This is a genomic window from Dechloromonas denitrificans (genome assembly GCF_001551835.1).
GTDB lineage: Bacteria > Pseudomonadota > Gammaproteobacteria > Burkholderiales > Rhodocyclaceae > Azonexus > Azonexus denitrificans.
Genome location: NZ_LODL01000013.1, coordinates 109,804 through 155,967, shown reverse-complemented (window position 1 = coordinate 155,967; position 46,164 = coordinate 109,804). Strand labels below are relative to the sequence as shown.

At 51.5% G+C, this 46,164-nt stretch carries 38 protein-coding genes (1 of these 38 only partly in view); 31 read left to right on the top strand and 7 right to left on the bottom strand.

What is annotated here, in order from left to right; translation table 11 throughout:
• The 3 genes from AT959_RS21585 to AT959_RS21775 form a co-directional block, all read left to right on the top strand.
• The coding region (locus AT959_RS21585) for a glycosyltransferase (RefSeq protein WP_338032501.1) at positions 1-291 on the top strand (291 nt) is incomplete at its 5' end.
• 129 nt (positions 292-420) lie between these two features.
• The gene (locus tag AT959_RS06950) at positions 421-1,263 is read left to right on the top strand and encodes a 2-oxo acid dehydrogenase subunit E2 (RefSeq protein ID WP_083518265.1); all 843 of its coding nucleotides are present in this window, start codon (positions 421-423) and stop codon (positions 1,261-1,263) included.
• A gap of 236 nt (positions 1,264-1,499) precedes the next feature.
• Positions 1,500-2,315: a PEP-CTERM sorting domain-containing protein gene (locus tag AT959_RS21775; protein ID WP_066882018.1), complete on the top strand. Its 816-nt coding sequence runs from the start codon at positions 1,500-1,502 to the stop codon at positions 2,313-2,315.
• A gap of 137 nt (positions 2,316-2,452) precedes the next feature.
• Here AT959_RS21775 and AT959_RS20445 read toward each other — a convergent pair whose 3' ends face one another.
• On the bottom strand, positions 2,453-3,526 hold the full coding sequence (locus tag AT959_RS20445) for a nitroreductase family protein (RefSeq protein ID WP_083518264.1): 1,074 nt from the start codon (positions 3,524-3,526) through the stop codon (positions 2,453-2,455).
• Position 3,527: 1 nt separating this feature from the next.
• Positions 3,528-4,400, bottom strand: coding sequence for a ThiF family adenylyltransferase (locus tag AT959_RS06940; RefSeq protein WP_066882016.1), 873 nt, complete (start codon positions 4,398-4,400; stop codon positions 3,528-3,530).
• Between the two features lie 73 nt (positions 4,401-4,473).
• Here AT959_RS06940 and AT959_RS06935 point away from each other — a divergent pair, with 73 nt between their 5' ends.
• From AT959_RS06935 to AT959_RS20415, 24 genes are all read left to right on the top strand, one after another.
• Entirely contained in the window at positions 4,474-5,703 is a 1,230-nt protein-coding gene (locus AT959_RS06935; RefSeq protein ID WP_066882013.1) for an ABC transporter permease, read from the top strand.
• Positions 5,700-6,932 (top strand): ABC transporter permease, encoded by a 1,233-nt coding sequence (locus tag AT959_RS06930; protein WP_066882012.1) that lies wholly within the window; start codon positions 5,700-5,702, stop codon positions 6,930-6,932. Before AT959_RS06935 ends, AT959_RS06930 begins: the two co-directional genes overlap by 4 nt.
• 126 nt (positions 6,933-7,058) lie before the next feature.
• Complete coding sequence (locus tag AT959_RS06925; protein ID WP_083518263.1) at positions 7,059-7,682, top strand: XrtA/PEP-CTERM system exopolysaccharide export protein; 624 nt, start codon at positions 7,059-7,061, stop codon at positions 7,680-7,682.
• A gap of 59 nt (positions 7,683-7,741) precedes the next feature.
• Entirely contained in the window at positions 7,742-9,301 is a 1,560-nt protein-coding gene (locus tag AT959_RS06920; RefSeq protein ID WP_066882010.1) for an XrtA system polysaccharide chain length determinant, read from the top strand.
• A gap of 9 nt (positions 9,302-9,310) precedes the next feature.
• A complete protein-coding gene (locus tag AT959_RS06915) occupies positions 9,311-10,252 on the top strand; it encodes an XrtA-associated tyrosine autokinase (protein WP_066882008.1) in 942 nt (313 codons plus the stop codon).
• A complete protein-coding gene (locus AT959_RS20440) occupies positions 10,206-11,897 on the top strand; it encodes a TIGR03016 family PEP-CTERM system-associated outer membrane protein (RefSeq protein ID WP_205629849.1) in 1,692 nt (563 codons plus the stop codon). The genes AT959_RS06915 and AT959_RS20440 overlap by 47 nt, the downstream gene beginning before the upstream one ends.
• A gap of 4 nt (positions 11,898-11,901) precedes the next feature.
• Entirely contained in the window at positions 11,902-13,011 is a 1,110-nt protein-coding gene (locus AT959_RS06910) for an XrtA/PEP-CTERM system-associated ATPase (protein ID WP_066882005.1), read from the top strand.
• Positions 13,004-14,170, top strand: coding sequence for a non-hydrolyzing UDP-N-acetylglucosamine 2-epimerase (wecB, locus tag AT959_RS06905; protein WP_066882003.1), 1,167 nt, complete (start codon positions 13,004-13,006; stop codon positions 14,168-14,170). The genes AT959_RS06910 and wecB overlap by 8 nt, the downstream gene beginning before the upstream one ends.
• A gap of 15 nt (positions 14,171-14,185) precedes the next feature.
• A complete protein-coding gene (locus AT959_RS06900; RefSeq protein ID WP_066882002.1) occupies positions 14,186-15,025 on the top strand; it encodes an XrtA system polysaccharide deacetylase in 840 nt (279 codons plus the stop codon).
• 6 nt (positions 15,026-15,031) lie between these two features.
• The gene (locus AT959_RS06895) at positions 15,032-16,069 is read left to right on the top strand and encodes a FemAB family XrtA/PEP-CTERM system-associated protein (RefSeq protein WP_066882000.1); all 1,038 of its coding nucleotides are present in this window, start codon (positions 15,032-15,034) and stop codon (positions 16,067-16,069) included.
• An 8-nt stretch (positions 16,070-16,077) separates the two neighbouring features.
• Positions 16,078-17,280 carry a TIGR03087 family PEP-CTERM/XrtA system glycosyltransferase gene (locus tag AT959_RS06890; RefSeq protein WP_066881998.1) on the top strand — a complete coding sequence of 401 codons (1,203 nt, stop codon included), beginning with the start codon at positions 16,078-16,080 and terminating at the stop codon, positions 17,278-17,280.
• Positions 17,281-17,419: 139 nt separating this feature from the next.
• Entirely contained in the window at positions 17,420-18,583 is a 1,164-nt protein-coding gene (locus tag AT959_RS06885; RefSeq protein ID WP_066881996.1) for a TIGR03088 family PEP-CTERM/XrtA system glycosyltransferase, read from the top strand.
• Between the two features lie 12 nt (positions 18,584-18,595).
• Entirely contained in the window at positions 18,596-20,518 is a 1,923-nt protein-coding gene (locus tag AT959_RS06880; RefSeq protein WP_066881994.1) for an XrtA/PEP-CTERM system amidotransferase, read from the top strand.
• Entirely contained in the window at positions 20,515-21,699 is a 1,185-nt protein-coding gene (locus tag AT959_RS06875; protein ID WP_066881992.1) for a glycosyltransferase family 4 protein, read from the top strand. Before AT959_RS06880 ends, AT959_RS06875 begins: the two co-directional genes overlap by 4 nt.
• Positions 21,696-22,901 (top strand): glycosyltransferase family 4 protein, encoded by a 1,206-nt coding sequence (locus tag AT959_RS06870; protein ID WP_240481769.1) that lies wholly within the window; start codon positions 21,696-21,698, stop codon positions 22,899-22,901. The genes AT959_RS06875 and AT959_RS06870 overlap by 4 nt, the downstream gene beginning before the upstream one ends.
• Positions 22,902-22,922: 21 nt before the next feature.
• Positions 22,923-24,293, top strand: a complete 1,371-nt coding sequence (locus AT959_RS06865; RefSeq protein WP_066881990.1) for a putative O-glycosylation ligase, exosortase A system-associated — start codon at positions 22,923-22,925, stop codon at positions 24,291-24,293.
• Between the two features lie 53 nt (positions 24,294-24,346).
• Positions 24,347-25,849, top strand: coding sequence for an exosortase A (gene xrtA / locus AT959_RS06860; protein WP_169795456.1), 1,503 nt, complete (start codon positions 24,347-24,349; stop codon positions 25,847-25,849).
• A 16-nt stretch (positions 25,850-25,865) separates the two neighbouring features.
• Positions 25,866-27,095, top strand: coding sequence for a glycosyltransferase family 4 protein (locus tag AT959_RS20435; RefSeq protein ID WP_083518259.1), 1,230 nt, complete (start codon positions 25,866-25,868; stop codon positions 27,093-27,095).
• A gap of 39 nt (positions 27,096-27,134) precedes the next feature.
• A complete protein-coding gene (locus AT959_RS06850; RefSeq protein WP_240481773.1) occupies positions 27,135-28,523 on the top strand; it encodes a glycosyltransferase in 1,389 nt (462 codons plus the stop codon).
• On the top strand, positions 28,523-29,353 hold the full coding sequence (locus AT959_RS20430) for an AAC(3) family N-acetyltransferase (protein WP_083518258.1): 831 nt from the start codon (positions 28,523-28,525) through the stop codon (positions 29,351-29,353). Before AT959_RS06850 ends, AT959_RS20430 begins: the two co-directional genes overlap by 1 nt.
• Positions 29,354-29,385: 32 nt before the next feature.
• Positions 29,386-30,570: a beta-L-arabinofuranosidase domain-containing protein gene (locus AT959_RS06840; RefSeq protein ID WP_066881980.1), complete on the top strand. Its 1,185-nt coding sequence runs from the start codon at positions 29,386-29,388 to the stop codon at positions 30,568-30,570.
• Position 30,571: 1 nt separating this feature from the next.
• Positions 30,572-31,750, top strand: a complete 1,179-nt coding sequence (locus AT959_RS20425; protein WP_169795454.1) for a glycosyltransferase family 4 protein — start codon at positions 30,572-30,574, stop codon at positions 31,748-31,750.
• A gap of 27 nt (positions 31,751-31,777) precedes the next feature.
• Entirely contained in the window at positions 31,778-32,749 is a 972-nt protein-coding gene (locus AT959_RS20420; protein ID WP_083518256.1) for a glycosyltransferase, read from the top strand.
• Positions 32,750-32,755: 6 nt separating this feature from the next.
• Positions 32,756-34,189 carry an oligosaccharide flippase family protein gene (locus AT959_RS20415; protein WP_083518255.1) on the top strand — a complete coding sequence of 478 codons (1,434 nt, stop codon included), beginning with the start codon at positions 32,756-32,758 and terminating at the stop codon, positions 34,187-34,189.
• An 18-nt stretch (positions 34,190-34,207) separates the two neighbouring features.
• Here the strand turns inward: AT959_RS20415 and AT959_RS21060 are convergent, their stop codons facing one another.
• The 4 genes from AT959_RS21060 to AT959_RS06820 all read right to left on the bottom strand — a co-directional run bounded on the left by AT959_RS21060 (position 34,208) and on the right by AT959_RS06820 (position 39,604).
• Positions 34,208-34,969, bottom strand: coding sequence for a hypothetical protein (locus tag AT959_RS21060; RefSeq protein WP_157651236.1), 762 nt, complete (start codon positions 34,967-34,969; stop codon positions 34,208-34,210).
• A gap of 20 nt (positions 34,970-34,989) precedes the next feature.
• Complete coding sequence (locus AT959_RS06830) at positions 34,990-36,666, bottom strand: asparagine synthetase B family protein (protein ID WP_066882335.1); 1,677 nt, start codon at positions 36,664-36,666, stop codon at positions 34,990-34,992.
• 110 nt (positions 36,667-36,776) lie between these two features.
• The gene (locus tag AT959_RS06825; protein WP_157651235.1) at positions 36,777-39,188 is read right to left on the bottom strand and encodes a hypothetical protein; all 2,412 of its coding nucleotides are present in this window, start codon (positions 39,186-39,188) and stop codon (positions 36,777-36,779) included.
• Between the two features lie 146 nt (positions 39,189-39,334).
• Positions 39,335-39,604, bottom strand: a complete 270-nt coding sequence (locus AT959_RS06820; protein WP_157651234.1) for an acyl carrier protein — start codon at positions 39,602-39,604, stop codon at positions 39,335-39,337.
• Between the two features lie 95 nt (positions 39,605-39,699).
• On the opposite strand from AT959_RS06820, the gene AT959_RS06815 reads away from it, so the two are divergent.
• Complete coding sequence (locus tag AT959_RS06815; protein WP_066882331.1) at positions 39,700-41,298, top strand: acyl-CoA ligase (AMP-forming), exosortase A system-associated; 1,599 nt, start codon at positions 39,700-39,702, stop codon at positions 41,296-41,298.
• A gap of 85 nt (positions 41,299-41,383) precedes the next feature.
• Complete coding sequence (locus AT959_RS06810; RefSeq protein WP_066882329.1) at positions 41,384-42,628, top strand: pyridoxal-dependent decarboxylase, exosortase A system-associated; 1,245 nt, start codon at positions 41,384-41,386, stop codon at positions 42,626-42,628.
• Here AT959_RS06810 and AT959_RS06805 read toward each other — a convergent pair.
• Positions 42,625-43,935: a GNAT family N-acetyltransferase gene (locus AT959_RS06805; protein ID WP_066881974.1), complete on the bottom strand. Its 1,311-nt coding sequence runs from the start codon at positions 43,933-43,935 to the stop codon at positions 42,625-42,627. The two genes, AT959_RS06810 and AT959_RS06805, sit on opposite strands and share 4 nt — an antisense overlap.
• 455 nt (positions 43,936-44,390) lie before the next feature.
• On the opposite strand from AT959_RS06805, the gene AT959_RS06800 reads away from it, so the two are divergent.
• Together AT959_RS06800 and prsK are read left to right on the top strand one after the other, a co-directional pair.
• Positions 44,391-45,773: a TIGR03013 family XrtA/PEP-CTERM system glycosyltransferase gene (locus AT959_RS06800; protein ID WP_066881972.1), complete on the top strand. Its 1,383-nt coding sequence runs from the start codon at positions 44,391-44,393 to the stop codon at positions 45,771-45,773.
• Positions 45,774-45,817: 44 nt separating this feature from the next.
• On the top strand, positions 45,818-46,164 hold the start of the coding sequence (gene prsK, locus AT959_RS06795; protein WP_066881969.1) for an XrtA/PEP-CTERM system histidine kinase PrsK. It continues 1,771 nt past the right edge of the window; only the first 347 of its 2,118 coding nucleotides appear in the window; its start codon is at positions 45,818-45,820; the stop codon falls past the right edge of the window.

Here is a 46,164-nt window from a genome sequence, read left to right as displayed (position 1 = left end):
ACTACCAACCAGGCCTTATGCAGTGGCGTCCCGGTCTTGGGCATCCCCCAGAATATGGACCAATTCCTGAATATGGAAGCAATTGTCGCATTCGGGGCAGGAAGCATGATCCGCGCTGACCGTGCCCAGCCTTTCCTGCTACGGCAGGCCATTAAATCCCTGATATCCGATCCAAAATTTGCAGTCCGCGCCCAAGCATTAGCCGACAGTTTGGAATTGGAAAGCGCCTCTTCCAAATTGGCTGGCCATATCATGGCGCAACTCAATCAAACAACCGTCAGGAACATGTAAAGGCGACAAGCTACAGATCTAGCTTGCGTCCAACAATAGATGCCGATCACTTGATTTCAGTAACAGGCAATTTTCCCTGTTGAGTGCACACCCTTATTTCGACTCCTAATTTGGCTGGAGATATCTGCAATGTCCCTATTCCATTTCCTCCCCAAAAATCCATTCTTTGAAGTTGTCGGCGGCATCATGTTCGAAAACTATGGCGACAACAAAGTTGCAATGTTGAGCGAGATCGACATGTCGCAATGCATTGCACTCAGAGAAGCCATCGGCAAGCAAACGGGTCAAAAGCCATCCTATACCGCCTGCGTAGCACGTGCCGTTGCCCTCACGCTGAAAACACACCCCTACGCCAACCGAATCACACTTGAAATCCCCTTCTTCAAACGCATCATTCAACTTGAAGAAATCAACATTACGGTAGCGGTCGAGCGAGACACCCCGGGGAATGAACAGGCAACCTATGCCGGAACAATTGCCCGAACAGATGAATTAAGCCTTCCTGAGCTGACCAGCGAGCTTAAGCGCATCGCCAACACCCAAGGAGAGCATGGCGAACGTTGGGAATTATTCAAGAAAATCGTAACCAGAGTTCCACCGCCTTTGGCGCGATTCATATTGCGCTTCCCGCGACTCTGGCCAAGCCTTTGGATACAACATCGGGGCGGCGCGGTAATGATCTCGTCACCGGCCAAATATGGCGTTGATATGCTGGTCGGTAACTGGCCATGGCCTATCGGCTTCTCTTTTGGCCTGGTTAAGGAACGCCCGGTAGTCATCGAGGGCAATATTGCGGCCCGACCAACCATGATGTTAATCATGAGCTTCGATCGCAGGCTGATGGCGGGAGCTCCAGCAGCACGATTTTTCAATGCGGTGGCTCAATCGCTCACACTAGCTAATACCACGCTGACATCACCAGAGACAAACGCACCTAATACAACGAACAGGCGCGCAAAGTTCGCCGATTAATTGTCACGCCAAGCAGAGGGCAACTTTCTTCGGCAAGGTAGCACGGGGTGTCGAAAAACTTTACAGGTCATCAAAACCGAAAACATATAGCGCCACATTAAAAGCCTAATCAATTGATAAATAACGACTTACTTTATGTGGCACAAATATCGCTAAGTCTTAAACCGAAGTGGTTGTCAAGACAACCCTCAACTCGATCTAGGCCAGTCACGTAATTTCTTGAACGGAGAATTCAAATGAAAAAATCACTTACAGCCTTGGCTGCGGTAACTGCGCTGTCCTTCAGCGCCAGCGCCAACGCCGACGTGGTCGTCGACCTGTTTAATGTTAATCAAGCCGCCATAACGGACTATTCGAATGATGGCAATGGCGTCTGGTCCACCATTACCGGCGCCCCTACAACTTCCGTAATCGGTGGCGTTCGTGAATTGTATGTTGAGCGCGTTGGCGGCACTGCCGCTGAGGATCCAGATTTTGGTCGCGTTCTTGCGGGTGTTAATGCTGACAGATACATTTTCAACTCGGACACAGATGTTGCTGGCACCGGCATTCTTCGTTGGGACGGCGCCGGGATAGCTGGCGTCAGCTCTCCCGCAACATTTGCTTCCAATGCTCGCGGTTATGGCTTGGGTGCAGACCTTAGCAGTTACACGTCCTTCCTGTTTGACGTGCTCTCCGCTGATCAAGGCTTCAAGTTCAGCATAGGTGTTTACAAGAGTGCCGCTGAATACTCAATCATCACACTCACCTCATCAGGTGGTGCCGGGCTTCGCACTATTTCGCTCGGCGCTTTCTTAGCCCCCTCCGGCGATTACGATGACCCGTTCAATCCCGGGGCCGATCTTAATGTTAACGTGCTGAACGTTGGCTTTGATCCAGCCGACTTCCTGACTGTCGGCGCATTGGAAGCTGTGATCAATGTCGGTGGTGGCACGCTCGCTGTTGACCTGTCCCTCAATCAGGTGACCGCTGTTCCCGAACCGGCGTCTCTGGCCTTGGTCGGTCTCGGCTTGCTTGGTCTCGGCGCCATCCGTCGTCGCAAGGCCTCCTGATCTGATCTTTGCCAAGGGGATACGTACATCAGCGTCATTGGTGTTAGGCAAACCAGAAGGCCGCTCATTTTCGGGCGGCCTTCTGGTTTTACGTTTGGCAAAATATCAACAGCAGTATCTGCTCTCCGAGCACCGACTCATCCATTCACCATGAGCTGACTCAAGTCCTTGCGTAAAGACCTCGACCATGGTTTTGCTGACCGACCCACCCGGCAAAAGAAGGCAAATGGCTCCACTGGCGAAACACCGACAAGCGCATCAAATCGTGAAGCTAAAAGGGAGACCGCATCATTAATTTTTGAGTCAGCCGATATTTCCCTAGCAGCCTTGGCGTACCATCGAAATATCACAGGAGTCATCTCTGGCTGCAAATACAGAGCATTGGCGGTAGCGGTGAGCCAAATGCGCTGCATTGCAATCCCACTCTCAACGTAGTCCTCTAGTGTAATCGGGGGCCTTCGAGGCCGAAGTAATAGATGGGCCGCACAAGCCATTGCCGGGATGAAATCAAGTTGAATGCGAGGGGCTATCGTTCCCATCAGGTAGTGATTAAAAAATTCCACTCTTTTCCAACTTGCCATCACCCATTTCATCAGCTTTGCCGTTAGCGGATCAACACCGATAGCCTCTTCCGGCAAGCGATCTTTGCTGAAGCGTACCCCCCATTCAATAATGTCTCGATGAACAGGAAAAGCCTCCGGGCAAGTCAATCGAATGTAGGCGTTATCCCAAAGCAAGCTAGCCACCTGAAGTCGATCACGGGAATGCTCAAAAAACTGGACCGAATAGTTGGGACCGGCTGCATTTGCAAGACTCTCGCGTTGTGAATAACTAAGTGGCGTAGTGCGCATTGGACGCCGCTGTACAACCCGTTGTTCTATGTATGGCAGCAGTGGGTCCGCCGGCAAATCAGGTTTTGGGGTCAGTAACACATCGTAGATCGGAGCATTTTCGGCACATCTCGGCCGAACCTGCCACTCCGTCGAAATTTGAAAACCGCTTGCGGCAATACGTAAAGTTTCAAGAAGTGCCCCATGCGCCATCTGGCTAGGACGCCCTTCAAAATCATAAATCACGTGATCGCGAGTGTCATAGCCATGAATGGCTATGTGGTTATCAGTCACGATCTCGAAACGCCATGGCTGCGTGTTGTCCCCGCTGGGTGCCCAACGAGCCAAGTCAAGTATCTGAACTAAGGTATCTCGATTCATTTTATCTACCCTGGGTCATTTTCGCTAATTGCCGTCTAACCAAACCACGCATCAAACGCTGCAATGGATTTTTGTACCCCCCCGGGCGCCAGGTACGCGAATATTGCATTCGGTAAGCATCAAACTGACTTCCCCATGGCGCATATTTCACACCACCTCTGCCCAACAGGAGCTTCAAAGTCTCTACTGCCACCACCCCGGCACAAAGCTGGCAGGCAGCAATACTAGAGGGCCCGCGACGCTCGGTCAGATTCACTCTAGTGGCGTCAACCACATAGCCTCGCTGGAGCATTGCAGGAGACAAGCCAACGAGAAATCGAATAGCCATCTCGTCCTCGTCGCATCCACTGAACCCAAAGTAATCCTCATATGACATCCCCCCCGGCCCAAATGCCAGTAGCGCAACACCCAAGCCCAGCGGCGCAGCAGTAACAATCGGAATTCCCTTTTTCTCACACGCAGAGAAGGTTGCACGCCGGGCTGAAAAAGCAAAAAAATCCAAACCATCTACATAGACATCAACCCCATCCAAAAAGCTATCAAGGGACTCCGTTTTTACGCCCTCAGGAAACAAGCTGAGATCAACCTCCGGATTGATTTCGCGAGCCATATCGGCCAGTACGTTAATTTTCGGCTGGCCAATCGTACTGACCACGGCCCCCACCTGACGATTGAAATTGACAATATCAAACACATCGAAATCAGCAATCGAGAATTGTCCAATCCCAAGGCGCGCCAAAGTCAGCAAATGAACGCCCCCCACCCCTCCGAGCCCCCCGATGGCCACACGAGATTGCCGCAACTTTTGCTGCTCGGCTTCTGTTACCCAACCGATATTTCTGGAAAATGCCTCGTCATAATTAAAGACTCCCATCGCGCCTCCAGATCAAGTATGTTTGGTATTAGAATCAATACAACTACATTACCCGAAGCTTCTAACGGCGCCAATGAGCAATTTAATTACCGAGTTACGGATTGCCATCCGAAACCTGAGGCGCAATAAAAATCGGACCTTGGTTGCCCTTCTGACGGTTGCCTGTGGTGTCATTGCGTATCTGCTAGCCGGTGGTTTTATTGAATGGATCTTTGCAAGCATGCGCGAATCCACAATTCGCTCACAGTTGGGACATATTCAGATCGTCAAGCCCGGATACATGGAAAAAGGTATAGCTGATCCCTACAATTTTCTTCTTCCAGCAGACTCACGCGAACTGCAAAATATCGAACAGACCCCCGGCATCGTCAATGTTGCCCAACGCCTTGCATTCAGCGGCCTGCTTAGCCATGGAGATGCAACAATCAGTTTCATAGGTGAGGGAATTGAACCTGAGCGCGAATCCGTAATTAGTGATCAAATCCATATTCGCACCGGCAAAAATCTTGAAAAATCAGATGAAAAATCGGTTCTTCTGGGCGAAGGCCTGGCAAAGAATCTGGGGGTTTCAGCAGGTGACACGACCGTCCTGCTGGTAACTGCTGCCAACGGAACCCCAAACGCCATTGAAGTCAAAGTTTCGGGAACCTTTTTTACCGCAGCCAAGGAATTTGACGACACCGCACTACGCCTCCCAATCGACCTGGCTCGCAAATTGATGCGCGTAAAAAGTGCAACCAGCTGGGTTCTTCTTTTGGACAATACGAAAAAAACACCCCACGCTACCACGCAACTTCGACAAACACTTTCCAGTACAAATTTTGAAGTTATTCCGTGGACCGATCTAGCGGACTTCTATAACAAAACTGTCGTTTTGTTTGGCAAACAGGTCAACCTGATGAAAATGATCATCGCGGTAATTATTATCCTGACCATATCCAATACCCAGACCATGAGCGTTCTTGAACGCACAACAGAAATTGGCACAATCATGGCTACAGGGTCACGGCGCTCCGAAATACTGCGTATGTTCATCATTGAAGGGGTACTGATAGGAGCCATTGGCGGCCTAATAGGAGTTGCACTGGGATACGGAATTGCTGAAGCACTTTCGATCATTGGAATCCCCATGCCCCCTCCACCAGGGATGGATACCGGCTTTACGGCAGCGATAGCTGTTACTGCAAATCTGGCTTTGGATGCATTGCTTCTAGCCTTTGTTACCACACTAATCGCCAGCATCATGCCCGCATGGAAGGCTAGTCGAATGAACGTAGTTGATGCACTGCGGTGCAACCAATGAACATCCGTACTTTTCGAGGCTTTTCGCTTGCACTGCGTAATCTGCTACGTCACAGAGCACGCACAGCCGGGACAATGGCAGCAATCAGTCTTGGTGTCGCCAGCCTGATGCTGGCAGGCGGATTTGTGCAAGACATCTTTGTCCAACTTGGAGAAGCGACTATTCATTCCCAAACAGGACACATCCAATTAGCACGTCAAGGCTTTTGGGCAACGCGAACACGAACGCCAGAAAATCACATGATCGAACAAGTGGATGAGATCAAACGTTCATTGACAACGCTTCCCGCAATAGAGCAGATCGTTACTCGAATAAATTTCTCTGGGATGCTAAACAACGGCAAACGCGATCTGGGAATAATTGGTGACGGCATCGAACCTGACGGTGAAGCTAAAATCGGAAGCTTCATGCGATATATCGAAGGCAGAGCGCTAACCGACAAAGACACGGATGGGATTGTTGTTGGTCAAGGTGTAGCGCGCACCCTGAACCTAAAAATCGGAGACCGGGTAACGCTTCTGATCAGTTTGGCTCAAGGCGCAGTAAATACACTAGATTTTCAAGTAATTGGGGTTTTTCAAAGCTTTTCTAAAGAATTCGATGCCAGGGCAGTACGCATTCCGATGACGGCCACGCGGGAATTGCTCGATACTCAATCTTCACACCTGTTAGTCATCTCCCTTTCCCAGACAGCGGAAACTGACATCATTGCACAAGCCATCCGAGCACCAGTCAAAACCTATGGTCTTGAACTTTCGACTTGGCGTGAGCTATCTGACTTCTATGAAAAAACAGTTCAACTCTACGATGCTCAATTCGGAGTATTGCGCCTTATCATTTTTTTCATGGTCCTGCTTAGCGTCGCCAACAGCGTAAACATGACCTTGTTTGAAAGAACCCGAGAGTTCGGAACATTATTGGCCCTTGGGGAAACACCCGGGAGCGTATTCGCACTGATCATGACTGAAAGCGCTTTACTTGGTTTATTTGGAGCACTACTCGGCATCACTCTTGGCTTAGTTTTTGCCCTCATCATTTCAAGCATAGGTATTGAAATGCCGCCCCCTCCCAACTCAAATCTTGGCTATACGGCCCAAATTCGCCTAAATTTTACGATGGCACTAGTTTCAGGAGGTATTGGATTTTTCGCAACCTTTCTGGCTTCTGTTCTACCTGCTCACCGAGCATCAAAACTAAACATTACCGACGCCCTACGTCACGGAGTGTAGTCCGCTGTGAAATAGTTCCTCAGGAACACCAGTTCTTTCACGTAACCTTCACCTACTTTCCGCTATTATTATGCTCTATTGATTTACCTGAGCAGGCGCTCCTGCCACATGATTGAGGGAAAACTTATGTCAAAGACTCGTCAAACCGCCTTGTCGCTTTCCAAATTCTTCTTGGTAGCGCTTGCCGCAGTGACATTGGGAGCCTGCTCCAGTCATCCGCCAGCTCCTAGCGCAGCTGCGTCCGCCGACTACAGCTACAAAATTGGCCCCGGCGACAATCTCAATATCGTAGTCTGGCGTAACCCGGAACTCTCGATGTCGGTACCAGTTCGCCCTGATGGCAAAATCTCTGCGCCGCTGATAGACGACCTCAATGCCATGGGCAAGGACTCCACCAGCTTAGCTCGCGATATCGAAAAGGAACTCGGAAAATTTATTCGTGACCCGGTGGTGACAGTCATTGTCACCGGTTTCGTTGGCCCCTACAGTGAACAAATCCGTGTAATCGGTGAGGCGGCGAAACCTCAGATCTTGGCCTACAAACAGAAAATGACGATCCTTGACGTAATGATTGCAGTCGGAGGAATTACTGATTTCGCCGATGGCAACCATGCAACCATCCTGCGTACGTCAGAAAACAATGCCCAATACACTGTAAGGCTGAAGGATCTCGTTAAGCGAGGCGATGTTTCCGCCAACGTCGAAATGAAACCTGGCGATGTTCTAATCATCCCGCAAAGCTGGTTCTGAACATCCCAATAAACCAGAGCCGTCCGCCCCCTAGGACGGCCATTCGTTTGGACTCATAGATGGAAGAGATTCTCCGCCAGGCTTTGGTTATCCTACGCGCGACGTGGCAGCATCGCCGACTGGGAATGCTGGTTGCTTGGGTGGTTGGTGCAATAGCTGCCGGTGTAATTTTGCGCATCCCTGACAAATACGAAGCCTCCGCCAGAATATTTGTCGATACCCAATCGATCCTCAAGCCCTTGATGTCAGGCCTGGCTGTCCAGCCCAATGTCGAACAGCAAGTCATGATGCTTAGTCGGACATTGATTAGCCGGCCCAATGTCGAAAAACTGATTCGCATGGCCGATCTCGACCTAAACCTCAACGGCAAGGCAGAACGGGAGGCGCTCACGGAGCGCCTGACCAAAACGCTGACTATTTCCAGTGTCGGTCGCGATAATCTCTATACCATTGCCTATAGGGATAGCGACCCTGGCAAAGCTCAACGTGTCGTACAAGCGCTAGTTTCAATTTTCGTGGAATCCAGCCTTGGAGACAAACGCCAAGACTCTGACTCGGCTCGGAAGTTCATTGATGAGCAGATTCGGAATTACGAGAAAAAGCTTCAGGATGCCGAGGGGCGCCTTAAGGAGTTCAAGCTCCGCAATGTGGATTTATACACCGCTGACGGCAAAAACAGCACGGAGCATTTGTCAGAACTCACCAATATGCTGAACAGTTCCCGCCTGGCACTGCGGGAAGCTGAGAACTCCCGGGATGCCATGCGGCGCCAGATTGTCGGTGAAGAACCCGTACTGCTCCCCGAAGCACCTGGCGCTGACTCAGGTGTATCGCTGCCGGAAATAGATGGGCGGATAGACACGCAAAAAAGAAACCTCGACAACCTTCTGCAACGCTACACAGATCAGCACCCTGATGTTGTTGGCGCTCGGCGCCTGATCAAAGACCTAGAGGATCAAAAAAGGCAGGAACTCATCGCCCGCAAGAAGTTCGCTGCCGCCAACCCAGGATCTTCGGTAAGCAACAACCCTGTTTATCAGCAATTAAAGGTTTCTTTGGCTGAATCTGAAGCCAACGTTGCCTCATTGCGCGCCCGAGTTTCCGAATACGAATCACGCTATCGGCGCGCCGTTGACTTGCTGAAGACCCAGCCACAACTTGAGGCTGAATACACTCAACTCAATCGCGACTACGATATCCACAAAAAGAACTATGAACAGTTGGTCACCCGTAGAGAGTCAGCGGAGTTGTCTGGCGATCTGGAATCAGCCGGCTCGGTCGCAGACTTTCGTCTAATTGACCCACCACGCGCTTCCCCCAACCCCGTTGCCCCCAACCGTTTGATTTTGTTACCGACAGGCCTCGTTCTTGCACTTGTTACCGGCCTTTTTGCCGCCTTTATAGCCAGCCAGATTAGACCTGTATTTTTCGATGGAAAAACATTGCGTGATGTCACAGGACTTCCTTTGCTCGGCACTGTTTCCTTGATCCCCAACGAAGCACGTCGCACTAAGGAGCGCACCAGCCTTCACCGCTTCTTATTGGCCACAGCGGGGCTTGTTATTGCTTATGGTGCAGGTATCGCGATGCTAACTTTTCTCTCCCAACGCGCTGCCTGAGGTTATTCGATGAGTCTGATTGAACAAGCAGCCAAACGTCTTGAGCAACTCCGGCAGGCCGGTGTTGAACTGCCAGAAGACAAACCCCAATTAAAGCCCGCCCCCGAGTCTCATCCCTCGCCAATTACGGATAGCTTTCAGGGCGAGCCGTCACCAAGCCGCCAGGCCGATACCACGATTTCGAGCGCCCCACCCCATCCGCGAGGCAAACGCGTAGACCTTAACCTTGAGGCGATAGCGGCCTCTGGGCTACTTGTTCCTCATGCTACCCGTAGCCAGTTAGCAGACGAATACCGGGTTATAAAGCGCCCCCTCATAGCAAATGCCATGGGGCGGAGCGCAACCCAGATTACAAACGGGAATCTGATCATGATTACCAGCGCCTTGCCAGGCGAAGGTAAAAGTTTTACAGCCATCAATCTGGCCATCAGTATTGCCATGGAACTCGACAACACGGTTATGCTGGTCGACGCAGATGTTGCACGCCCATCAATTCTAAACATGCTGGGTCTCCCCCCCGCCCCTGGTCTTTTGGATGTTGTCGACAACAATTCTGTCGACATCTCAAGCGTACTAATGCGAACCAATATTGACAAACTTTCTATCCTACCAAGTGGCACGCAACACCCTCGCGCAACAGAACTCCTAGCCAGTGATGCAATGGTTCGCTTACTGGATGACATGTCCCGGCGATACAGTGACCGGATCATCATTTTCGACTCCCCCCCTTTGTTACTCACTACCGAAGCTCGCGCTTTAGCAACACATATGGGGCAAGTTGTAATGGTGGTCAATGCGGCGCAAACAACCCAAGCAGCAGTTAAACAAGCGGTTTCGACTATCGATGCCTGCCCAGTCAAAATGATGGTTCTCAACCAATCCCGCCAAACTGCCGGAGATGGATATGGTTACGGGTATGGCTACGGATATGGGTATGGAAATGAGAGCTAGGAAAAGAATAAAAATTGTACAGCCAGCATCGCTTATTGGACTCTGTTGCTTTTGCTCACTAGCTCTCGCTCAAGGTGTTAGCACTGGTTCCGACTCCGGCTCTGCCTTCTCAGCCACAAATGCCGCCGCTGCTACCCAACCCCCATCTTCAGGTTTAGGCAACTCGGCATCGCAAGGGCGGGCCTGGGTCATCACCCCCAGAATCGGTTTAACCGAAACCTATAGCGATAATGTAAACGTCAACGCCAGCAACAATAATAAACAAGGCGACTTTACAACCGAAATCTCCCCTGGCATTCGTGTTGAAGCGAGAACCGCTCGCCTAAAAGCCTATCTGGATTACACCTTGCGCGGCTTATTCTATGCGCGGGAGTCTGGCTACAATCAAACTCAGAACTCGTTGAATACATTCGGCACTTTTGAGGCGGTCGAAAAATGGCTATTTCTTGACTTCAGTGCCCTCATTGCGCAACAGGCAATCTCTGCATTTGGCCCTCAGTCCCCCAGCAATTCGACAATCAACAATAACGTCACGGAAACCGCCACCTACAGGCTCTCGCCCTATATTCGTGGCCAGGCAGGAGGACTTGTTGACTACTTGCTGCGCTACAACCTTTCGACAACGCGATCTGATGCATCGGCAGTATCGGACACCAATATATCGGAATGGATTGGCCAACTTCGTGGTTCTACCCCATTTCAGAATTTGAAGTGGACAATAGATGGCAGCCAACAAAGCGTCGATTACACACGCGGACGTGACACTGATTCTGAACGTATTCGGGGCATGCTGACTTATTCGCTATCCCCACAGTTCAGAGTTTCCGGCAGTGCCGGCCAGGAGTCGAATAACTACGCATCGGTAGACCAAAAAACCAATGATACCTATGGCTATGGCTTTGACTGGAATCCGACTGAGCGTACTCAGATATCAGCCTTCAAGGAACGTCGATTCTTTGGTGATGGTCACAATGTAAGCTTCAGCCATCGTTTCCCAAGGAGCAGCATCCGTTTCTCCGATACAAGGGATGTTTCGGTTCTGCCGAACCAATTCACAACTGTCGGCTTTGGAACCGTATACGATCTGTTTTACCCCTTGCTGGCAAATGTCGAGCCTTATGCCAGCATGCCTCCCGGTGCGAAAGAAAGTGCCATCGCTAATGCCATCTATAGCACCTTTGGCGTTCCGGCTAACACTCAAGTCACCAGTAGCTTCCTGACCTCCCGTGCCACCGTCCAGCGCAGGCAACAGCTTGGTCTAACGCTCACCGGAATTCGAAATACGATCACGCTTATGGTTAGCCAAGGTGAAGATCAGTCGGCCTTGGCATCAACAAGTAGCAATGATGACTTTTCACAAAGCAACATTGTTCGGCAGCGAGGTTTTAGCCTGAATTATTCACACCGACTCAGCGAAATTTCCAATCTGAATGCGCTTGCCTCGCGCCAGGAAAGCACTAATTCAGGCACCATTTCAGGCACTGGAAATCTCAAGGCCACAACGACGATCTATCAGATCAACCTATCCACCAAGCTTGGAACCAAGACTACTGGAGCACTTAGTGCCCGCCGTTCCGAATTTGACAGTGCCAACAACCCTTATACGGAAAACGCCATCATCGGAAGCGTTTTCTTCGTATATTAATCATATGTATGAAGCTTATTATGGCTTGAAAAACAAGCCCTTCCAGCTAAACCCCGACCCGTCATTCTATTTCGGCAGCCGGCAACACCGAAGAGCAACAGCCTATCTTGAATACGGTATGCATCAGAATGAGGGATTCATAGTCATTACAGGCGAAGTCGGCGCCGGGAAGACCACGATTGTCCGTGGATTGCTCGAAAGCCTGGACCCGGAAAAAGTTGTTGCCGCCCACTTGGTCAGCACCCAACTTGATGCCGACGACACCCTAAGACTGGTTGGCGCCGCTTTTGGGCTGCGCACCAAGGATGTCTCCAAGTCTGACATATTGATGTCACTTGAAGCCTTTCTGATCAGCATGACAAGCAAAGGGAAACGTTGCTTGCTGGTTGTTGATGAAGCCCAGAATCTTACGGCCCGTGCGGTGGAAGAACTGCGCATGCTTTCGAACTTTCAGTTTGGCAACCATGCACTTCTGCAAAGCTTCTTGATTGGGCAACCGGAGTTCAGAGGCATCCTGCAAAGCCCGCACATGATGCAGTTTCGCCAACGTGTCATTGCCGCCTGTCACATAGGTCCGCTGGATGTTGCCGAAACGCAGGCCTACATTGAGCATCGCCTGAAATGCGCGGGCTCAACGGGTACCCCCAAGATATTGCCGGAAGCTTATGAAGCGATCTTCAAGGCAAGCAGCGGCATCCCGCGACGTATCAACTCGGTTTGTGACCGCCTTCTGCTCTCAGGCTATCTAATCGGGAAAAAAGAATTCAACGACTCGGATGTCGACGAGGTTGCCCGTGAAATTTACGAGGAAACCCTCGGCGATAGCCCACCACTCCCGGCAGGCTATACACCCGCGGTACCAGCGTCCCCTTCCCCATATACTAGTCTCAATCTCCCCCATTTCGGTAGCACAAGGGAAACCTGTGAAGACCCTGTTGCCTTGCTCGCCGGCCTCAATGTCGAGCAATTCGGAGAGCGTCTAGCGCGCCTTGAGCGCAGCCTTCTGCAACTGGAAAAAATTAACACCGCGACCTTGGGGCTGTTGCAGCAGCTTGTCAGCAACGATGTGCAGTTGAAACCCGCCACAGTCCAATCAGAGAATACAAATGCCTGACCTTTGGCCAATTGAACTTGGACCCGTCATCTGTGTTGTTGGGGCTCGCCCGAACTTCATGAAAATTGCCCCGATCTTGCGCGCCTTCGCGGCGAACCGGCCTGTCATTCCGACGCTCCTCGTGCATACCGGCCAACACTACGACCATGAGATGAACGACAAATTGTTTGAAGATTTGCGTTTACCGCTCCCCGATATCAACCTTGGCGTTGGGTCTGGGTCTCATGCGGTACAAACCGCTGAAGTCATGCGTCGATTCGAACCGGTACTTGATGACAAGAAACCGTCCTGCGTTCTCGTTGTAGGTGATGTAAATTCGACGCTGGCCTGCACGCTTGTTGCTGTCAAGAAGGGCATTCCGGTTGCCCATGTCGAAGCAGGCCTGCGCAGCAATGACCGCAGCATGCCCGAAGAGATCAATCGCATTCTGACCGACCAGATTGCGGATCTCCTATATACGACGGAAAGAAGCGCCGCCGACAATCTGCTCCGCGAGGGCATTTGTTTGGAACGTGTGCGCTTTGTTGGCAACGTGATGATCGACTCCCTACTGAATAATCGAGAATTCGCACGTTCACCGGCGGACTCGATCCGCGCCACTGGCGCCAACCCTGAAATTATCGAGGGAGCCTCGGGTTATGGTGTGGTTACCATGCACCGACCATCCAATGTTGATGAGCCAGAAGTTTTGACCTCGTTGTTGAAGGTACTAAGAGAAATTTCAACGTCGATTCCCTTGGTCTTTGCCCTTCATCCCAGAACAAAAGCCAATATTGAACGTTTCGGACTGGCAGAACATATCGATGCGGAGCGCATGATCATGCTGCCACCACAGGGCTACCTGGAAATGCTGGGGTTGATGGCCGGGGCTCGCATAGTCTTGACGGACTCCGGTGGTCTTCAGGAGGAAACAACAGCGCTTGGGGTGCCCTGCCTGACAATGCGCGAGAATACCGAACGCCCGATTACCGTCGAACAAGGCACAAACACCATGGTCGGACGTGATGTCGTAACAATTCGACACCATGCTGCCGAAACGCTATCCGGACGGGGCAAGAGTGGACGGATTCCCGAGTTATGGGATGGCCACACCGCCGAACGGATCGCTGCAGATCTCTCCGAATGGCTGCTTTCCCGACACGGCAATCAAGTTCACTGATTATTGCAGACGCCAATGCAAGCTCACCCTGCCAGCAATGCCCTGACCATTGATGTAGAGGACTACTTTCAGGTCTCTGCATTTGCGCCGCACATCCCGCGTAGTGACTGGGCTATTCGTGAATGCCGCGTCGAACGCAACGTGGATCGCATTCTGGCAATGCTTGATGATCATCAAACCAAAGCCACGTTTTTCACCTTGGGCTGGATTGCCGAGCGCTACCCTGAAGTTATCCGGCGGATTGTTTCCGATGGTCATGAATTAGCCAGTCACGGCTACGGACATGAACGGGCAAGCGATCAGGGACCGGAAGCTTTTTTCGCAGACATTCAGGTCGCCAAACTGATTCTTGAAGACCTCGCCGGTTATGAAGTCAAAGGCTATCGAGCCCCGAGCTTCTCGATTGGGGAAAAAAATTTGTGGGCCTTTGAATGCCTTGAGCGTGCCGGGTACCGCTATAGCTCAAGCATTTATCCCATTCGCCACGACCATTACGGGATGCCGGATGCCCCACGTCACGCCCATAAAATAGGCAACATGCTGGAAGTTCCGGCAACTACTTTGCGTTTCTTCAACCGCAATTGGCCAGCCAGTGGCGGTGGATATTTCCGCTTGATGCCATACGGCCTGTCGCGCTGGATGATTCACCACGTGAATGCAGTAGACCAGCTTCCGGCAGTGTTTTATTTCCACCCCTGGGAAATTGACAGCGAGCAGCCTCGTATCCCCAACATCAGCGCCAAAACGCGTTTCCGCCACTACGTAAACATTGGCCAGATGGAGCATCGTCTGCGCCGCCTGCTGGCCGATTTTTCATGGACTCGGATGGATCACCTATTTCTTGGCAAGGCCTGATTCATCATGATCATCAAGCAGCTATCCCCTTCCGATCCGGTCGATGCGCAGCGCTGGGATGAATTTGTCTTCGCCTGCCCAAGCGCCACGTTCTTTCATCGCTCAGGCTGGCAGGAGATTCTGCGCGAAGTTTTTCGCCACCCGACCTACTTCCTCTACGCTGAGCATGGTGGCGAAATTCAAGGGGTGTTGCCGCTGGCGCATGTTAACAGCCTGCTTTTTGGCAATGCACTGATTGCCCTACCCTTTGCAGTCTACGGTGGGGTCGCAGCCCAAAATGCGGATGCCTTGCAGGCACTGGAAGAGGCAGCCAAGGCACTCGCACAGAAACTTGGTGTCGGGCATCTCGAGTTCCGCAATATCGAACCGCATCACACCAATGATTGGCCGACCCAGGATCTATACGTTACTTTTCGCAAGGAAATCCTGCCAGAAGTTGAACAAAACATGCTCGCGATTCCCCGCAAACAGCGAGCCATGGTCCGCAAAGGCATCAAAAATGGCCTTGTTAGCACGGTCGACCGCAGCAGTGAGCACTTTTTCAAACTGTTCGCCGACAATGTGCATCGCCACGGCACCCCGGCGCTGCCCAAGCGCTACTTCGATAGCTTGATGCGTGTTTTCGGCGATGACTGTGAAATCCTGACCGTTACCTCGGCCGATGGCCAGTTATTGAGCAGCGTTTTCTCGTTTTACTTCCGTGACGAAGTCCTGCCCTATTACGCGGGTGATGATGAAAGCGCCCGCAACCTGGCAGCAAATGACTTCAAGTATTGGGAATTGATGCGCCGGGCTTGTGAGCGTGGCCTCAAAGTTTTTGATTACGGCCGTAGTAAGAAGGATACAGGCCCCTACGCTTTCAAGAAGAACTGGGGCTTTGAACCTCAACAACTGCATTACGAATACTGCCTTTACAAGCGTGACAGCATCCCCCAGAACAATCCCAACAATGCCAAATACAAACTGTTCATCGAAGCCTGGCGGCGAATGCCGATAGGGCTCGCCAACTGGCTGGGACCGCACATCGTCCGGAATCTTGGCTAGAGGAATAGATGGCCAATATTCTTTATCTTGTCCATCGCCTACCTTATCCCCCCAACAAGGGGGATAAGGTACGTTCGTACAATCTTTTAAAGCATCTGCTCAAACAGCACCGGGTCTTTCTTGGCACCTTCATTGATGACCCGGAAGATGAGTCGCACATTGCCACACTACGGAACATGTGCGCCGACCTCCATGCCGCCAAACTCAACCCGCGCATGGCCAAAATACGCAGTCTCAATGGCCTCCTCGCCGGGGAGCCCCTGACGCTTCGCTATTATCGCGATGCGGCGCTGCAAAACTGGGTAGACACGACCTGTCGATTGAACAAAATTGATGCGACAGTGGTTTTCAGTTCAGCCATGGCTCAATATATTGAAGACAAACGGCGCATGCCGGTGCTGATCGACTTTGTCGACGTCGATTCCGCCAAGTGGACACAGTATGCCCCCAAGCATCGCTGGCCAATGTCCTGGCTCTACCGACGTGAAGGACAACAGCTTCTGGCCTACGAACGGCTGATCGCCGCCCAGGCAGTACGCTCCTTTTTCGTCACCGATGCCGAAGTTGCCCTCTTCAAGCGTCTGGCACCGGAATGCGGCGTACGCACCGAAACCATGTGCAACGGGGTCGATGCTGACTACTTTTCGCCTTCGTCGGAACGGGCGTCCCCATACGCCACGGGGGAAACCCCCATCGTATTCACCGGAGCGATGGATTACTGGCCGAATGTCGACGCCGTATCCTGGTTCGCCAATGAGGTATTCCCCGCACTGCGCCAACGCCGGCCAGACGTTCGTTTCTATATTGTCGGTCGTTCGCCAACACCGGAAGTCCAGGCCCTGGCCAGCGAACATATTGTTGTCACGGGTACGGTCCCAGACGTACGCCCCTACCTGCAACATGCCGGCATCGTGGTCGCACCACTGCGCATCGCCCGCGGCATCCAAAACAAGATTCTCGAAGCCATGGCCATGGCTCGCCCGGTCGTCGCGACGACCGACTGCGCTGCTGCGGTCGACGCAGTGAAAGGCACGGAATTGCTGGTCGCCAGCAACGCAAGCGAGTTCATCGACACCATTGATTCGCAGCTTGCGTCACCCATGGCCGGCAACGCCATCGGTGAAGCGGCTCGCGCCCGGGTGGTTGAACACTGCAGTTGGGATGCACACATGAATCGTATTGATCCCTACCTGTCACGCCAGTCGTCATGAAGGCCCCAAGCTCCAGCAATGGCATGCAGTGGCGGCAAGCTTGGGAGCTAATATTTCATAGGGGAAGCAGACCGCTTTTCGGTATGCCATCCCGGGCGGGAGCAAGGTGCCGATCAATTGACATATTCGATGGTGAGCAATGAAAAACGACACCCGGCCGCTCGTCGCCCACGTGATGTACCGCTTCGATACAGGCGGTCTGGAAAATGGCATCGTTAACCTGATAAACCATATGCCTGCCGGCAGCTATCGGCATGTCATCATCGCGCTGACGGAAGTCACTAATTTTCGCAATCGCATCCAGCGGGATGATGTTCAGTTTGTTTCACTGCACAAGCCGCCAGGCCATGGCATATGGCTGTTTCCAAAGCTATTCCGGCTTTTTCGGCAATTACGACCAGCGATTGTCCATAGCCGGAACCTAGCGGCACTTGAAGTTCAATTACCGGCCTGGTTAGCCGGCGTTCCGGTTCGCATTCATGGAGAACACGGTCGCGACATTGGCGATCTGGATGGATCCAATATCACCTACCAACGGGTCCGACGCTTTTATCGCCCATTCGTGAGTTATTACCTCGCACTTTCGCGCGACCTCGCCCAATATCTGAACGGTATAATTCGCGTTCCACAGACCAAGGTGCTCCAAGTTTACAATGGCGTTGACTGCTCGCGTTTTCATCCTGGCCAACCGGATCAATCGATTCCCGGCTGCCCGTTTGCTCGCCCGACTCACTGGTTGCTGGGCACGGTAGGTCGCATGCAGACAGTCAAAGATCAGCCGACTTTGGTCCGGGCCTTCATTCGTGCGCTGGAGATTGAGCCTCAACTGAAAGAACGGATTCGCCTCATCCTGGTCGGTGATGGGCCGCTGCGTGAAGAGTGCCAGCAGTTACTCGATGCTGCAGACCTCGACCAACTGGCTTGGCTCCCCGGGGAGCGCAACGATGTCCCCGAGGTCATGCGAGGCCTGGACTGCTTCGTCCTCCCTTCTCTGGCCGAAGGCATATCGAACACCATTCTGGAAGCGATGGCATCTGGCCTGCCGGTAATCGCAACCAATGTCGGCGGCAATGCCGATCTTGTTGTGGCGGACAAAACCGGGATTCTTGTCCCGGCTGCGGACCCGGAATCGATGGCCAGAGCAATCATACGGATGGCCAAACAGGCCGACACCAGGCAATCAATGGCGCATAGCGGACGTAGCTTGGTCGAACAAAAATTCAGCATGAATGCCATGGTCGCAAGCTACCAGGGCACCTACGACAAGCTACTGCATCGCAACAGTGTGAACCTCAGGCCCTGACAGGAAGATCCCATGTGTGGCATTACCGGAATTTTTGACACCCGAGGTAGAAGCGACATTGATCGTACGGTATTACACCGCATGAACGAATCGCAGTTTCATCGAGGTCCGGACGAAGGCGGTCTGCACGTCGAACCAGGCCTCGGGCTCGGTCATCGCCGCCTGTCGATCATCGATCTATCCACTGGCCAGCAGCCCCTCTACAATGAAGACCAGAGTGTTTGCGTCGTCTTCAACGGCGAAATTTACAACTATCAGGAACTCATCCCCGAGCTTCAGGCACTTGGTCACGTTTTCCATACCAGCAGCGACACCGAAGTCATTGTGCATGCTTGGGAATCCTGGGGGGAACACTGCGTAGACCGTTTTCGCGGTATGTTTGCCTTCGCTTTGTGGGACCGTAATCAGCAATCGCTGTTTCTGGCCCGTGACCGCCTCGGGGTCAAACCGCTGTACTACGCGCTCCTCGATGATGGAAACTTTCTATTTGGCTCGGAACTAAAATCTCTGCTGGCTCACGGCGGCCTCAAGCGCGAAATCGATCCCTACGCCATCGAGGAGTATTTTGCGCTGGGCTATGTCGCCGAACCGCGCGCCATATTCAAACAGGCCAGGAAGCTGCCGCCGGCACATACGCTGCTCTTGCGCCGCGGCCAAGCTGTTGGGCAGCCGAAGGAGTACTGGGATGTCCGTTTCTCCCTCGACAACCCAATCAGCGATCGAGATGCCTGCGCCGAGTTGACTGCGCGACTTGAAGAATCGATCCGGCTACGGATGATCTCCGAAGTCCCGCTCGGCGCCTTTCTCTCTGGCGGCGTTGATTCGAGCGCGGTCGTTGCCATGATGGCCGGTCTCTCGAAGACTGCGGTCAACACCTGTTCGATCGGCTTTTCCGACCCCGCCTTCAACGAAACTGAATTTGCCAAGCTGGTGGCCGATCGTTATCAGACCAATCACTATCTCGACATGGTCGAAAGCGACGACTTTGATCTGATCGACACGCTCGCCCGGTTATACGATGAACCCTATGCCGATAGTTCAGCCATCCCAACCTATCGGGTCTGCGAACTGGCACGCAAGCATGTCACCGTCGCACTATCCGGTGATGGTGGCGATGAGAGTTTTGGTGGCTATCGCCGCTACCGCCTGCACCTGATGGAAGAAAGCATGCGTTCTGCGCTGCCGCTCGGCTTGCGTCGTCCGCTTTTTGGCACGCTTGGCAAACTCTATCCTAAAGCCGATTGGGCCCCGCGAGTATTTCGGGCCAAAACCACCTTTGAAGCCCTGGCACGGACCTCCGCCGAAGCCTATTTTCATAGTATGTCGCTGATTCGCTCACCAATGCGCCGGCGACTATTCAGCGAATCACTGAACTCGGCACTTGGCGGCTACAGCGCACTCAACGTATTTCACGACCACGCCAAGAAAGCAGGCACGGACGACCCGCTCGGCTTGATTCAATACATCGATCTCCATACTTACCTCATTGGCGATATCAATACCAAGGTTGATCGCGCCAGCATGGCGCACTCCCTGGAGGTTCGCGAGCCGCTGATGGACCACCAACTGGTTGAATGGCTGGCGACCCTGCCGTCGCATCTCAAAATGCGCGGAAGCGAAAGCAAATACCTGCTGAAGAAAAGCATGGAGCCATTATTGCCGCCGGATATCATGTACCGTCCCAAAATGGGTTTTGCCGTCCCGCTTTCCCGTTGGTTTCGGGGGCCGTTGCGTCAACGTGTTCGCGACACACTGCTCAAGGGACAGATTGCCGAGTCAGGATGGTTCAATCCCGAGGTCATCAAGAAAATTGTTGAACAACATGAATCCGGACTCGGTGACCACAGCACGCCAATCTGGACCCTCCTGATGTTTGATGCATTTATGCGTTGCGTCATGAACGATCCTGCCGCTATCCGACAGAGCATCGCATGAAGATCCTCTACCACCACCGCACCGCCTCCAAGGATGGCCAGGCAGTCCATATCGACGAGATGATCGAGGCACTACGAGCCAATGGGCACGAGGTGCTGGTCGTCGCGCCGAACGTTGGTGAGCAGGGTGAAATGGGGGGCAAGGTCAGTTGGGTTCACCACCTCAAGGCAGCCCTGCCCAAAGCAATCTATGAATTGCTTGAACTCGCCTACTCGCTGCACGCCTATCGAAAGCTGAAGGCAGCTGCTCGCCAATTCAGACCCGATGTCATTTACGAACGCTACAACCTGTATCTGCTGGCCGGAACGATGCTCAAGCGCAGGTTAGGTATCCCGCTCTTACTGGAAGTCAATTCCCCCCTTGTCTTCGAACGCTCCCAGCATAGCGGCGGCCTCGCCCTACCCTGGCTTGCCAAGTGGGCGGAAGGCACAGCTTGGCGAAGTGCTGATTATGTGTTGCCGGTAACCCACGTTCTTGCCGAATATGTCAAAGCCTATGGCGTTCCCGATGAGAGAGTTTCGGTGATCCCCAATGGAATCAATGAAATACATTTCGCATCTGCCCCACATATTGCAACTGCCAAAGCACAGCTCGGTTTGGCAAACGCGCTGGTACTGGGCTTTACTGGTTTTGTCAGGGACTGGCATGGCGTCGATCGCATTATCGACTGGATGGCGAGCAAATATGCCCCCGAAAACTCGCACCTGTTGGTGGTTGGCGACGGCCCTGTGCGCCAGGATCTAGAAGCCCAAGCCCATCGTCTTGGTGTCGGAGATCGGGTCACCTTCACCGGTGTGGTTCATCGCGATGCGGTCCCCGGGCTCGTTGCAGCCTTTGATATTGCCTTACAACCTGCAGTAACCTCGTATGCCTCGCCATTGAAATTGATGGAATACATGGCGCTTGGCAAAGCCATCATCGCCCCACGCGCACAAAACCTGCTAGAAATTCTGAAAGATGAGCATAACGCCCTCATGTTTGATGAAAGCTCGGCGGGCGATTTGCAGGCAAAATTGACTCAGCTATGCGATAACGCGGAATTGCGCTCCCGTATTGCACAAGAGGCACATAAGACGATCACCTGCCAGGAACTCACTTGGCTTGGCAACGCCCGAAAAGTCGCAACGCTCGCTCAGCAATGCAATTTGCGCAACGTACCCGATCAAGGCCGACAAGCGTGACCGATGCGACGCCGCGTCCAATCCGGACACTTCTCTTTTCAACCCTGTACCCAAGTGCAGCCAGACCGATTCATGGTGTTTTTGTAGAAACGCGCCTGCGTGAACTGCTGCAAACAGGTCAGGTGGAAACCAAGGTTGTAGCACCGGTCCCCTGGTTTCCATTCAAAGGAAAGAGATTCGGTGTATACGGAAAATACGCCGAGACGCCAAAAATTGAACACAGAAACAGCATTGATATTTTTCACCCGCGCTACTTGCTCCCCCCTAAAGTGGGGATGAACATTGCACCATACTCATTGGCACGCTCAGCCCTGCCAACCATTAGAAAAATTATTCGCGACGGTTTCGATTTCGACCTGATCGATGCCCACTACTACTATCCGGATGGTGTCGCTGCCGGAATCATTGCCCATGCGCTGGGGAAGCCGTTTGTCGTTACCGCTCGCGGCAGCGATCTGAACCTGATTGCGCAATACCCAAAACCACGGCGTCTGATCCTTCAAACGGCGAAGCAAGCAAAGGCTTCAATTGGCGTCTCATCGGGTTTGATGCAAGTACTCTCTTCACTGGGAGCCGAGGCAAGCAAGTTACGCGTCATGCGCAATGGCGTTGATCTGGAGCGTTTCCAGCCGATTGAGCAAACGAAAGCGCGAGACAGGCTCGGCCTTCCCAATAATTGTCGCATTCTGTTATCTGTCGGCAACTTGATTGAATTGAAGGGCCACAATATCGCGATCAAGGCTCTGGCAAAGCTGAATAACAATGAACGACTTGTCCTTGTCGGACATGGGCCTGAACGCTCGGCCCTGCAAGAACTTGCAGACAAGCATCAACTCTCCGAACGAGTGTTGTTTGCTGGCCAGGTTCCAAACGAAGAACTGGCATGCTGGTATAGCGCAGCCGATGCGCTGTTACTGTGCTCGAGTCGAGAGGGATGGGCCAATGTTCTCTTGGAGTCCATGGCTTGCGGTACACCGGTCATTGCGACCAATATTCCTGGCACGAATGAAGTTATCAGGAGTAACGCCGTCGGACGCTTAATGTCCAGACGCGACGACGAAGCCTTGCTTGCAGCCTATGCCGACCTTTTTTCAAAACCTATCGACAAAATCGCCATCAGGGAATACGCCAAGCAATTCGGCTGGGATGTTACAACACAAGCCCAGATTGAACTTTTTCAAGAAGTTTCAAGGTCTCAATGACAAACCGGAGACTTATCGATAATGCGTGACATCGCGATTGTGATGCTCTTTGCCAGTGGGGCCGTCATGGCACTCCGGCGCCCATATATCGCCGCGTTGCTTTGGGTCTGGGTTGGTTTGATGAATCCCCACCGGCTAGGATGGGGATTTGCCTACTCCCTTCCTCTAGCAATGATTGCAGCAGGGACACTCTTCTTTTCGATGCTCATCAACCCGGAACAGGTTCGCTGGACAATGCGCTTTCCCGTTCCACTTCTTCTGACTTTTGTCGGCTGGATGGGGATTACAACCGCATTGGCGGTCTTTCCTGACGAAAGCTTCGAGAAATACATATTCGTCCTAAAAGTCCTTTTAATGCTGCTCCCTGTCGCTGCGGTAATACGCACTCGCGAGGAAATTCTGGGATTCATCGTTGTTGTAACCGGGTCATTGGCATTCTTTGGTATCAAAGGTGGGATTTTCACCGCTCTTACCGGGGGCGGATCCCGCGTATGGGGGCCGCCAGCCAGTGTCATCGAGGGTAACAATGAACTGGCAGTCGCCCTGATCATCACTGTGCCACTCCTCTACTATTTGGCGACCCAATCGACACTGCTTCGCGGGCTACCATTTATATCGAAGATTCCCGAGAAGTGGTCAAAGCGTTTCCTGTATGGCGCCATGTTCCTCTGTTTGTTGTCTGCTCTCGGCAGCCACTCTCGCGGTGCTCTACTTGCCATGATCGCCATGGGCAGTGTGCTCTGGTGGCGAAGCAAATCGAAGCTGGCTTTATTTGTCGTCGCCATGATCGTCGGCGTAATGGCGATTGCGTTCATGCCTGAAGAGTGGACGACACGCATGAATACCATTCAGACCTATGAAGAAGATGACTCTGCGCAGGGGCGAATAAACGCCTGGACAATGGCGGTTAATATTGCCAACGGGAATCTGACTGGCGCCGGATTCGTCACCGACTCGCCGATCATCTATCAGAAATACGCCCCCAATCCAAATTTCGTAATCGTCGCCCACAGCATCTACTTTCAAGTTCTTGGCGAGCATGGCTATATCGGATTGTTCTTATACCTTGCCTTCTGGATAGCAACCTACTCCCTTGCCGGCAGGCTTGCAAAGCTAACAGTCGGACATGAGCAACTTGAATGGGCTCACACCCTTGCCTCAATGACCAAGGTCAGCTTGATTGGCTTTTGTGTGGGTGGCGCATTCCTGAGTTTGGCCTACTGGGATATGCCGTACTACATTCTGGTCATACTTCTATGCACTGAGCGTTGCGTCCAGGAGGCTTTAAACCAGACTAGCAATCTGGCGCAAAAGACAAAGGACATCATGCCCAAACAAGGTCCAACGAACGCACTGCCGACACGACGCGGACAGGACGCTCCATTATGCTGACAGGTAACACGTCATCAAACTCGACTCATTCGGGGAGGAACCCACGATCAACCTTGTCCAGACAAACCGCTTGGCTTGCCTTGGGCCTGGTCTGGGTGAGCGTTATTTTTGCGCTACGCGAGCACGCTCTTCTGGTTGTCGAGTCTTGGGAAAAGCTACCGTCGCATGCTCATGGCTACGTTGTTTTGGCTGTAGTTGCTTATTTTTCCTGGAAAAAGCGTCATAGCTTAAGGCGAGTTTCCTTCGCACCATCTTATGCAGGCTTGGCCTTTTTCTTATTGTCAGGCGCTGCTGCTTATGTCGGCGAACTAGTATCCGCAGCGGTAGTTGCCCAGTTCGCCATCGTCTTCATGTTAATTGGATCAACCTGGGCTGTTCTTGGATATCAAGCATTCAGGAATCTCCTTGGTCCACTAAGCTTCCTATTTTTTGCCATACCTTTCGGCCATGACATCCTACCGACCTTGATGGACTGGACCGCAAATGCCACCGTAGTCGGCTTGCGCTTGAGTGGCATCCCGGTACTTCAACAAGACAGGCACTTTGTTATCCCCAGTGGCAGTTGGTCGGTCATTGAAGCGTGTTCTGGGATTCGTTACCTCTTTACATCATTTTTTGTCGGGTCGATCTTTGCCTATCTGACTTATCAGCGCTGGTATAAACGCCTTATCTTTATCGCGGCGATGGTTCTCCTTTCGCTCTTTGCCAACTGGCTGCGCGCCTACGCCATTGTCTTGATTGCCCACCTTACGGACAACCAATGGGGCCTTGGTCTATCGCATCTTGCATTTGGCTGGGTCATATTCGGCGTCGTCGTTATAACCGCCTTCATGATCGGAGACCGCTGGCGTGACACACCTCCTGTAATTGACGAGACGCCCCAAGTCAGTCAGCCCCCCCTTCCCCGCATCATCGCCACCGCACTCTTATCATCAGCGATAGCATTCGGTTGGCGCCTCGGGGCCGACAACATGGTCAATCACGCATCAATTGAGCAATTACCGCTGCAACTTGATTTATCCCAGTCACTGGGCAAGCTTCCCAAAGTTGAGCCTGGATTGGCAATGCTTGAACCATCTTTTCTAGGTGCCACAGCAATTCATCAGGGCGATTATCTTTATGCGGGTGGGGTTGCAAGGATTTACCTCGCCTATTACCGCAATCAAAAGCAAGGCCAAGAACTGGTCAATGTTAAAAGCCAAATTGAATCTTCAAAAACCTGGGAATGGCGAGGAAACAGAAAGCTACATTCAATAAGCAGCCTGCTACCTAACCTGAAGACGGAAAAGTACACTCATGCTGACACGGTTGCGCTGGCCACAACCCTGTATTGGGTTGGCGGTTACATAACGCAAAGCGAAGTCCACTCAAAACTTTTTCAGGCATTCAACCTGCTGCGCGGCCATGGTGACGATGGTGCTGCCATCGTAATATCGGTATCTGCCCATACGGAGGAGGAGGCAAGCCCGGCCCTTGCGGCGTTGATTCGTGATCTATTACCAAGCCTTCTTAGTGATCTTGAGCATACGATGCGGCAGTCAAAGCGAGTTAACTGAGCCAAGACCAACCACCATGAATACCGCCACTGCAAAGTCTTGTTTACTTGTCGCCAACATTTTTGCCCCGATCCATGGCGGTTCGGCAAACGTGTATGCAAGCCTTTGCCGACTTTCTCCACCGCATACGATGATTGCTCTTGCGGCCCGCCACAACTACGACCGGAACGAACCCATCACTGGCTGGGAAGAACACGACAAAGCTTGTTGCTATCCGGTTCACCGCCTTGAACTGTTACGCCCACCGATTTTGCCACCGCCAGCCAACAAACTGATTTCTGCTTGGCGCTTACTCAGCATCGACTTTCCAATTGCATGGCGTCTCGTTCAAAAGACGCTGCAACTGATCAAGCAATATAACGTGGGTGTCTTGTGTATTGGCGAACTCAACTCATCTGCTTGGCTGGGTGAGCTTTGCCGTCATTTAACAGGCTGCCGTCTGATCTATTACATTCATGGCGAAGAGATCACGACGCGATTTGATGCCGGATCCTTTGGCAACAAACGCTTCAAGTATTTGGCTCGGGCAGACGCCATTGTTGCAGTCAGCAGTTTTACCAGAAATGCCTTATTGGCATTGGGCTTGGCATCCAATCGGGTTCATCTGATCGAGAACGCCGTAGATACCACACGCTTCTCTCCCGGATGTATCGACCATTCCTTTCTCCAGCGTCGGAACCTTGTTGGAAAACGCATCGTTGTCAGTATTGGGCGACTGATTCCTCGGAAAGGTTTTGATCAGACAATACGCGCCTGGCATTCTGTCCTGACCGAACATCCGGATGCCCACCTGCTTCTCATCGGTGCAGGCCCCCAAAGAAAAGAACTGGAAGCACTGATCGTAGAAAACGGCTTACAACAAGCAGTCACCTTGACGGGGCCCTTGTCTGAAAGTGACCTGATTTCAGCCTATCGCTGCGCCGAATTCTTCATCATGCCCAACCGGACCATGCCTGATGGTGATACAGAAGGCTTCGGACTGGTCTTCCTGGAAGCCAATGCTTGCGGCCGTGCTGTAATCGGCGGCCGTGCAGGTGGTGCGGTAGAAGCAATAAAAAATGGTGAAACAGGCTTGCTGGTTGATGGGAACTCAGTTCACCAAATTGCCGAAGCGACCAACCGCCTGCTCGAGGATGACCAACTCCGAATGCAAATGGGGCAAGCCGGACTCGCTCATGCCAGAGCAAATAGTTGGACCACTCGTGCCGCCCAATTTCATTCCCTTTGTAATAGTTTGGCAACCTAATTCATTCTCATGCATAACCCCCCCCCTCGAACCCTGTTGGTGATTGCCGGAGAATTTCCGCCACTGAAGACCATTGGCCGCATCAGGACCGTCAAGTTCGTCGAGCAACTGCGCGCTCATGGCTGGGAAGCTGTGGTCGTCACCCTAGCGCCATCTGGCCAAGAGCCAAATTTCGATCCCAAACTGCTTGATGAAATAACCGAAGGCGTGGAGGTCATTCGGCTTCCTCTCCCGGATATTGAAGCTAAAATTGCTGACTTTGCAAAACTCCTACTAGGCCGTAAGCGAGATGTATCGCAGACCAAGGAGCCAACAACTCCAGCAAGTCGCCCTCCTGAAAAAACTTCAGCCTCGTCGCCTCAGTCAAACCTGCTCGATTGGGCACACGGGATTGTTCGCAAACTACTAAGAACTTTTGTTCACGTACCGGACAACTACCTGCCGTGGGCACGAGCAGCCACCGCAGAGTGCATCAAGATTTGCGCCGCACGCAAAATTGATGCGATCTACACCACGCTTCCTCCATTCTCCAGCGCTTACGTCGGACATGACCTGCGCAAAGCAACAGGCCTGCCCTGGATCGTGGACTACCGGGATCTTTGGTTTGGCGATGTCTTGCGAGAATGGCTGCCTGAGTGGAGAAAACGTCTCGAACTCAGAATAGAAAAGCGGCTGCTAAAGGCGGCAGATGTCATCGTTACCGTCTCCGAGCCGAAAACGGCTTATATGCGACGCCTCCACCCACTCATCAAAGCCAGGTGGGAAACACTAACCAACGGGTACGACACAGACATTTACGGTAATCGCGAACGCACCCGACAACTTGGGCAAGGAACGATTGAGTTTGTTTATACCGGCCGACTCTTCAAGAACAGGCGAGGCTATGCCTTTGCCGAGGCCTTGGGGCGAATCCATAAAACAGACCCAGGGCAAATAGAAAACATCCGGGTCCGCATACTTGGTGGTGTAGAAGCAGATATCCGGGCACGCTACGACGAAATACTGACCCGCCATGGCATCGCCCACCTTTACGACTTTGCGGGAGACGTTAGTTACGACGCGGCCATGGACGCGCAGATCAATTGTGACTACCTGTTATTGATTGTTGATACTGGCGAAACATCCGACGGGGTGATTCCAGGGAAACTGTTCGAATACGTCGCTGCCCGTCGTCCTATTTTCGCCTTGTGCGACCCCGGTGCCACTCAGCAAATCATTGAGCGTGCTGGTCTGGGCAAGGCCGTTCCGGCAGAATCGATTGATGCCTGCGAAGCCATGCTGCGTGAATGGCTGGCACGACCGGTACCGGAAAAAATGGAAGCCGATAACGAGTACCTGAGTCAGTTTGACCGCCGCGAAATTACCCGACGTTTGGCTGTCCTGCTTGATGAAGTTGCCGCCAGTCATACTCTGACTCAAGGCTGCTGATGATTCCCAGACTAAAACACCTGACCAAGGATCTTCTAACAAAAACCATCTGGGCTTATGGTTCGGAGGAGGTTGTCCGTCAAATTCGAAAATGTGGACTCGAATCGGGAACAACCTTGGTCGTTCACTCGTCATGGCATCAGCACAATGGTTTTCGCGACAAGCCTGCCGATCTGATCAAGGCCCTAAAAACTGCGGTGGGCAATAATGGCCTGCTGGTCATGACTTCAATGCCATATCACAACATGAGTTCGGCGGAATGGTTGGCAAAAGGCAAACCGATGAATGTTCGCCGCAGCCCATCGATGATGGGCTTGGTCTCCGAGGTATTTCGCCGTTCAGAAGGGGTCCACCGCAGCCTTAGTGCGACACACCCTTTGCTGGCCTGGGGAAAGGATGCGCAAGATTTCATTTCAGGGCATCAAGATACTGACCGCCCATTCGGCCCCCAATCTCCATTTTCCAAACTACTTGAGCGGAACGCCTTAATCCTCGGCTTCGATGCCCCATTCTCCACGTTCACCTTCACCCATTTCGTTGAAGACCACCTAGTAGATAGCTTGCCGACTCCGCTGTATGAACCCGAACTGCTCGCTGGCAAGGTAGTCGACTATGACGGCAACGAAAGCACACAGTGGCTACGTGTAATTTCCCCATTGGCCAATAAACAACGCCGTGAGGAACGACTCATCGCGCAGTTGGAGAGTAGCCAGGCATTGCACAGGGGACGCATCGGCAACACCGCGCTGGTTTGGATACGTGCTCAAGCCTTGCTGACAGGTGCTCAGAAACTTGCCCTTGAAGGCACTCATTTCTTTGACCACCCCTGAATGGCCAACTCATTCATCTCCTAGGAAAGCGTATGGGAATCGCCGAAACCATCCACCTGAAACACCTCATTTTGAAAGATCGGCTTGGGCTTGGACTCACCTCCCCCACCGACAATCGAATCCACCTCGATGCAGCCATCGCTTGGTTAAAGCATGCACAGGATGTCACCGGTAATAGCGGTGTCGCTCAAACCTATCTGGTTCGCTATCAGCGCTGGGCCCCTTCGTACCCGGAAACAACCGGCTACATCATCCCCACCTTCTATCGCTATGCGGCACTTTCCGGCGATGATGATGCCCGAACCCGTGCACGCAGGATGGCTGATTGGGAAATCGAGATTCAGCACGCAAGCGGAGGCGTTCTGGCTGGTGCACTAGGCGACTCCGATCAGCCAACTATCTTCAACACCGGACAAGTGATCTTTGGCTGGGTTCGCGCATTTGAAGAAGAAGGTGATGAGCGCTATCGCCAGGCGGCGGTAAGAGCTGCCGATTGGTTAATCGAAGTCATGGATAACGATGGATGCTGGCGAAAATTCGGTTCCCCGATGACCGGCAAGCAGATCAATACCTACAACACCCGCTCGGCTTGGAGCCTGGCTCGCGTATTCGATATTACCGGTGATCGCCGCTATCTCAACGCAGCCTTAAAAAATGCCGATTGGGCAATGAGTCAACGCAATGAACGAGGCTGGCTGGCCGAGAACTGCCTTCAGGACAGCACCCAACCATTCACCCACACAATTGCTTACGCGATGCGTGGGCTGCTCGAAATTGGCATAGCTGCAGAACGGGAAGATTTGATTGTCGCCGCACGTACTATTGGCGACGCGATGCTCACTGCACTCCCACCCGATGGCAGACTCCCCGGACGCTTCAATAAGAATTGGCAACCAACAGTTACCTGGTCTTGCCTGACAGGAGATTGCCAACTCGGCATCAATTGGGGACGCCTATTCAAAACAACCGGTGACCACAAGTATCGGGAAGCCACTACAAAAGTTCTAGCGTTTGTCAAAAAAACCCAACAACTACTCGGACCGAACAAAGACACCGTCGGTGGAATAAAAGGATCTCACCCGATCAACGGCGGCTATCACCCATGGCAATACCCAAACTGGGCGACAAAGTTTTATGCAGATGCATTGATGATGGATATCGCGAACTCAAGCCCAACCCGTTATGGCTTGACCGCTCGTCCCGATAGAGATGACTAAAATGGCGAAAGACAAACCGGGGAAATTGCTTCTATATCTTCCCTGGGAGTTCGACATGCTGGGTGGAGTGGACGTTGTTGTCGAACGTCTATGGCGCGGGATGGAAAACCGCTTTCCCGGCGTGGCGAGTATTGGCATTCAAGACTGGATAGACCGCGGCGAAAGAACTGATGAGCAAGGCAGGCGATTTCTTCATTTGAATCTGCCAGCCCCCCCCTCTGCTCACGGTCACCTCCCCTTCAGATACATCCTTACTTTGCTGCGTCGCCTTATTAGCGCACAACACGACCTGCGAATACACAATATCACTACGGTCAACGTTCATTTTCCGACATTAAATGCTTATCCACTGGCTTTGCTTAAGTTTTTTGGACTATGGAAGGGGAAACTCGTGCTCTCCTTCCACGGGTCCGATGTAAGTGCGATAGCCACCGATAGTCCGCGATGGAAAATAATTGCCAAACAAACTAATGCAATTACAGCCTGCTCAGCGGCGCTGGCCAACCGGATAGAAGAACTTAAGTTCTTCTATCAGCCCGTAGATGTCATTCACAATGGTATTGATTCTGAAAATTTCACTCGTAATAGCGCTCCTACCCCGCCGCATATAGATACGCCCTACTTATTAAATGTAGGAAATTATGTTCCGATCAAGGCGCAAGATATTTTTTTAACCGCCTTTGCGCGCATAGCCACGGAATATCCAGAGCTCAACATTGTTTGTGTTGGCGGAACCGACAACGGCAGTTGGCTCAAGCACTTAAAAGAACTCGTCAATAAGCTAAACATCGAAACTCGTGTAACCTTCTTGGAAAACAAGCCTCAGAATCAAATTGCATCGTTGATGCGCAACACAAATTGCCTCGTGCATACTGCAAAATATGAGTCTTTTGGCTTGGTGTTGATAGAGGCGGGCGCATGTCAAACCCCTGTTATAGCAACTAGAGTTGGCGGAATACCAGAAATAATTCCCTCCTCTGATTTTGGCTTGCTATTCAACAATGGAAATATCGATGAATTGACGGCAGCTATATCAGAGACATTGCGCTCACCCGATCGGGCAAAAAAAAGAGGCATAAATTTACAGCAACGTGTCTCCAATCAATTCTCAGCGAAATCTATGCTTGAAGGCTATTTGAGAATTTTTAGAAAAATCACCGAAAACCCGACTGTAGCCTGATCAGTATTAGCTGACGAAAATATAACCATGCCAGATCTACCTCTTGTTTCAGTAGTTATCGCCTGTTTTAACAGTGTTCGATATTTGTCATGCACCATCGATTCGGTACTCAATCAGACTTACAAAAATATTGAGTTAATTTTAGTGGACGACTGTTCAACTGATGGTACCGTTGCTTTAATCAATGAATATATAGCACGCGATCAGCGCATCCGCCTCATACAAAGAAAACAACGTGGTGGACGCCCGGCAATCACCAAGAACACGGGACTTGAATATATCACTGGCGAATTTGTATGCTTTCTTGATCATGACGACTATTACCACCCAAAAAAAATTGAATATCTTTTAAGCATTTTAATTCAAAACCCCGAATGCATAGCAGCCTTTCACGATATTGACTTGGTAGACGAGCACGGAAATTTCCTGAACAAATACCTTGATAATTTCACTGTAGAGGCCAATCAATATTTACAAGGCATTGGCACATCAAAATACATATGCAACATAAGGTTCTTTGCATTTCAAAGCATAAAATATGCAGCCATTCACACCATATCGATAATGATTGCGATCGAACGATTTGGCCGCAATAATTTATCATTTGATACACGCTTCCAAGTTTGCGACGACACTGATTTGTGGATAAGGCTAGGTCTTTCTGGCCAGATGATTTATTTGGATGAATCGCTAGCCAGTTATCGACAGCACGGCACAAACATCACTCGCAATCAGATAAAAGTCCAAGAGGACGCACTTATTCTAATGGAATATAATTTCATTAGAATATCAGACAAAATAAACCAACAAGAAAAAAAACTCTTGGCTAATCGAATATCAAGCTACTACGATGATCTGGGATGGATGTATCGATGCAAGAAAATACGAAAAAAATCAATAAACGCTTACATTAATGCATGGAAATGGTCAAAATCAGGAAAACACTTACTCCATGCCATTAAAGCCATATTCCCAGTCAGAAAGACAGAGGCAGCTTAAAACCGAATGAGCAGCTTCAAGAAATCGATATTATTTTCAGTTGGCGAAAAATATATAATTTTTGCAATTCAGTTTTGCACATCGATAATTATTGCGCGGTTACTCACCCCCGCCGAGTTTGGGATATTTTCAATCGGCAGCATTTTTCTATCTTTCTCACATATATTCCGGGACATTGGGATTTCAAACTATGTTATTCAGGAACGAAACCTAAGCAAAGATAGACTCCAAACAGCACAGAGTCTGCTTTTCGCGACAAGTTGGAGTCTGGCAATTATATTGTGGTCGGTTAATGGATATGCAGCATCATATTATTCAGAACCGGGGGTAAGCAAAGTAATAATAGTTCTATCGTTAAACTTTCTGATACTACCCTTTGGGGCTTTGTCATCGGCCTTACTAAGACGAGAGATGCGGTTTGACTGTTTATTAAAGATAAACATCAGCGCAGCCATTGTTCATGCGTTGGCTTCTGTTTCTTTATGCTTATTGGACTTCGGCTTTGTCAGCCTTGCTTGGGCGGGTGTATTTAGCACCATAACAACAGTATTAACGACAATTTATTTTTCTGATAGCAAAATAAGTTTGCGTCCGCACTTTGTCGACTGGCTCCATATTTTAAAAACAGGGGGGCGCTTTAGTGGCGCTTCCTTGCTTTGGGAGTCAGGCATAAGTGGGCCAGAACTAATTGTCGGAAAGACCATGGGCCTTGAAAGCACCGCTTTTTTAGGGCGAGCCCAAGGGGTGGTTGGATTGATATATCGGACCATTATGGAAGGTTTGGCCCCTGTGCTTATGCCGCATTTTGCCCAAAGCCATCGAGAACAGCAGGACATTGGCAAAAAATTCATCAAGACAATCAATAACGTATCGGCTCTAACCTTCCCAATCTTCTCGTCTCTTTTTGTAGCGATGGATTCTGTAGTGATGTTTCTATATGGAAATCAATGGCTAGCAAGCATTCAACCTGCCCGCATTCTCTGCATGGGTATGCTTGGATTAAGCATCGCCGTGGTGGGAGGCTCAGCAGTAGCTGGCTTGGGGGAAACGAAATACTCATTACGTTTCCAACTATTTGGGCAACCAGCGAAGCTCTTGCTGGTGCTCATTGCATGTTTTTACTCTCTTAGCCATGTAGCTCTAGCCATGGCATTTGGGGACTTATTGATTGCGGCTTATGTCATTCGCACACTAAGAAAACTAACCGGATTCTCATGGAAAGAGTTGGCTATATCCATGAGCTCATCCGCATACATTGCAACTTGTGCAGGAGTCGCCTGCTTTTTATTTAAAACAATTGCTAGCGAATCCGGAAATTTTATTATTGTAATCGGCTGCATGATTTCATCAACACTCGGTTGGATTTTAGCCATCTACTCCAGCAAACATCCGCTATATACAGAAATAACCACAATAGCCAGTTCTATAAAAAACAGATAAAAATTAAGACTACTAAATTTATTTCAAACCTCCACCCCCAATATTTTTTTCCTCCTGATTACTCTCCGACTCACTCAAACCATTGCCAATGCTTGGCGTTGGTATGTTTAACTTATACCCAGATTTTTCTATTCTTTGCCGCAGAGACGGAAAGGTTACCCCATAGCTGTAAGCTCGCTGCGCGTAATCGACAGCCTTTTCCCAGTTTCTCATATCAGCATATAACAGCCCAAGATTGTACTGGAAATAACGATTATCTTCCCACTGCGACTCTGCTAGCAGATATTGTTCCAAAGCCTCTTTAAACTTTCCATTTTGATGCAAATGGATAGCGTAGGCAAAACGAACATTCTTATCGTTTTCCTTAAACCGTATGGCCCGATCAAAAAAGCAGTAAGCTGACAACCTTGGTGTGTAAATCGTTGCTGAAGTTTGAGGCAGCTTTCCACCAGCCATTTTTTCCAGCCGGGAAACAGAAACCAAAGCCTCTGTATGATTTGGGAACATGCGGAGTGTATAGTGAATCTCCGCGGTCAATTGATCGATGGAATACCGTTTTCTGTTTAAGCTCCTAACATCCGAATTAAAATGGACATTTTCAACTCGCTTGATTCGCCCCATCGGGTCTGCTCCGGTAGAGGCTGAACTTGATGGGTCAGAGTAATCCCAAGGCCCAATATCGCCGTAGTTTTTCAACTCGCCGCAGTCCTCGACGGCAGCATTGGATGAAACACTTACGGATGCAAGCACCAGAAAAACAAGTGAAAATAATTTGGACATGTAGGACCTCGTTATTGGCATTAACTGCTATTTCTACCAGAGCACTTGTCATCATGCCCGCGTAACCATTGCTCAAGCATGATGGAAATCCAAATCATCTCTCCATAGTAGCCAGGATGTTCGCGCAAATGCTTGAATATCTGATCGACAAACTCCGACTTAAAGATTTTTCGCTCCGCCAAGGCCCTGACAGAGTTTTCCGCCAAATCTCTTAACTCGTTGTTCTGGGTGACCCAGACACCGAACGGAAGCCCAAACCCCTGCTTTTTCTTGGTAAGAATTTCATCAGGGAGAAAGCCGCGTAAAGCCTCCTTGAAGAACCAGCGAAGTTTCAAACCTTTCAATTTATATTCGGTAGGTAGGCGCATTGAGAAGGCAAGCAAGTCTGCATCAAGCATGGGAAAGCCAACGTCAATTCCGGCCAGCATGGCCGTACCAACGACTTTAGGCAGATCACACTCTGCCAGCGTGTATCGCCAGTCAAACGCCAATTCCTTATTTGTTTGCACGGCAGACCCTGTTTCAGCCCAAATAGCTCTCTGCTGCTCAACAGGCTCTGCCTGGTCGACCCCTTCCAGAAAGTCTGCGGTAAACACATCATGAACGCCAAAACGGAATAGCAGGTTGTAGGTCTGGGTCCGGTCAGGTAGCGGCACCTTTGCTTGGCGGATATAACTCGCGCCTTTGCTCAACAGAGGCAGTTTTCCTAACGGCGATCCGAGCAGCAGCGGCTCGAGCAAAGTATGGCGCAGTGCCGACGGAAGCTGATCGTAGAAACCGAATACCTTTTGCTTGGCATAACGTGTATTGCCACCGAAAAGCTCATCACCACCATCGCCGGCAAGTATGCGTGTAACCCCATCCTCCTGAGCCATTTTTGCACAGTAGTAGGCTGGCAAAGCCGATGAGTTACCAAATGGCTGATCATAAAAGCGCGCGACATCCGGGATACTTCGCACGAGGTCAGCCGGCGTCACGTAGTACTCATGGTGATCAGTATGGAAATGGCGGGCGGCTATGCGGGCATACTCCATTTCATCGTAGCCTTCGGCATCAAAACCGATTGAATAGGTGGCAGCAGCTTGCCCTGAGACCTGCCCGATCATTCCCGCCACGGTGGAGCTATCTGTTCCGCCACTGAGAAAGCAGGCGGGTTTGCTCCCGTCCAATTGGCGACGCACCCCCTCTGCCAATAGATGCCTGAACTCAGTGCGAAGCTGGTCAAATGAAGCCTTTTTTTCTTCCTGGAAATCAGGTGTCCAATAACGTCCAAGTCCCAGCTGACCATTCTCGAAAACGGCGTAGTGCCCAGGCGGTAGGCGGTAGACATTCTTGAAGATGGTTCTAGGGGAAGGAATAACGTGAAAATATAGATAGTCGAAGATCGCTTGAGCATCAATTTCTGTATCAACATCGGCCAACTCATCCGCTCTCGAGGCAAAATAAATCCCCCCCCCCGCCACCCGATAACACAGGCTGCGTACAGCGAAACGGTCGACCGCAAGGATCGTACGCCCATTGCCATCCGTGAGGCCGACGGCGAAATCTCCAGCAACGTCCTTCACTCCGCTGGCGCCATGTGTCGCAAAGAGCTTTTCCCAAGCAGCCAGATCCCCCTCCGTGTGAGCAAGACCGGCAAACGCGCCTGCGGAGAATTTGGGATGACCTGTTAATAGTGTTTTTTTATCAGCGCTCATTGGAAATGATTCCTTGGCAATTATTGGCATCACGCATTCAGACTCTCTACTGAGAAACTTTCTCACCTATCTGGATCATCTTTATGCGGCAGTTGTGAAACATGAAGGACTTAATGCTCGCTATTTGGGCGCCGGATAAAAAGCCCCAGTAGCAGCAACAAGTAAAAGAGCGTCGCCACCCTGGGAACATCAAGCAGGCTGTCGAAAACACCTACAATACAGAAGCCGGCAAGTCCCCCTGCCACAGCAGGGGCAAGCGGATGGCTCGCCGCCTTTCCCCAGACCAGGCGGAAAAATGCGGATGCCAACATCACCAACAATACGACCAACCCTAGCCCTCCCTGCTCGAACAGGATGTGCAGGAAAACGTTCTTCATATGCCACGGCATATGATATTTGTCTGACGATGAAAACCAGCGTGTCAGTTCACTGTCGAAATTGCCATTGGCAAGCAATTCCATGCCGTTGTTTTGTAAAGCCAAGTTGTCAAAATCAGCAACTCCGCCTCTGGAGAGCATTGCAATAGAAAAAACCACTAGCTCCGGGGCATACCACGCCCCACCGCCCGGCAAGTCACCCTGCAGTTCAACCTCCATCCGTTGCCACGTGCCGCCCTCTCCTTTTACTTCCACCTGACGAGCAACACACCGGCCTTGATAAAGCAAATGCTTGGCGCAGACCTCGAAAACAAAAATGACATCTTTTTCCGCTCGAACGTTGAATTGAACCCGGTACACGCCCGGTTCCGGCCTGATGCGCTGCGTTACCCGAAAGACCTCACCCCATCCATTAATATGACGCCCACCGACGAGGCGTAAATATGTATTCCCGGAGGAATCGGATTGCAAATGGAAACCGCCGGGATACTCGCTTTGGGGCGCAGCAAAGAAGTATGTTGCCGGAACTCGCCCGAGACCTTTACCCAACCACCAATCGGCGCCTTGAAGTTGGCCAAGCCCGGTCTCCCAGTGCTGCAGACGATAATCCAGATCCTTGTTCGTTGTCGAAAAGCGATCAGCCATGTATCGCCCACCAGAAAAAATTGCGACGACCGCCGCCAGTAATGCCAGCACAACGGCAATCGACAACTGTGAGCGAAAACCACACTGCGGTAGAGTCCGGCGACTAGCGACGAAAATCCCACAAAGCAAAATCGTGCAAGATATAGCCATGCTTGCAATAGCTTCATTCCCGCCCCAATGCCAGGCGACCAGCACACCACTACTTAGCATCGAAACATAGGCAGGAATGAGCAAGCCTTGGGCAATTGCGGAGACCCTCTGACGTCTCCCAATAAGACTTCCTGCGGTCAACAATGCCGAAACGGCAAAAACCAGATAAGCACCTTTCGGCACACTGATGGCCAGAGCTAAGCCAATCATCGATGACAGTAGCCCCAGAGATATCCCGCGCCACCAAGTAGCACTGGAAACTGAAGCCAGTGCAAGACCTACGGGATAAAAGAGCCCGCTAGCCACCAGAAATACAAACATTCCCCGATAACCAGAAGTCTCAAATACCCAATAAGCAGCAATGGTGAATAGGGCCATGCCAAAAAGTGCGACAGCAAGAGCACTTTTCTTGACGGGCAAGAGCAAATTAGCGGATCCAATCTCGCGCATCGAGAGCCAGATACTTAGCCCCAAGGCAATCGGAATTGCAGCGTAGACACCTCGCGAAAAAGTCGTCAGGCAGGCATAAGAGGCCAAAGCAAGGGCTGCCAGCACGAATGCAAGGTGCCAACGCGATTTGGCGAAAATCAACTCCCGAGCGGCAAAAGGCACTGTCAAGGCCAGAAAACCATCAAGTGCGGCACCGCCTACATGCATTTCCCAGAATAAGGCGGTCGTTCGATAATCCGAAGAAAAGTCGAGCAAACCAAGGAAGGCCACGCGCTCCCAGATCGTTGCGAGTGAAACAAGACAAAGACCGGCCGTCATCCCCAGCCCCAGCCCCAGCAAGGAAAAACAGCTAACCCCTTTCTTTTCTTGAGGCCGAAGAACCAGACAAAGTGGCAGCAGCAAAACAGCCAGCAGGAAAGGCTTTGCCAACCGAATACTGTTCATCGACTGATAGTAGCCATGAAACCAGGAAAAGCTGAATCCGCCGCTTTCCGCTAGGCCGCGGAACAGCGAAATCAGCACTGACCCCAACATGGCAAGGAGCAACAAGGTGCCCCAGGAGACCTTCAGTCGATGATTTTTCCCGATGAGCCAGGGAAATGTCAGGGCATGCCGAAGGTATGCCCCGCCAAGAAGAAGGAGCACAAGGAGGTCAAACTCCTCAAAAGTGATCCACCCAGTCCATGGAGCGAGATCAACCACCGGGAGCAGCGTCGGAACTAGGAAAAAAACGAGGGGGGGGTAAAGCGCAGCCGTAAAAAAAGCAGCGAAACAAAGGCTGCCCAAAAGCCAATCGCTCCGCATAGGGTGATGCAAAAGCAAAAAAGCTGCTGCGAGGACTGAAACAGCCCCCACGCAGAACATCACCACACGGAGCAGGAGAATATTTTTCCCGGGCATCTCAACTCAGCTCAAAAGAAGCGCCCCCCACCAAAGTCAGACCCTGCGCTTCAAATACCGGCAAAAATTGGCCACAGCAAAACACCAACACCAACTGTGAAAACCTTCATGCTTCAGCTTGCGAAACACGCAAGCCAGAACAGCTTTCAGGAAGCCAGTTTGGCGTCGACAAACGCAATGAGCGAACCGAGGGTTGCAAAAGTACTGCCCTCAATTTCATCGTCATCTACGGTAAAACCGAAACGGTCTTCGAAGCTGGTAATCAAGGCAACTACCGCCATCGAATCCAGTTCCGGGATTGCCCCCAGCAGAGGGGTGTTCAGCGAGAACTCTGCGGAACGGCCATTCAAACTTAGAATTTCATCCAGAAGGGACAGCACTTCATTTTCGGTATTCAAACCTTGCTCCAGATACATCAGATTTCAGACGCAGCATTATAGGCACAGAATGCCATTTCGACTGTGAGATACTCCACATCGTCATACCTTGGCCCATGGCAGAATCACTCATCATGCGCGACTCAATACTTCTTCCCGAACTAATTTACCGTGCTGCCGAGCGTGCTCCGAGCGCGCCGGCGCTCACCTTCGGCAAATCAACGCTTTCTTATGCCGAGTTGCAGGATGCAGTAAATCGTTTTGCCAGCGGCCTGCTCGCCATCGGTCTCCAGCGCGGTGAGCGAGTGGCGATCTACCTTGAGAAACGCTTTGAAATGGTTATCGCCAGTTTTGGCACACCGGCTGCGGGCGGCGTTTTTGTGCCAATAAACCCGCTGCTTAAAGCCGATCAGGTTGCTTACATCCTTCGTGACTGCAACGTTCGTATTCTGGTGACCTCCCCCGAACGACTTGCGCTGCTGCAGGAAACATTGCCAAGCTGCCATGACCTCCGTCATGTTGTCGTTCTCGACCATCCCAACACCATTGCAGCCGTCGACACACCGAACCTCTGTTGCTGGGGAGAATTACTTGATCAGCCAGCACGCGCTGGGCATCGGCTGATTGATACCGATGTATTAAGCATACTTTACACATCAGGCAGCACTGGTAAGCCCAAGGGCGTCGTACTTTCCCATCGAAACATGGTGGCCGGCGCAAAAAGCGTTTCAAGCTATCTGGAAAATCACGCTGGCGACACACTACTTGCCGCCCTCCCGCTCTCCTTTGATGCAGGCTTCAGCCAGTTGACCACCGCCTTTCACGTCGGCGCGCGGGTCGTTCTATTGAATTACCTGCTCCCCCGTGATGTGCTGAAGGCTATCGAGCGTGAAAAGGTCACCGGTTTGACCGCTGTGCCGCCGCTTTATATTCAACTCACCCAACTTGCCTGGCCGGAATCAACGACCGAACACCTGCGCTACTTTGCCAATACCGGTGGCCGCATGCCACGCGAGACGCTGGAAGCCTTACGTCGGCATCTACCAAAAACCAAACCATATTTGATGTACGGTCTGACCGAAGCATTTCGCTCGACCTACCTGCCACCAAGTGAAGTCGACAAACGACCGGACTCGATTGGCAAAGCCATCCCAAATGCAGAAATTCTGGTGCTCCGCGATGACGGTTTTCCTTGTGCACCAAACGAGCCGGGTGAACTTGTTCACCGCGGCGCATTGGTCGGCCAAGGTTACTGGAACGATCCAGAAAAAACCGCCGAACGTTACAAACCATTGCCTGTCCACGCACCGGGCCGTGAGGCGGGACTTGTTCTACCAGAGATTGCCGTTTTCTCCGGCGACACCGTTCGCATGGATGAGGATGGCTTCCTGTACTTCATTGGGCGCCGCGATGAAATGATGAAAACTTCAGGCTATCGAGTCAGCCCGACTGAAGTGGAAGAAATTCTCTATGCGACCAAGATGGTAGGCGAATGCGTTGCGTTCGGCGTGGATGACGAACGCTTGGGGCAAGCCATCCAGGTAATCGCCACAGCCCCCCCGCAAGGGCATCTTGATATCACAGCACTGCTCATGGAGTGTCGAAGCCGGATGCCGGCCTACATGGTCCCACAAGGCATCGAGATTCACACAGGCCCACTGCCACGCAACCCCAACGGGAAAATCGACCGAAAAACACTGTCGACCGCATGGATCGAGAAAAACGCATCTTAGATTGGCGAACATTTGCTTCGCATCCGACCGCAAGCCCCTGAGTAAATGCAAGCTCATCGATCAGCTCTCCTTGGAACTCCAGAGAATGTCAAACCAAGCCCGCCCGCTGCCCACGCACACCCAGATGGAACAGTTTTCAATTGCGAATGATCAGTTGGTAATAAATGGCATTCCATTAAAACAACTTGCAGCCCGGGTTGGGCAAACACCGTTTTATGCTTATGACCGCCAGCTACTTCGCATGCGTGTTGAACAATTGCGCAAAGCGCTGCCAACATCGATAAAGCTGCATTACGCCATGAAGGCAAACCCTCTGCCAGCGGTGGTGGGTTTCATGGCCGGCTTAGTTGATGGCATTGATGTAGCCTCTGCCGGAGAGTTAAAGATTGCACTGGATGCCGGCGCACCTGTGCAAGAGATCAGCTTTGCCGGCCCGGGAAAACGGCAGACCGAGTTGGAGCAGGCAGTTGCTGCGGGGGTACTGATCAATATCGAGTCTTTCCGGGAAGTGAGGGAACTCGCCTCAATTGCCAAGAAGCTAGCGCTAGCGGCAAGAGTTGCTGTCCGCGTCAATCCAGATTTTGAACTGAAAGGTTCAGGCATGAAAATGGGGGGCGGCCCCAAGCAATTTGGCGTCGACGCAGAATGCATACCGGAATTACTATCGGAAATCAGCAAGGCAAATCTGCAGTTTGAGGGATTTCACCTGTTTGCAGGGTCACAAAACCTGAAGGCCGAATCAATCTGCGAGGCGCAACAAAAATCCTATCAACTCGCGCTAGACCTTGCCAAACACACCCCCTCACCGGTCAAATTTCTCAACTTGGGCGGCGGTTTTGGTATCCCCTACTTTCCTGGCGAGCGTCCGCTTGAGCTGGATGCAATTGGCGACAACCTTGAACAGTTAGCCAGCCGAGCCAAGGCCGAGATGCCGGAAGCTCATATCGTCATCGAACTGGGCCGCTATCTGGTCGGTGAGGCTGGAATTTATGTTACCCAAGTCGTTGACCGCAAGATTTCACGGGGACAGACCTTCCTTGTCGTGGACGGCGGGCTGAACCACCATCTCTCAGCCTCCGGCAACTTCGGCCAGGTCATCCGGAAAAACTATCCGGTTGCGATCGGCAACAAAATGAATGCCGGCAATCGGGAAATAGCCTCCGTCGTTGGCCCGCTGTGCACACCACTCGATCTGTTAGCGGACAAGATGGAACTGTCCGTAGCCCAGCCTGGCGACTACGTGGTAATTTTTCAGTCAGGTGCATATGGCGCCAGCGCCAGCCCACAACGCTTCCTGGGTCACCCTGAGGTTACTGAAGTACTTGTTTAGGCCAGGTAGAGTGTTGCATGCTCGAGATCCTCATGCGTACGCCCTTTTTGTAGCGCATTGACAAATTTCCGCCAGATCAGGTCCGGCTCACCAACACGAAAGCCGTAAAACCCGTTAAAGCCATTTGCATGATCACGGACAGCGAGTGCCTTGATCACTGACACCTCCGACTTCCCAAGGCGTACCGTGGCCGAACTCCAGATATTCAGCGGCAAGTCTTCCTTGGCATATGCCTGGAAACCGTATTCAGATACTTCAATAACCTGAACGGTGAATTCGCACTCCCGACTGCCCGCCTCATCCAGGCGAAGATGCCCGGGACAACGAACAGAGAACCGTTGGTGCTGGCGCGTCAGCACCCCTTCTCCGCTATCCGGTAGCGCAGGCAGAATGTCGCGATAACTCGGCAAGTCATATATCGAGTGAAGCAAGACTCTCTTCCGCTGATCCAGGCTGGCAAAGCCGTGAGTTCGAACATTAAAAAAATAATCAAGCAACTCAGGCGTCAAAACCGGATCGTTCGTAGTGAAATAACGACGATTAGGAAGCATCAGGTTCGGCAAGCAAATTTTGGTGAAATACTGATGCAGGTTTTTACGCGGCGATTTTTTCGCGTAAACCCGCTCCAAAACAGTCGGAGCAAACCGCAGATCAAGTGAAGCCCCAACAGCGGGCGCGCCATTCGCGAAATCATAGTTTTCGACCACATTCGCCACCAACCGCTCAAAAAACAACAAGGATTCATACATCTCAATCCGATTGGGGTTTACCGCAATCAACAAATGGCGTGTATCGAAGTATTGCGTGGCGTACTCATACATGAATTTCATCAGTGGAAATAGAATCGCTCCACCGGTCTTGCGAAACTTTGGGTGAACCGCCAAGGCGGATACCTCTGCAAGGTTTCCTTCGTTTTGTCGGACGCCACTGAGATCAAAAATTTTCTGCAGCGGAAAACCAAAAGCACTCTCGCGAATAAGGGAAATGGTACCCACCACCTCACCGTCCCATTTCGCGCACAGAGTGGTTGTCGATGGCAGGGCGTGGTAAATAGTTACCCTCATCCCAGAAGGTTGGGCTTGCATGAAGCCGCTCTCAACATACGCGTCGTGCAGCAGTCGAAAGCAGGCTTCCAACTCTTCCTTTGTCTGAGCAATTTTTAACTGCAGACGCTCACTCGGCGCGGGGTCGCAATCGACAAAAGAACGGTAAACCGCAAACCTCGCCTCTTTTGGCAATGCAGCAATCATTTTTCGGATGCTTTGATGCACTAACCTGCGTAAGGCTTTGACGGGATTAATAGCCATCAGCGACACCTCGTTGGAGCCAAGTAGTACCTAAGGGCGATGTCAGTGTTATACACCACTCTTCATTTGAGTTGATAGCCAGAGAAGATCACAATGCAAGCGGATCTATCACTTTGGTTGTAGGGCTTTTAATGACTGAACTCAGTACAATGCGCAATCGTCATAGTCAGCTTTGTTCGTCTTTGGGTCGACGACCGCAGATAACTGATATTGCTCAGAATCGCTGTCCGAAACTCCTCAATTTTATGACATTAAGCATTCCAGATGATGAAGCGTTTGAATGTGAAGTCGCCGTGAAATAGTACACAGGCAATATGTGCCATGACTCGTAGAATTATTTCAGACGACTTGCTGGATGGAAGTGGTCATGATCTACGAGAAGGCATTGCCCATTAAGTAGAGGTAAATGATTTTGCAGGGCATTGGCATTTACGGGATGAGTTCGGAGGTAAGCAATGGTCAAAATCTTTAGTCACTGGTTCAGTTGGCGCAGCTTGATACAGATGATCTTTGACCTCTCATTCATTATTGTCGGGATGCTCATTGCCTTCATGTGGATCAGTAGCGGCCTTCCGATCAATCACAGTCACCTCCTACTGTTTGCCGCAATCCTTGGCGTGACTGTGCTAATCGTCAATGGCTGGCTAGGCTTTTATCAGCGGATACACAACCGTACGGTCAGCGAAAGCAGAGCAAGAGCTGTGTTGTCGCTCTATTTAGCCGTACCCCTTGCCTATGCGGTTTTTGCATTGCTTCCAGTAACCGACATTAGTCGGGAATTTGCTCAGCTATCCGCAATGTCTGCGGTATTCGGCATGCTGGTCAATCGCGTCAGTGCCTCCCATAGAAATAGCAGCACACTCGTCAGCCGTCGCATACTGATATTTGGCGCCGGCTCACAAGCACTTTCAGTCAAGCGCGCCCTCGCCAAATCAGATCCGTCCGCCGAAATAATTGGCTTCATTCCCAGCCCGAACGAGGAGGCGCATGTCGTCCCGGAGACACAGATTCTCTCCCGGAGCAAAACCCTGACTGATACCGCGATTGCTCTGAGAGCCAATGAAATTGTGGTGGCACTGAGTGAGCGCCGTGGCGGATCAATGCCACTTCGCGAACTACTCGACTGCAAGCTGCACGGCATACGCGTAATGGATCTGGCCAGCCATTTCGAGCAAACACTAGGGCAAATCCGCCTCGACTCTCTCTATGCTGGCTGGCTTATTTTCGGTGATGGGTTTCGCCAGGGAACCCTACGAACCGTCGTCAAACGTTTATTCGACATTGTTTTTGCTTCGATCCTGATTATTCTCGCAATGCCGGTAATGCTGGCGACAGGCATCCTGATCGTCGCGGAAAATGGATTCCCATTGTTTTATCGCCAAGAGCGGGTTGGTCTGAACGGCCGCTTGTTTAATGTCATCAAGTTTCGCAGCATGCGGCGTGATGCAGAAAAGGATGGCAAACCGATCTGGGCCAAGGCGCAGGATGATCGCGTCACCAAGGTTGGAAAATTCATCCGAAGACTACGCATTGACGAACTTCCTCAACTGTTCAGCGTTCTAAAAGGCGACATGAGCCTCGTTGGCCCTCGCCCAGAACGCCCATTTTTTGTCGACCAATTAACCAAAGAAATTCCTTTTTATGCCGTTCGCCATAGTGTCAAACCGGGAGTCACTGGCTGGGCACAAGTACGCTATCACTATGGTGCCACCGTTGAGGACTCAGCTGAAAAGTTGCAATACGATCTCTACTACGTTAAGAACCACTCTCTTTTCCTTGACATGGTCGTTCTATTCGAAACAGTTGGTGTCGTCTTGACAGGCAAAGGTGCTCACTAAGGCAACGCCGAGACGCGAGAGCGCTCTGGCATAAACACCTCTCAATGGAAAACCAACCGGCATCGCTGATCGCCTGGAGCTTCGGAATTGCAGCAAGTGGCTACCTGCTGTTTGCTGCCTACTTATTTTCACTTGGCACAGAATGGCGCCATAGCGCTCGCCCTCGAGCATTGCTGTTAACGATGCTGATTTCGGCTTGCTGGGCAGGCCTAGGCACCGCCTTTGCGCTTACCGACTCCCCCCTCCTTCTTTTGGCCAACACCCTCGCCGACTTTCTTCGCTACGGAAGTTGGTATGGCTTTTTGATTCTACTTCTCGCGTTTGACAAAAAGTCCGTCGAGAAAACACGACCCACGATAGCGTCGTGGCTTACGCCCGCTTGCTGGGTTGC

What these genes read in the sequence shown, in the direction of transcription:
- AT959_RS06950 (WP_083518265.1), top strand. Translation starts at nt 421, where the DNA reads ATGTCCCTATTCCATTTCCTCCCCAAAAATCCATTCTTTGAAGTTGTC.
- AT959_RS21775 (WP_066882018.1), top strand. Translation starts at nt 1,500, where the DNA reads ATGAAAAAATCACTTACAGCCTTGGCTGCGGTAACTGCGCTGTCCTTC.
- AT959_RS20445 (WP_083518264.1), bottom strand. Translation starts at nt 3,526, where the DNA reads ATGAATCGAGATACCTTAGTTCAGATACTTGACTTGGCTCGTTGGGCA.
- AT959_RS06940 (WP_066882016.1), bottom strand. Translation starts at nt 4,400, where the DNA reads ATGGGAGTCTTTAATTATGACGAGGCATTTTCCAGAAATATCGGTTGG.
- AT959_RS06935 (WP_066882013.1), top strand. Translation starts at nt 4,474, where the DNA reads ATGAGCAATTTAATTACCGAGTTACGGATTGCCATCCGAAACCTGAGG.
- AT959_RS06930 (WP_066882012.1), top strand. Translation starts at nt 5,700, where the DNA reads ATGAACATCCGTACTTTTCGAGGCTTTTCGCTTGCACTGCGTAATCTG.
- AT959_RS06925 (WP_083518263.1), top strand. Translation starts at nt 7,059, where the DNA reads ATGTCAAAGACTCGTCAAACCGCCTTGTCGCTTTCCAAATTCTTCTTG.
- AT959_RS06920 (WP_066882010.1), top strand. Translation starts at nt 7,742, where the DNA reads ATGGAAGAGATTCTCCGCCAGGCTTTGGTTATCCTACGCGCGACGTGG.
- AT959_RS06915 (WP_066882008.1), top strand. Translation starts at nt 9,311, where the DNA reads ATGAGTCTGATTGAACAAGCAGCCAAACGTCTTGAGCAACTCCGGCAG.
- AT959_RS20440 (WP_205629849.1), top strand. Translation starts at nt 10,206, where the DNA reads ATGGTTACGGGTATGGCTACGGATATGGGTATGGAAATGAGAGCTAGG.
- AT959_RS06910 (WP_066882005.1), top strand. Translation starts at nt 11,902, where the DNA reads ATGTATGAAGCTTATTATGGCTTGAAAAACAAGCCCTTCCAGCTAAAC.
- wecB (WP_066882003.1), top strand. Translation starts at nt 13,004, where the DNA reads ATGCCTGACCTTTGGCCAATTGAACTTGGACCCGTCATCTGTGTTGTT.
- AT959_RS06900 (WP_066882002.1), top strand. Translation starts at nt 14,186, where the DNA reads ATGCAAGCTCACCCTGCCAGCAATGCCCTGACCATTGATGTAGAGGAC.
- AT959_RS06895 (WP_066882000.1), top strand. Translation starts at nt 15,032, where the DNA reads ATGATCATCAAGCAGCTATCCCCTTCCGATCCGGTCGATGCGCAGCGC.
- AT959_RS06890 (WP_066881998.1), top strand. Translation starts at nt 16,078, where the DNA reads ATGGCCAATATTCTTTATCTTGTCCATCGCCTACCTTATCCCCCCAAC.
- AT959_RS06885 (WP_066881996.1), top strand. Translation starts at nt 17,420, where the DNA reads ATGAAAAACGACACCCGGCCGCTCGTCGCCCACGTGATGTACCGCTTC.
- AT959_RS06880 (WP_066881994.1), top strand. Translation starts at nt 18,596, where the DNA reads ATGTGTGGCATTACCGGAATTTTTGACACCCGAGGTAGAAGCGACATT.
- AT959_RS06875 (WP_066881992.1), top strand. Translation starts at nt 20,515, where the DNA reads ATGAAGATCCTCTACCACCACCGCACCGCCTCCAAGGATGGCCAGGCA.
- AT959_RS06865 (WP_066881990.1), top strand. Translation starts at nt 22,923, where the DNA reads ATGCGTGACATCGCGATTGTGATGCTCTTTGCCAGTGGGGCCGTCATG.
- AT959_RS20435 (WP_083518259.1), top strand. Translation starts at nt 25,866, where the DNA reads ATGAATACCGCCACTGCAAAGTCTTGTTTACTTGTCGCCAACATTTTT.
- AT959_RS20430 (WP_083518258.1), top strand. Translation starts at nt 28,523, where the DNA reads ATGATTCCCAGACTAAAACACCTGACCAAGGATCTTCTAACAAAAACC.
- AT959_RS06840 (WP_066881980.1), top strand. Translation starts at nt 29,386, where the DNA reads ATGGGAATCGCCGAAACCATCCACCTGAAACACCTCATTTTGAAAGAT.
- AT959_RS20425 (WP_169795454.1), top strand. Translation starts at nt 30,572, where the DNA reads ATGGCGAAAGACAAACCGGGGAAATTGCTTCTATATCTTCCCTGGGAG.
- AT959_RS20420 (WP_083518256.1), top strand. Translation starts at nt 31,778, where the DNA reads ATGCCAGATCTACCTCTTGTTTCAGTAGTTATCGCCTGTTTTAACAGT.
- AT959_RS20415 (WP_083518255.1), top strand. Translation starts at nt 32,756, where the DNA reads ATGAGCAGCTTCAAGAAATCGATATTATTTTCAGTTGGCGAAAAATAT.
- AT959_RS21060 (WP_157651236.1), bottom strand. Translation starts at nt 34,969, where the DNA reads ATGTCCAAATTATTTTCACTTGTTTTTCTGGTGCTTGCATCCGTAAGT.
- AT959_RS06830 (WP_066882335.1), bottom strand. Translation starts at nt 36,666, where the DNA reads ATGAGCGCTGATAAAAAAACACTATTAACAGGTCATCCCAAATTCTCC.
- AT959_RS06825 (WP_157651235.1), bottom strand. Translation starts at nt 39,188, where the DNA reads ATGCCCGGGAAAAATATTCTCCTGCTCCGTGTGGTGATGTTCTGCGTG.
- AT959_RS06820 (WP_157651234.1), bottom strand. Translation starts at nt 39,604, where the DNA reads ATGTATCTGGAGCAAGGTTTGAATACCGAAAATGAAGTGCTGTCCCTT.
- AT959_RS06815 (WP_066882331.1), top strand. Translation starts at nt 39,700, where the DNA reads ATGCGCGACTCAATACTTCTTCCCGAACTAATTTACCGTGCTGCCGAG.
- AT959_RS06810 (WP_066882329.1), top strand. Translation starts at nt 41,384, where the DNA reads ATGTCAAACCAAGCCCGCCCGCTGCCCACGCACACCCAGATGGAACAG.
- AT959_RS06805 (WP_066881974.1), bottom strand. Translation starts at nt 43,935, where the DNA reads ATGGCTATTAATCCCGTCAAAGCCTTACGCAGGTTAGTGCATCAAAGC.
- AT959_RS06800 (WP_066881972.1), top strand. Translation starts at nt 44,391, where the DNA reads ATGGTCAAAATCTTTAGTCACTGGTTCAGTTGGCGCAGCTTGATACAG.